The 56,299-nt window shown below is 68.3% G+C and carries 54 protein-coding genes and 1 tRNA gene (2 of these 55 only partly in view); 29 read left to right on the forward strand and 26 right to left on the reverse strand.

What is annotated here, in order from left to right:
* The 10 genes from AAY78_RS14240 to AAY78_RS14285 all read left to right on the forward strand — a co-directional run.
* Positions 1-89 carry the 3' end of a mannose-1-phosphate guanylyltransferase gene (locus tag AAY78_RS14240; protein ID WP_127011952.1) on the forward strand. The gene continues 1,027 nt to the left of window position 1, outside the view, so 89 of the gene's 1,116 nt are visible here — the last part of the coding sequence; its start codon lies off the left edge, out of view; the stop codon is at positions 87-89.
* A gap of 160 nt (positions 90-249) precedes the next feature.
* Complete coding sequence (locus AAY78_RS14245) at positions 250-1,371, forward strand: BMP family lipoprotein (RefSeq protein ID WP_046748940.1); 1,122 nt, start codon at positions 250-252, stop codon at positions 1,369-1,371.
* 131 nt (positions 1,372-1,502) lie between these two features.
* Positions 1,503-3,017 (forward strand): ABC transporter ATP-binding protein, encoded by a 1,515-nt coding sequence (locus AAY78_RS14250; protein ID WP_046748941.1) that lies wholly within the window; start codon positions 1,503-1,505, stop codon positions 3,015-3,017.
* On the forward strand, positions 3,014-4,333 hold the full coding sequence (locus tag AAY78_RS14255) for an ABC transporter permease (RefSeq protein ID WP_046748942.1): 1,320 nt from the start codon (positions 3,014-3,016) through the stop codon (positions 4,331-4,333). The genes AAY78_RS14250 and AAY78_RS14255 overlap by 4 nt, the downstream gene beginning before the upstream one ends.
* Positions 4,333-5,616, forward strand: a complete 1,284-nt coding sequence (locus AAY78_RS14260) for an ABC transporter permease (RefSeq protein ID WP_371861866.1) — start codon at positions 4,333-4,335, stop codon at positions 5,614-5,616. The genes AAY78_RS14255 and AAY78_RS14260 overlap by 1 nt, the downstream gene beginning before the upstream one ends.
* Positions 5,617-5,643: 27 nt before the next feature.
* Entirely contained in the window at positions 5,644-6,042 is a 399-nt protein-coding gene (locus AAY78_RS14265) for a cytidine deaminase (RefSeq protein ID WP_017828470.1), read from the forward strand.
* Positions 6,039-7,352: a thymidine phosphorylase gene (locus AAY78_RS14270; protein ID WP_046748944.1), complete on the forward strand. Its 1,314-nt coding sequence runs from the start codon at positions 6,039-6,041 to the stop codon at positions 7,350-7,352. Before AAY78_RS14265 ends, AAY78_RS14270 begins: the two co-directional genes overlap by 4 nt.
* A gap of 50 nt (positions 7,353-7,402) precedes the next feature.
* Positions 7,403-8,518: an adenosine deaminase gene (locus AAY78_RS14275; RefSeq protein WP_046748945.1), complete on the forward strand. Its 1,116-nt coding sequence runs from the start codon at positions 7,403-7,405 to the stop codon at positions 8,516-8,518.
* A gap of 2 nt (positions 8,519-8,520) precedes the next feature.
* Positions 8,521-9,630, forward strand: coding sequence for a polysaccharide deacetylase family protein (locus AAY78_RS14280; protein ID WP_046748946.1), 1,110 nt, complete (start codon positions 8,521-8,523; stop codon positions 9,628-9,630).
* A 27-nt stretch (positions 9,631-9,657) separates the two neighbouring features.
* A complete protein-coding gene (locus tag AAY78_RS14285; protein ID WP_046748947.1) occupies positions 9,658-10,575 on the forward strand; it encodes a carbohydrate kinase family protein in 918 nt (305 codons plus the stop codon).
* Between the two features lie 3 nt (positions 10,576-10,578).
* Here AAY78_RS14285 and AAY78_RS14290 read toward each other — a convergent pair whose 3' ends face one another.
* The 8 genes from AAY78_RS14290 to AAY78_RS14325 form a co-directional block, all read right to left on the reverse strand.
* Positions 10,579-11,322, reverse strand: coding sequence for an alpha/beta hydrolase (locus AAY78_RS14290; protein ID WP_046748948.1), 744 nt, complete (start codon positions 11,320-11,322; stop codon positions 10,579-10,581).
* Positions 11,323-11,401: 79 nt separating this feature from the next.
* The gene (locus tag AAY78_RS14295; RefSeq protein WP_046748949.1) at positions 11,402-12,694 is read right to left on the reverse strand and encodes a flavin-containing monooxygenase; all 1,293 of its coding nucleotides are present in this window, start codon (positions 12,692-12,694) and stop codon (positions 11,402-11,404) included.
* Positions 12,695-12,794: 100 nt separating this feature from the next.
* Entirely contained in the window at positions 12,795-13,952 is a 1,158-nt protein-coding gene (locus AAY78_RS14300; protein WP_046748950.1) for a mannitol-1-phosphate 5-dehydrogenase, read from the reverse strand.
* A complete protein-coding gene (locus AAY78_RS14305) occupies positions 13,949-14,383 on the reverse strand; it encodes a PTS sugar transporter subunit IIA (protein ID WP_046748951.1) in 435 nt (144 codons plus the stop codon). The genes AAY78_RS14300 and AAY78_RS14305 overlap by 4 nt, the downstream gene beginning before the upstream one ends.
* Positions 14,380-16,011, reverse strand: a complete 1,632-nt coding sequence (locus AAY78_RS14310) for a PTS mannitol transporter subunit IICB (RefSeq protein ID WP_046748952.1) — start codon at positions 16,009-16,011, stop codon at positions 14,380-14,382. The genes AAY78_RS14305 and AAY78_RS14310 overlap by 4 nt, the downstream gene beginning before the upstream one ends.
* Positions 16,008-17,693 (reverse strand): phosphoenolpyruvate--protein phosphotransferase, encoded by a 1,686-nt coding sequence (gene ptsP / locus AAY78_RS14315; RefSeq protein WP_046748953.1) that lies wholly within the window; start codon positions 17,691-17,693, stop codon positions 16,008-16,010. The genes AAY78_RS14310 and ptsP overlap by 4 nt, the downstream gene beginning before the upstream one ends.
* Positions 17,690-17,971, reverse strand: coding sequence for an HPr family phosphocarrier protein (locus AAY78_RS14320; RefSeq protein WP_046748954.1), 282 nt, complete (start codon positions 17,969-17,971; stop codon positions 17,690-17,692). The genes ptsP and AAY78_RS14320 overlap by 4 nt, the downstream gene beginning before the upstream one ends.
* The gene (locus tag AAY78_RS14325; RefSeq protein WP_046748955.1) at positions 17,968-18,285 is read right to left on the reverse strand and encodes a PTS sugar transporter subunit IIB; all 318 of its coding nucleotides are present in this window, start codon (positions 18,283-18,285) and stop codon (positions 17,968-17,970) included. The genes AAY78_RS14320 and AAY78_RS14325 overlap by 4 nt, the downstream gene beginning before the upstream one ends.
* A 168-nt stretch (positions 18,286-18,453) precedes the next feature.
* On the opposite strand from AAY78_RS14325, the gene AAY78_RS14330 reads away from it, so the two are divergent.
* Entirely contained in the window at positions 18,454-20,376 is a 1,923-nt protein-coding gene (locus AAY78_RS14330; RefSeq protein ID WP_046748956.1) for a BglG family transcription antiterminator, read from the forward strand.
* Positions 20,377-20,385: 9 nt separating this feature from the next.
* Here AAY78_RS14330 and AAY78_RS14335 read toward each other — a convergent pair whose 3' ends face one another.
* Genes AAY78_RS14335 through AAY78_RS14345 form a run of 3 tightly spaced genes read right to left on the reverse strand, consistent with a single transcriptional unit; the run spans position 20,386 to position 23,167 of the window.
* Positions 20,386-20,649, reverse strand: a complete 264-nt coding sequence (locus AAY78_RS14335; RefSeq protein ID WP_046748957.1) for an HPr family phosphocarrier protein — start codon at positions 20,647-20,649, stop codon at positions 20,386-20,388.
* Between the two features lie 2 nt (positions 20,650-20,651).
* Positions 20,652-22,337: a phospho-sugar mutase gene (locus AAY78_RS14340; RefSeq protein WP_046748958.1), complete on the reverse strand. Its 1,686-nt coding sequence runs from the start codon at positions 22,335-22,337 to the stop codon at positions 20,652-20,654.
* Positions 22,334-23,167 (reverse strand): purine-nucleoside phosphorylase, encoded by an 834-nt coding sequence (locus AAY78_RS14345; protein ID WP_046748959.1) that lies wholly within the window; start codon positions 23,165-23,167, stop codon positions 22,334-22,336. Before AAY78_RS14345 ends, AAY78_RS14340 begins: the two co-directional genes overlap by 4 nt.
* 48 nt (positions 23,168-23,215) lie before the next feature.
* On the opposite strand from AAY78_RS14345, the gene AAY78_RS14350 reads away from it, so the two are divergent.
* Positions 23,216-24,664: an NAD(P)H-quinone dehydrogenase gene (locus AAY78_RS14350; RefSeq protein WP_046748960.1), complete on the forward strand. Its 1,449-nt coding sequence runs from the start codon at positions 23,216-23,218 to the stop codon at positions 24,662-24,664.
* Positions 24,665-24,728: 64 nt separating this feature from the next.
* On the opposite strand, the gene AAY78_RS14355 is transcribed toward AAY78_RS14350, so the two are convergent.
* Together AAY78_RS14355 and AAY78_RS14360 are read right to left on the reverse strand one after the other, a co-directional pair.
* Positions 24,729-26,495, reverse strand: a complete 1,767-nt coding sequence (locus tag AAY78_RS14355; protein WP_046748961.1) for an acetyl/propionyl/methylcrotonyl-CoA carboxylase subunit alpha — start codon at positions 26,493-26,495, stop codon at positions 24,729-24,731.
* Positions 26,496-26,573: 78 nt separating this feature from the next.
* The gene (locus AAY78_RS14360) at positions 26,574-27,212 is read right to left on the reverse strand and encodes a Maf family protein (protein WP_046749078.1); all 639 of its coding nucleotides are present in this window, start codon (positions 27,210-27,212) and stop codon (positions 26,574-26,576) included.
* Positions 27,213-27,235: 23 nt separating this feature from the next.
* Between AAY78_RS14360 and AAY78_RS14365 the strand changes: the two genes are divergently transcribed.
* The 5 genes from AAY78_RS14365 to AAY78_RS14385 all read left to right on the forward strand — a co-directional run bounded on the left by AAY78_RS14365 (position 27,236) and on the right by AAY78_RS14385 (position 32,955).
* Positions 27,236-28,483, forward strand: coding sequence for a class I SAM-dependent RNA methyltransferase (locus AAY78_RS14365; RefSeq protein ID WP_046748962.1), 1,248 nt, complete (start codon positions 27,236-27,238; stop codon positions 28,481-28,483).
* Between the two features lie 41 nt (positions 28,484-28,524).
* Entirely contained in the window at positions 28,525-29,184 is a 660-nt protein-coding gene (locus AAY78_RS14370; RefSeq protein ID WP_046748963.1) for a response regulator transcription factor, read from the forward strand.
* A complete protein-coding gene (locus AAY78_RS14375) occupies positions 29,174-30,409 on the forward strand; it encodes an ATP-binding protein (RefSeq protein ID WP_052748797.1) in 1,236 nt (411 codons plus the stop codon). Before AAY78_RS14370 ends, AAY78_RS14375 begins: the two co-directional genes overlap by 11 nt.
* A complete protein-coding gene (locus tag AAY78_RS14380) occupies positions 30,406-31,398 on the forward strand; it encodes a hypothetical protein (RefSeq protein WP_230977937.1) in 993 nt (330 codons plus the stop codon). Before AAY78_RS14375 ends, AAY78_RS14380 begins: the two co-directional genes overlap by 4 nt.
* A 357-nt stretch (positions 31,399-31,755) precedes the next feature.
* Positions 31,756-32,955: an ROK family transcriptional regulator gene (locus AAY78_RS14385; protein WP_046748965.1), complete on the forward strand. Its 1,200-nt coding sequence runs from the start codon at positions 31,756-31,758 to the stop codon at positions 32,953-32,955.
* Positions 32,956-33,268: 313 nt separating this feature from the next.
* On the opposite strand, the gene AAY78_RS14390 is transcribed toward AAY78_RS14385, so the two are convergent.
* From AAY78_RS14390 to AAY78_RS19315, 5 genes are all read right to left on the reverse strand, one after another.
* Positions 33,269-33,508, reverse strand: a complete 240-nt coding sequence (locus AAY78_RS14390; RefSeq protein ID WP_082108704.1) for an acyl-CoA carboxylase subunit epsilon — start codon at positions 33,506-33,508, stop codon at positions 33,269-33,271.
* Positions 33,505-35,094 carry an acyl-CoA carboxylase subunit beta gene (locus AAY78_RS14395; RefSeq protein WP_374168968.1) on the reverse strand — a complete coding sequence of 530 codons (1,590 nt, stop codon included), beginning with the start codon at positions 35,092-35,094 and terminating at the stop codon, positions 33,505-33,507. The genes AAY78_RS14390 and AAY78_RS14395 overlap by 4 nt, the downstream gene beginning before the upstream one ends.
* A gap of 81 nt (positions 35,095-35,175) precedes the next feature.
* Positions 35,176-36,159, reverse strand: coding sequence for a hypothetical protein (locus AAY78_RS14400; protein WP_046748967.1), 984 nt, complete (start codon positions 36,157-36,159; stop codon positions 35,176-35,178).
* Between the two features lie 80 nt (positions 36,160-36,239).
* Entirely contained in the window at positions 36,240-36,932 is a 693-nt protein-coding gene (locus AAY78_RS14405; RefSeq protein WP_046748968.1) for a phosphocholine cytidylyltransferase family protein, read from the reverse strand.
* A gap of 179 nt (positions 36,933-37,111) precedes the next feature.
* Positions 37,112-37,996, reverse strand: coding sequence for a hypothetical protein (locus tag AAY78_RS19315; RefSeq protein WP_052748798.1), 885 nt, complete (start codon positions 37,994-37,996; stop codon positions 37,112-37,114).
* On the opposite strand from AAY78_RS19315, the gene AAY78_RS14415 reads away from it, so the two are divergent.
* Genes AAY78_RS14415 through AAY78_RS14425 form a run of 3 tightly spaced genes read left to right on the forward strand, consistent with a single transcriptional unit; the run spans position 37,986 to position 40,913 of the window.
* The gene (locus tag AAY78_RS14415; RefSeq protein WP_046749082.1) at positions 37,986-39,065 is read left to right on the forward strand and encodes an ABC transporter ATP-binding protein; all 1,080 of its coding nucleotides are present in this window, start codon (positions 37,986-37,988) and stop codon (positions 39,063-39,065) included. The two genes, AAY78_RS19315 and AAY78_RS14415, sit on opposite strands and share 11 nt — an antisense overlap.
* Positions 39,041-40,606, forward strand: coding sequence for a hypothetical protein (locus tag AAY78_RS14420; protein WP_046748969.1), 1,566 nt, complete (start codon positions 39,041-39,043; stop codon positions 40,604-40,606). The genes AAY78_RS14415 and AAY78_RS14420 overlap by 25 nt, the downstream gene beginning before the upstream one ends.
* Positions 40,607-40,646: 40 nt before the next feature.
* Positions 40,647-40,913 (forward strand): DUF3039 domain-containing protein, encoded by a 267-nt coding sequence (locus tag AAY78_RS14425; protein ID WP_026049764.1) that lies wholly within the window; start codon positions 40,647-40,649, stop codon positions 40,911-40,913.
* Between the two features lie 2 nt (positions 40,914-40,915).
* On the opposite strand, the gene AAY78_RS14430 is transcribed toward AAY78_RS14425, so the two are convergent.
* Positions 40,916-42,241 carry a nicotinate phosphoribosyltransferase gene (locus AAY78_RS14430; protein ID WP_046748970.1) on the reverse strand — a complete coding sequence of 442 codons (1,326 nt, stop codon included), beginning with the start codon at positions 42,239-42,241 and terminating at the stop codon, positions 40,916-40,918.
* Positions 42,242-42,304: 63 nt separating this feature from the next.
* Between AAY78_RS14430 and murI the strand changes: the two genes are divergently transcribed.
* The 4 genes from murI (at position 42,305) to AAY78_RS14450 (ending at position 45,544) form a co-directional block, all read left to right on the forward strand.
* The gene (gene murI, locus AAY78_RS14435) at positions 42,305-43,135 is read left to right on the forward strand and encodes a glutamate racemase (RefSeq protein ID WP_046748971.1); all 831 of its coding nucleotides are present in this window, start codon (positions 42,305-42,307) and stop codon (positions 43,133-43,135) included.
* A gap of 52 nt (positions 43,136-43,187) precedes the next feature.
* Complete coding sequence (gene rph, locus AAY78_RS14440) at positions 43,188-43,925, forward strand: ribonuclease PH (protein ID WP_046748972.1); 738 nt, start codon at positions 43,188-43,190, stop codon at positions 43,923-43,925.
* A gap of 2 nt (positions 43,926-43,927) precedes the next feature.
* A complete protein-coding gene (gene rdgB, locus AAY78_RS14445) occupies positions 43,928-44,521 on the forward strand; it encodes an RdgB/HAM1 family non-canonical purine NTP pyrophosphatase (protein WP_046748973.1) in 594 nt (197 codons plus the stop codon).
* A 102-nt stretch (positions 44,522-44,623) separates the two neighbouring features.
* Positions 44,624-45,544 (forward strand): cation diffusion facilitator family transporter, encoded by a 921-nt coding sequence (locus tag AAY78_RS14450; RefSeq protein ID WP_046748974.1) that lies wholly within the window; start codon positions 44,624-44,626, stop codon positions 45,542-45,544.
* Between the two features lie 20 nt (positions 45,545-45,564).
* On the opposite strand, the gene ligD is transcribed toward AAY78_RS14450, so the two are convergent.
* Positions 45,565-47,583, reverse strand: a complete 2,019-nt coding sequence (gene ligD / locus AAY78_RS14455) for a non-homologous end-joining DNA ligase (protein WP_046748975.1) — start codon at positions 47,581-47,583, stop codon at positions 45,565-45,567.
* A gap of 57 nt (positions 47,584-47,640) precedes the next feature.
* On the opposite strand from ligD, the gene ku reads away from it, so the two are divergent.
* Positions 47,641-48,450, forward strand: coding sequence for a non-homologous end joining protein Ku (ku, locus tag AAY78_RS14460; protein ID WP_046748976.1), 810 nt, complete (start codon positions 47,641-47,643; stop codon positions 48,448-48,450).
* Between the two features lie 10 nt (positions 48,451-48,460).
* Here ku and AAY78_RS14465 read toward each other — a convergent pair whose 3' ends face one another.
* Positions 48,461-49,240 carry a DedA family protein gene (locus AAY78_RS14465; RefSeq protein ID WP_046748977.1) on the reverse strand — a complete coding sequence of 260 codons (780 nt, stop codon included), beginning with the start codon at positions 49,238-49,240 and terminating at the stop codon, positions 48,461-48,463.
* A gap of 96 nt (positions 49,241-49,336) precedes the next feature.
* Positions 49,337-49,418, reverse strand: a tRNA-Leu gene (locus AAY78_RS14470).
* Between the two features lie 153 nt (positions 49,419-49,571).
* On the opposite strand from AAY78_RS14470, the gene AAY78_RS14475 reads away from it, so the two are divergent.
* The 4 genes from AAY78_RS14475 (at position 49,572) to AAY78_RS14490 (ending at position 53,371) form a co-directional block, all read left to right on the forward strand.
* Complete coding sequence (locus AAY78_RS14475; protein WP_046748978.1) at positions 49,572-50,762, forward strand: CpaF family protein; 1,191 nt, start codon at positions 49,572-49,574, stop codon at positions 50,760-50,762.
* Positions 50,759-51,616: a type II secretion system F family protein gene (locus AAY78_RS14480; RefSeq protein ID WP_046748979.1), complete on the forward strand. Its 858-nt coding sequence runs from the start codon at positions 50,759-50,761 to the stop codon at positions 51,614-51,616. The genes AAY78_RS14475 and AAY78_RS14480 overlap by 4 nt, the downstream gene beginning before the upstream one ends.
* The gene (locus tag AAY78_RS14485) at positions 51,613-52,551 is read left to right on the forward strand and encodes a type II secretion system F family protein (RefSeq protein WP_046748980.1); all 939 of its coding nucleotides are present in this window, start codon (positions 51,613-51,615) and stop codon (positions 52,549-52,551) included. Before AAY78_RS14480 ends, AAY78_RS14485 begins: the two co-directional genes overlap by 4 nt.
* Before the next feature lie 622 nt (positions 52,552-53,173).
* Positions 53,174-53,371, forward strand: coding sequence for a YegP family protein (locus AAY78_RS14490; RefSeq protein ID WP_046748981.1), 198 nt, complete (start codon positions 53,174-53,176; stop codon positions 53,369-53,371).
* A 190-nt stretch (positions 53,372-53,561) separates the two neighbouring features.
* On the opposite strand, the gene AAY78_RS14495 is transcribed toward AAY78_RS14490, so the two are convergent.
* The 4 genes in view from AAY78_RS14495 to AAY78_RS14510 are tightly spaced (at most 10 nt apart) and all read right to left on the reverse strand, a layout consistent with a single transcriptional unit that may run on beyond the window.
* Positions 53,562-53,894 carry a hypothetical protein gene (locus tag AAY78_RS14495; RefSeq protein WP_127011975.1) on the reverse strand — a complete coding sequence of 111 codons (333 nt, stop codon included), beginning with the start codon at positions 53,892-53,894 and terminating at the stop codon, positions 53,562-53,564.
* Entirely contained in the window at positions 53,894-54,607 is a 714-nt protein-coding gene (locus tag AAY78_RS14500; RefSeq protein ID WP_046748983.1) for a fibronectin type III domain-containing protein, read from the reverse strand. Before AAY78_RS14500 ends, AAY78_RS14495 begins: the two co-directional genes overlap by 1 nt.
* A 1-nt stretch (position 54,608) precedes the next feature.
* A complete protein-coding gene (locus AAY78_RS14505) occupies positions 54,609-54,803 on the reverse strand; it encodes a hypothetical protein (RefSeq protein ID WP_046748984.1) in 195 nt (64 codons plus the stop codon).
* A 10-nt stretch (positions 54,804-54,813) separates the two neighbouring features.
* Positions 54,814-56,299 carry the 3' portion of a hypothetical protein gene (locus AAY78_RS14510; RefSeq protein ID WP_046748985.1) on the reverse strand. Its footprint extends 272 nt past the window's final position, so the window shows 1,486 of its 1,758 coding nt (coding positions 273-1,758); the start codon falls outside the window, past its right edge — the gene reads right to left on this strand; its stop codon occupies positions 54,814-54,816.

Consider the following 56,299-nt stretch of genomic DNA (forward strand, 5'->3'; position numbering starts at 1 on the left):
CCCTGCTCGTCACCACGGTGCAGCACGCGCAGCGGGTCAAGGGCGTCGTCGAGTCGCTCAAGCTCACGGGACGCGGTGACGTGCTCTGACACGTGCTCCGATGAGCAGGTGCTCACGCTCATCGGCTGTCTTGATTTCAGCTTGGTAACCATTGGCCAGCACGTGCGGCGCCGGTGTGCACAAATACCGAAACACTAGGTAACTTTGATCGATCCGCGATGGCCGCGGTTTCGTTGAGGGAGGCATCAGTTGACCATCTCCACCACCAAGAAGCTGCTCGGCGTCACCGTCGCCGCTGGCGTCGTCTTCGCACTCGCCGGTTGCGGCCAGGCACCGACCGACAAGCCCGCCGGCTCCGGCGAGCCGGTTGCCTCCGAATTCCTGCCCTGCCTCGTCTCCGACGCCGGCGGCTGGAACGACAAGTCGTTCAACCAGTCCGCCAAGGAGGGCATGGACAGCGCCGCCGAGGAGCTGGACATCAAGCCGCTCGAGTTCGAGTCGGCCAATGACAACGACTACGCGCCGAACCTGGAGACCGCCGTCTCCGAGGGCTGCTCGCTGATCGTCTCCGTCGGCTTCAAGCTGTCGGCCGCCACGGTCGAGTCCGCGCTCGCGAACCCCGAGATCGACTACGCGATCATCGACGACTGGGCCGACAACGACTTCGACGGCAACGTCGACGCTCCGAACATCAAGCCGCTGGTCTTCGACACGGCTCAGGCCGCCTACCTCGGTGGCTACGCCGCTGCGGCCTGGTCCGCGCAGAGCGGTGTCAACAAGGTCGGCACCTTCGGTGGAATGCAGATCCCGTCGGTCGCCGTGTTCATGGACGGCTACCAGCTCGGTGTCGAGAAGTACAACGAGGACAAGTCGGCCGCGGTCGAGGTCTTCGGTTGGGACGAGGCCACGCAGAAGGGCTCCTTCACCGGTGGCTTCGACGCGAACGACACCGCCAAGCAGACCGCGCAGGGCGTGCTCGACCAGGGCGTCGACGTGATCCTCCCGGTCGGCGGTCCCGTGTACCAGAGTGCCGCGGCCGCGATCGCGGACAGCGGCAAGGACACCCTGATGCTCGGTGTCGACAGCGACCTCGCCGTCGCCGACCCGCAGGTCGCCGACATCACGCTCGTCTCGATCATGAAGGCGATCGACGTGGCTGTGAAGGACGCGACCCTCGCCGCTGCGAAGGGCGAGTTCGACCCGGCTCCCTACGTGGGCACGCTCGAGAACGAGGGCGTGAAGCTCTCCGGCTTCGGCGACTTCGAGTCGCAGCTTCCCGACGGCCTGATGGACGAGCTCAAGACCCTGCAGGAGCAGATCGTCTCGGGTGACATCAAGGTGGAGTCCCCGAACTCCCCGACGGCCAAGTAGATCCGTCGCAGTTCCCGCACGGGGCGAGTGGTGAGCAGTACGCCACTCGCCCCGTGCCGTGGGCGGACGACGAATCCGTCCACGACTCCTCTGGATAATCTTCTGGATACTCTTCTGGATAAGGTGCAGATATGAAGCTCGAACTTCGCGGCATCACCAAGCGCTTCGGCACCCTCGTCGCCAACGATCACATCGATCTCGTTGTCGAACCGGGGGAGATCCATGCGCTGCTCGGTGAGAACGGCGCAGGCAAGTCCACCCTCATGAATGTGCTCTACGGCCTGTACCAGGCCGACGAGGGCGAGATCCTCCTCAACGATGAGGTGCAGCGCTTCCGCGGTCCCGGAGACGCGATGGCTGCGGGGATCGGCATGGTCCACCAGCACTTCATGCTCGTCCCCGTGTTCACGGTGGCGGAGAACGTGATGCTCGGTCACGAGCAGACCAAGGCCCTCGGCAGGCTCGACATCGCGAAGGCGCGAGAGCACGTGCGCTCGGTCGCCGCCCGCTTCGGCTTCGACATCGACCCGGACGCCCTCGTCGGCGACCTCCCCGTGGGCGTGCAGCAGCGTGTCGAGATCATCAAGGCGCTCTCCCGCGATGCCAAGGTGCTGGTGTTCGACGAGCCGACGGCCGTGCTCACCCCACAGGAGACCGACGAGCTGATGGGCATCATGCGTCAGCTGCGTGACGAGGGCACGGCGATCGTCTTCATCACCCACAAGCTTCGTGAGGTCCGCGAGGTCGCGGACAAGATCACCATCGTCCGCCTCGGCCGCGTCGTCGGCGAGGCTTCGCCGACGGCGACCAACGCCGAGCTCGCCTCTCTCATGGTGGGACGAGCCGTCGAGCTCACCGTGCACAAGGAACCGCCCCGCCTGGGCGAGGGCGGTTTCGAGGTCAAGAACCTCCGCGTGCTGACTCCCGCGGGCGCGATCGTCGTCGACGGTGTCGACTTCGCCGTCCGCCCAGGGGAGGTGCTCGCGATCGCCGGCGTCCAGGGCAACGGGCAGACCGAGCTCGTCGAGGCGATCGTCGGTCTCGCCGCCCGCGTCGAGGGCAGCATCGAACTGGATGGCAACGAGCTGGTCGGCAAGAGCGTGCGGGCGATCCTCGATGCCGGTGTCGGCTTCGTGCCGGAGGACCGCACCGAGGACGGCCTGGTCGCCGGGTTCTCGGTCGCGGAGAACCTGATCCTCGATCGTTCGGACGACCCCGCGTTCAGTCGGGCCGGGACCCTGCGCCGCGGGGTGCTCGACGAGTTCGCCCGCGCGCGCATCAAGGAGTACGACATCCGTACCCAGGGGCCGGAGACGCCGGCGGGCACGCTGTCCGGCGGAAACCAGCAGAAGGTCGTGATCGCCAGGGAGATGAGCCGAGAGCTTCGTCTTCTCGTCGCGGCACAGCCCACCCGTGGTGTCGACGTCGGCTCGATCGAGTTCATCCACAAGCGCATCATCGAGACGCGAGACGCCGGTGTGCCGGTGATCGTCGTCTCCACGGAGCTCGACGAGGTCGCAGCTCTCGCCGACCGGATCGCGGTCATGTACCGCGGCACGATCGTCGGCATCGTCCCCGGCGACACGCCTCGGGAGACGCTCGGACTCATGATGGCCGGAGCGGCCGAAGGGGAGGTGGCCGCGTGAGCGGAGCGACACCCGGCGCAGGAGACGTGACCAAGGGGATCCCGCCGCAGGAGCTCGCCACGAGCACCGGCACGGTTCCGCGCGACCCCAGCGATGTCCCCCCGCCTCCGCGCGGCAACGTGATCCTCAAGGAGATCCTCCGGGGGAGTGCCGTCACGACGATCCTCGCGATCGTCCTGGCCCTCATCGTCGGCGGCATCCTGATCGCCCTGACGAACGAAGACGTGCAGGCGGCCTCCGTCTACTTCTTCGCGCAGCCCGGCGACACCTTCGTCGCCGCCTGGAACGCGGTGTACAACGGGTACGAGGCGCTGTTCCGCGGGGCGATCTTCAACGCCCGCGGAGCCGACTTCGCCGCGCAGATCCGTCCCCTGACGAACACGCTCGGCTTCGCGGCACCGCTCATCGCGGCCGGTCTCGGCGTCGCACTCGCGTTCCGCGTCGGTCTGTTCAACATCGGTGCCCGCGGCCAGATGCTCATCGGTGTCGCCGTGGCGGCCCTGCTGACGTTCTCGCTCGACCTGCCGATCTGGCTGCACATCCCGGTCACGCTCATCGCGGGAATCGCGGGCGGTGCACTCTGGGGTGCTATCGCGGGGCTCATCAAGGCGCGCACCGGTGCGCACGAGGTGATCCTCACGATCATGCTCAACTACATCGCCTACTACCTGCTGCTGTGGATGATCCGCACCCCCGGACTCCTCCAGAAGCCGGGGACCAACCAGGCCCTGGGTTCCGCGACTCCGGAGAGCGCGCAGTTCCCGACCCTGCTCGGTCCGCAGTTCCCGCTGCTCGACCTCGGTTTCGTGATCGTGATCGTCGCCACGCTGTTCGTGTGGTGGCTCATCGAGCGCTCGTCCCTCGGCATGCGCATGCGCGCAGTGGGTGAGAACCCGCATGCGGCTCGTGCGGCGGGCATCAGCGTGCAGCGCATCTACGTCTACGCGATGCTCTTCGCCGGCGGTTTGGCCGGCCTCGCCGGCATGAACCAGATCCAGGGCGCCGTCACCACGGGTGTGACGGAGACCATCGACGCCGGCATCGGCTTCGACGCGATCACGGTCGCGCTCCTCGGACGCAGCCGCGCCTGGGGCACGTTCGCGGCCGGCATCCTGTTCGGTGCGCTCAAGGCGGGTTCGTTCTCGATGCAGGCGCAGAACATCCCGGTCGACATCGTGCTCGTCGTGCAGTCGCTCGTGGTGCTCTTCATCGCCGCACCGCCGCTGCTGCGCACGGTGTTCTTCCTCCCGAAGACCGACATCGAGAAGGCGGCGAGGCTCAGAGCCAAGGCCGCGAAGAAGGCGGTGGCGGCATGATGTCCCTCGTGCAGACCCAGGCCGCGGACGGCACCGTGCAGCTCGCGACCGTGAAGGAGCGGCATCTCAAGGCGCCGATCGTGCTCGCCGGAGCCACCGTGCTCCTCGCGCTGTTGTTCCTGCTCGTGCCGCGCGACGGCATCAGCACGTTCCGGCTCTCCGACCAGTCGTCGGCACTCGCCCTGCCCGACGTCGCCCTGCCGACCGCCTCGACCTTCTGGGTCGTCTTCGGCATCCTGGTGGTCCTGACCGTCGGAGCGTTCCTCCGCGCCTGGACCTATCGCAAGCCGTCGCTGTGGCTCGTGGTGGCCTACGGCGTGCTCGCCGTGTTCGCCTTCCTGGTCTGGGCTGCGGCAGGCGGGCTCGTCCCCGTCACCAGCCTGCTGTTCGGCGCGGTGTCGCTCTCGGTGCCGCTGGTGTTCGGCGCGCTGGGTGGTGTCATCGGCGAGCGTGCCGGTGTGGTCAACGTCGCGATCGAGGGCCAGCTGCTGCTGGGCGCCTTCTCCGCCGCGCTGCTCTCCAGCATCACCGGCAACCCGTTCGTCGGCCTTGTCGGCGCGATGATCGGCGGCGTCCTCGTGGCGAGCGTCCTCGCCGCGTTCGCGATCAAGTACCTCGTCGAGCAGGTCATCGTCGGTGTCGTGCTCAACGTGCTCGTCACCGGCCTCACCGGGTTCCTCTACGGCGCCCTGCTGGCCCCGAACGAGGCGACGCTGAACGCCCCGGTGCGGTTCCCGCGCTTCGAGATCCCGCTGCTCAGCGACATCCCCATCATCGGCCCCGTGCTCTTCAACCAGACGTTCATCGGGTACCTGATGTTCATCACCGTCGCGGTGGTGGCATGGGGCCTGTACCGCACGCGCTGGGGTCTGCGGCTGCGTGCCGTCGGCGAGCACCCGCAGGCGGCCGACACGGTGGGCATCAAGGTCAACCCGACGCGATTCTGGAACGTGCTGCTGGCCGGCGCGATCGCGGGCATGGGTGGCGCGTACTTCACACTCGTCTCGGTACCGCAGTTCGGCAAGGACATGACGGCGGGACTCGGCTTCATCGCCCTCGCCGCGGTGATCTTCGGTCGCTGGGATCCGATCCGTGCGACCCTCGCCGCCCTGCTGTTCGGCTTCGCCACCAACCTGCAGAACCTGCTGTCGATCCTGAAGACGCCGATCCCCGGCGAGTTCATGCTGATGCTGCCGTACGTCGTGACGCTGCTCGCGGTCGCCGGGTTCGCCGGCCAGATCAAGGCGCCTGCCGCCGACGGCAAGCCCTACATCAAGTCGTAGCCCTGCCGGGAAGAGAGAAGCATCGCAATGACGGACATCGACTGGGATGAACTGCGCCAGGTCGCGACCGACGCCATGACCAAGGCCTACGCGCCCTACTCGCGCTATCGCGTGGGGGCTGCGGCCCTCGTGGGCGACGGTCGGATCGTGGCCGGCTGCAACGTCGAGAACGCCTCGTACGGTGTGACGCTGTGCGCGGAGTGCGCTCTGGTGGGCGACCTGCACATGTCGGGCGGCGGCCAGCTCGTCGCCTTCGTGTGCGTGAACAACGAGGGGCAGACGATCATGCCGTGCGGACGCTGTCGCCAGCTGCTGTTCGAGCATGCGATGCCCGGGATGCTGCTGGAGACCGTCTCCGGCATCCGCACGATCGACGAGGTGCTGCCCGATGCGTTCGGGCCGCGCGACCTGGAGGAAGCACGATGACCGCTGGACAGGCTCAGGGAGCCATCGAACCGTTCGATGCGATCGATGTGATCCGCGCCAAGCGCGACGGCGGTGCGGTGCCCGAGCCCGCGCTGCGCTGGATGGTCGACGCCTACACGCGGGGCTACGTGTCGGACGCGCAGATGGCATCGTTCGCGATGGCGATCTTCCAGCGCGGCATGGAGCGCGACGAGATCCGGGTGCTGACGGATGCGATGATCGCGTCGGGGGAGCGGATGAGCTTCGCCTCGCTCGGCAAGCGCACCGTCGACAAGCACTCCACCGGTGGTGTCGGTGACAAGATCACGCTGCCGCTCGCGCCTCTGGTGGCATCCTTCGGTGTGGCGGTGCCGCAGCTGAGCGGTCGCGGTCTCGGTCACACCGGCGGCACGCTCGACAAGCTCGAGTCGATCCCCGGCTGGCGCGCGGCTCTCAGCAACGAGGAGATGTTCGCGCAGATGCAGGGCGACGTGGGCGCGGTCATCTGCGCCGCCGGCTCCGGGCTCGCTCCCGCCGACAAGAAGCTCTACGCGCTCCGCGACGTCACCGGCACCGTGGAGGCGATCCCGCTGATCGCCTCCAGCATCATGTCGAAGAAGATCGCGGAGGGGACGGATGCCCTCGTGCTCGACGTCAAGTTCGGATCCGGCGCGTTCATGCAGGACATCGACCGCGCTCGCGAGCTGGCGCGCACGATGGTCGCCCTCGGCACCGACTCCGGCGTCGCGACGACCGCCCTGCTGACCGACATGAACGTCCCGCTCGGCCTCGCGATCGGAAACGCGAACGAGGTGCGGGAGTCGGTGGAGATCCTCGCCGGTGGCGGACCCTCCGATGTGCGCGAGCTGACCATCGCCCTGGCGCGCGAGATGCTGGCCCTCGCCGGACAGCCGGACGCCGACGTGGAGGCCGCGCTCGACGACGGGCGTGCCATGGACACCTGGAAGGCGATGATCCGCGCGCAGGACGGCGATCCGGATGCCGAGCTGCCGACGGCACGGGAGACGCACCAGGTGCTGGCACCGGCCGACGGCGTCGTCACGCGCATGGACGCCCTTCCGTTCGGCGTCGCCGCCTGGCGTCTCGGCGCGGGTCGCGCCAGGGCGCAGGATCCCGTGATCTTCGAAGCGGGAATCGATCTGCACGCGAAGCCCGGCGATCGCGTCGTCGCCGGTCAGCCGCTGTTCACCCTCTCCGCCGCAGACGATGCTCGTTTCGGCCGGGCGCTCGACGCGCTCGATGGCTCGTGGGAGATCGGGGACGAGGCGCCGGTCACCGGTCCCATCGTCCGCGAGCGCATCACCGCGTGACGTCGGACCGCTAGCCTGATCTGAGCACATCCGCGACCGAGAGGATCACCATGTCGATCGATGCGAACGGCGACGTCACGCTTCAGGGCGTCTCCCTGCGGAGCCTGCCCAAGGTGTCGCTGCACGACCACCTCGACGGTGCGGTACGGCCCGCCACGATCATCGAGCTCGCGGATGAGATCGGACTGGACGTTCCCGAGTCGAAGCCTGCTGCTCTGGGTTCGTGGTTCGCGAAGCAGAGCGACTCGGGTTCTCTGGTCGAGTACCTCAAGACGTTCGACCTCACCACCGCCGTGATGCAGACCCAGGAGGGGCTCACCCGCGTCGCGCGCGAGTTCGTGCAGGATCTCGCCGCCGACGGAGTGATCTACGGCGAGGTGCGCTGGGCACCAGAGCAGCATCTGGCTCGCGGTCTCACGCTCGAGCAGACCGTGGAAGCCGTGCAGCAGGGCATCGAAGAGGGAGAAGACCTCGCCGACCGCTCCGGACGCAGCATCCGGGTCGGGCAGCTCATCACCGCGATGCGCCACACCGACCGCGCCCTCGAGATCGCCGAGCTCGCGGTCGACTTCCGCGGTCGCGGTGCGGTGGGCTTCGACATCGCGGGACCGGAGGACGGATTCCCGCCGTCGAACCACCGCAAGGCGTTCGACTACCTCGCCGAGAACTTCTTCCCCGTCACCGTGCATGCGGGCGAGGCGGCCGGCCTGGCCTCGATCCGCTCGGCGCTGCTGGACGGGCGCGCCCTGCGCCTCGGTCACGGCGTGCGCATCGCGGAGGACCTCCAGGTCATCACGCAGGAGGGCGACGAGGTGCAGGTGCAGTTCGGCGACCTCGCTCGCTGGGTGCGCGACCGTGAGATCCCGCTCGAGCTCTCGCCGTCGTCGAACCTGCAGACCGGGGCGATAGCCGCGTGGGGCGACACGATGGTGGATCACCCGTTCGACCTTCTCTACCAGCTCGGGTTCGCGGTGACCGTGAACGTCGACAACCGCACCATGAGCGCCACGTCTCTCACACGGGAACTCGCCCGGCTGGTCGAGACGTTCGAGTACGACCTCGACGACCTCGAGACGTTCCAGTTCAATGCGGCTGCTGCGGCATTCCTGCCCGTCGAGGAGCGCGAGGAGCTCGTGGAGATGATCGCCGAAGGCTTCGACGCCTGATCATGGCTTCCGGGGGGAAGAAACGGGCCGCACGAACCGCCGTCATCCTCGGCACGATCGCGGCGGCCGTCGTGGTCGGAGGAGGCATCGCCGCCTTCGCCTGGATGAACCGCACGCCGGAGAACACCGTCCCGAAGGCGCAGTCCATGGCGATCGAGCATCCGCTGACTCCCGCGGAGCAGATCGTCGCCGATGCGGACGACCCGCGCGCCTGCGCTGTCACGTTCTCGGGCGAGGGTGCGCCCACCGATCCGATGCTGCAGTTCCAGGACGACCTCTACCAGGGATTGCCGATCCCGCAGCTCGACGGCAGGGTGTTCGCCGGCTGGTACGCGAGCGCGGCGGACGCCGGGGCGCTCACCGTCGCCGCGCGTGTGAACGGCGCAGACCCCGTGGTGTGCGCCGATCAACAGGTCGAGCTCTTCGCGGCCTGGCGGACGCCGGAGGAGAACGCGGCCGAGAACGTGCGGGTGCCCATCCTGATGTACCACCAGTTCACGGCGAACCCGGAGGGGGAGAAGGGCTGGTTGCGGGGCAACTACGCCTACATCGGCGACTTCGACGCGCAGATGAACCACATCGCGACGACGGGGTTCTACCTGCCGACGTGGGACGAGCTCAGCGCCTTCATCGACGGTCGGCTCTCGCTTCCCGCCAAGAGCGTGATCATCACCGATGACGACGCCGACCAGTCGTGGTTCGATCTGGCGGTGCCGGTCGTCGACAGGTACAAGCTGCTCAGCACGTCGTTCATGATCACGGCCTACCGGCAGGATCCCGCGCCCTCGATCTACGTGCAGCGTCGCTCGCACACGCACGACATGCACCAGGCCGGAGACAACGGCAAGGGCCGGATGGTCAACTGGACGGCCGATCAGATCGCGGCCGACCTCGCCACGTCGGCCGGCGTGCTCGGCGTGGGGCAGGTGGTCGCCTATCCGTTCGGGCACTACAACGACACGACCAAGCAGGGGGTCGCGCAGGCCGGATTCGAGATGGGACGCACCATCGAACCCGGTTACGTGACGATCGGCACCGACAAGCTCGCTCTCCCCGTCGTGCGCATCGACTACGGCATGGGGCTCGACGCGCTGGTCTCGCGCATCGGCTGAGGGCGGAGCACGCGGCAGGATGGTGCCATGCCCTCCTCGTCAGAGTCCGCCTCCGTCGTCATCGTCGGGCCGGCGTCATGGAACACGATCGTCGTGCTCGATCGTCTGCCGGAGCCGGTACCGCACATGCAGTTCGCCGAGAGCGCCTGGGAGACGGTCGGAGGCACGAGCGCGGGCAAGGCGCTCAGCCTGACCGCGCTGGGCAGGTCGGTCCGGCTCCACGCCACCGCCGGGGTGGACAGGGAGGGCGTACACGTCCGAGAGGCCCTACGTGCCGCGGGGGTGCCGGTGGACTGGCATGACGGTGTCACGGAGCGGCATCTCAATCTGATGACGCGCGCGGGTGAGCGGGTCTCGCTCTACCTGGCCACGCCGGGGGAGACGACGGGTGAACACGACCGGCGTGCGCACGGGGAGATGGCGGCAGCCGACGCCATCGTGCTCGACCTTGCGGCCGAACCCCTGCGCCTGCTGCCCCTGGCCCGGTCGACCGGTACGCCGATCTGGGTCGACGTGCATGACTACGACGGGTCGGCGGACTACCATCGGCCTTTCCTCGACGCAGCCGACGCGGTGTTCTGCAACGCCGACAGACTCGACGACCCGATCGGGTTCCTCCGATCACGCATCGTGGCGAGAACCCGTCTGGCCGTCTGCACTCTGGGGGCGGACGGTGCCGTCGCGGTCGACGAACACGGCGCCGTCCACCGGGTTCCTGCAGAATCCGTCGATGTCGTCGACACGAACGGGGCGGGAGACGCCTTCCTGGCTGGGGTGCTCGATGCACGGCTCGACGGAGCCGACGTCCCCACCGCCCTCCGGGCGGGAGCCCGGTCAGCGGCGACGGCGCTGCGAACGCGACACCTGCATCCGTTGCTCGACTCCGTGCTCGACTCCGTGCTCGACCCCGTGCTCGACTTCGGGTTCGAGCCTGTGGGGGAGTGAGGCTCAGGGAGCGAGCGGGGCGAGGAAGTCTCCGGCGAGACGCGTGACCTCCGCATGCATGTCGTCGCTCGAGATGGTCGGGGTGCCGTCGCCGTCCTGTGGGCCGTAGTCGCCGAAGGAGGCGTGAGATGCGCCCTCGATCTCGACCAGGTCGGCATCGCCGGGCAGCTCGGGCCGGGCATCCGCGATCTTCTGGGGCGTCGACAGCCCGTCCTCGCTCCCCGCGAGGCTCAGAACGGGCAGGTCGCTTCCGGAGAGGTCGTTCGCGCAGTAGGACGCGAACAGCACCAGCGCGTCGGCATCGGACGCGAGCTGACAGGCACGCACCCCGCCCAGTGAGTGGCCGCCGACGCTCCATACGTCGATTCCGGGGGCCGCGGAGGTGAACGCGTCGAGACCGCGCGGGTCGAAGAATGCCAGGTTGAGCCATGGGCGCGTGATCACGACGGTGACCCCGTCCTCGGCCAGGCCCTGCAGGATGGCCGCGTATGCCCACGGGTCGACCTTGGCTCCGGGGATGAACACGAGGCCGAGGTCCGAGTCTCCGTCCGCGGGAGCGAGCACGATGCCCTGGTCGGCGTCGGTCACCGTGATCGCCGGGTTCTCGCGCACGGCCGCGAGCGGTTCCGGCTCCGCGGACATGACGCCGATCTGACTCCAGGCGAGTACACCGCCGACGGCGAGCACGAGCACGATGGCGATGCTCCACAGCACGCGCCTCAGGATCCGGTGGGACTTCTTCTTCACGGGACAACGCTACTCCGCGCGGTGACCCGGTGATGCACGACGGCGCTCTCGCGACGGCGACCCGCGACGGCGGCTGCGCTCAGGCCGGCACCTCGAGTGCGCCCTTCTCCCGTCGCACGGCCGTGCGGTAGGCGTCCTTGTTCACGTAGTAGGCCATCCGGTCGAGGCCCAGGTAGTGGTAGCCGCCGGTGACATCCGGCCACGGGGTCTCGGTCACGCGTCGGCGGAAGCGTGCGGCGCGCGTCGGGTCCTCCTCGGCGGCGCTCAGATAGGCCGCCAGCAGCTCGGCCTGCTCGTAGCGGCCCTGCCAGCCGATGCCGGAGGCTTCGATCATGCCCATCACGTAGAGACCGTTGAACGACGACGGGAACACGTTCAGGAACAGTCGCGGCGAAGCGCCTCGCCAGTGCAGGTGCGCCCTGTCGACGAACGGATAGTCGAGGGTGTACCCGGTGGCGAGCAGCACGAGGTCGTAGTCGTCGGCGCCGCCGTCGCGGAAGTGCACGGTCGGCCCGTCGAACCGGTCGACGTCGGCGCGGATCCGCAGATCGCCCTGCCCGAGGTGGTTCAGGATCAGGGTGTTCACGATCGGGTGCGACTCGTAGATGCGGTAGTCGGGCTTCGGGAATCCGAAGCGCACGGGGTCGCCCGTGAAGGCGCGCAGCACGCGGCTGTCGAGCGCCTGCTTGATCCTGGCGGGCAGCGGGCGGCCCTGGTTCAGGGTGTCGCTGGGTCTTCCGAACAGGTAGCGCGGCACGAAGTAGTAGCCGCGCCGCACGCTCATGTCGACGGACACCGCATGATGCACGGCGTCCACCGCGATGTCGCAGCCGGAGTTGCCCGCGCCGATCAGCAGCACCCGTCTGGACTTCAGCTGCTCCGGCGACTTGTAAGCGCTCGTGTGCAGCAGTTCGCCCGTGAACTCGCCGGAGAAGGAGGGAACGTTCGCCCGGGCGAGCGTTCCGTTCGCCAGCACGACACCCGTGTACCACCGGGTCTCGACGCCGTCGGGGCCGGTGCTCGTGAGATCCCATCCGCCATCGCGCGGTTCGAGCCGCGTCACGCGCGTGTCGAACCGGAACAGAGCGGTGAGGTCGAAGTGGGCGGCGTAGTCCTCGAAGTACTCCTTGAGAACGCGGTGACCCGGGTAGTCGACCGAGGAGCGCATGGGGAACTCGGTGAACTCCGTCGTGGTCCGCGAGGAGATGAGGTGAGCCGACTCGTACATCGTGCTGCGGGGATTGTCGATGTCCCACAGGCCGCCGACGCCGTGCGAGGCCTCATACCCGTCCACGCCGATCCCGCGCTTCTGCAGCGCTCGTGCGGCGGCGAGGCCCGATGGTCCCGCACCGATCACGGCATATCCGTTCATGTGGCTCCCGCACCTCGCTGTCCTCCCGCACGCCGTCGTGTCGAGAAACGCCCCCGCCCACCGATGGTATCGGCAGACGGGGGCGTCTCTGAGCGAGGGGTCAGACAGCTCCCAGACGCTGTTGCCTGGCCGCGACCGCGTCCCGGATCAGCGGGAACAGCGGGTGCTCCGGGTCGAGGCCTGTCGTGGTGGTGGTGAACGCGGCAGGGTCCTCGGCACGGAGCAGCTGCTGCAGCTCGACAGACTGCTCGTCGGCGGGATCGTCGAACTCGAGCGCTGCGGACACGGCGGCGACCAAGGCGTCGGTGGGCAACCCCCGCTCTGCGGCCATGGCCGCCGGGCCAACGAAGCGCTCATGCCGTGAGATCTTCCGCAGCGGCTGACGTCCGACGCGCTGCACGGTGTCGACGAGCGCGGGGTTGCGGAAGCGCTCCAGGATCGTCGCGCGGTAGTCGGCGAGGTCTGCCGGGTCGAGCCCGTGCTCGGCGACCAGGACGGCCGACGTCTCCTCGAGCGCCGCCGAGACGCTCGAGGAGATGTCCGAGTCGGCGAGGGCGTCCGAGATGCGCTCGATGCCCGCACGCGCCCCGAAGTACGCGGTCGCCGCATGGCCGGTGTTCACCGTGAACAGCTTGCGTTCGATGTACGGCGCCAGGTCGTCGACGAAGTGCGCGCCGGGGATGTTCGGCAGCGCGCCCTCGAAGGGTCCCGACTCGATGGCCCACTCGAAGTAGGGCTCGACCGTCACGTCGACCCCCGATCCCTCCGGCTGCGCCGGGACGATGCGGTCGACGGCCGTGTTGGCGAAGACCGCGCGCGCGAGCAGCGTCTCTGCATCCGCGCCCGCTGCGGCGACGATCTCCCGCCGCAGCAGCTCCGTTGCCCCGATCGCGTTCTCGCACGCCATCACCTGCAGCGGCGCGGAGTCCGGACTGCGCAGGGCGAGTCCGGCGACGATCGACGGAGCCACGAACCGCAGCACCGTCGGGCCCACCGCGGTCGTGACGACATCCGCGGTGGCGACCTCCTCGGCCACCGCGGCCGGATGCGTCCTGCTGTTGACCGCGCGGAATCCGGTCACGACGTGATCGGTCCCTCCGGGGCCGGCCTCGTGCACCGTGTACGAGTCGACCTCGTTGATCGCGTCGACGAGCGCATCGGCGACGTCCGAGAAGACCACCTCGTACCCGCCGTCGCTCAGCAGCAGACCGACGAACCCGCGCCCGATGTTGCCCGCCCCGAAGTGGACCGCCTTCATCCTTCGTTCACCTCCGAGAGGAGGGCGTAGAGCTCCTCGGCGGTCTGTGCCGCCGACAGCCTGGCGACATCGTCCTCCTCGGAGAACAGGATGGCGATGCGGGAGAGGATCTCCAGGTGCTCGTCCCCGACGCCGGCGATGCCGATCACGAAGGTCGCGGGCTCGCCGGACCAGTCGACGCCCCCGTCATAGCGGACGACCGACAGTGCGGAGGCGAGGATCGTGTCCTTCGCTTCGTTCGTGCCGTGCGGTATGGCGAGGCCGTTGCCCATGAAGGTCGACACCGTCTCCTCACGCTGCCGCATCGCGTCGACGTAGGCCGGGGTGACCGCACCGGCGGCGACGAGGATGTCCGTCGCCTCCTGCAGAGCCTCGTCTCGTGTCGCACCACCGGGGTGGATGCGGACCTGATCCTGGGTGAGGACGCTCATTCTGTTTCCTTTCGCTGCTCGCGCACCATCTCGACGACTTCTTCGTAGCGGGGCGAGTTCATGAAGTTGTCCACGGAGACGTGGACGGAGTTCGGCGACTTCGCCTCGGCGCGCTCGGTGAGCTGCTGCTGGGTGATGACGACGTCAGCCGTTCCGTCGAGGTTCGCGATCGCCTGGTTGGTGACCGTGATGTCCTCGATGCCGGCCTTCTTGAGCTTGTTGCGCAGCACGCTCGCGCCCATGGCGGACGAGCCCATCCCGGCGTCGCAGGCGAACACGATCCGCTCGATCGGTGCGGAGATCACGGTCGCGCTCGTGGCGGTCGCGGCTTCCGGAGCCGCGGATGCCGTCGACGTGCGCAGCGCGTCCATCGCGGCGGACGACTTGCCCTTGTTGGCCTCGGTCTGTGCGATCGCGGCGCCGAAGGTGTCGCCCTCGGCCTCGAGGTCGCGCTTGCGGGAGGCCCGCAGGATCACGCCGGTGATGAGGAAGGTCACGGTCGCTGCGACGATGACCGAGAGGTAGACGACCAGGAGGTTGCCGACTCCCGGGCCGATGGCCGCAGCCGTCACGGCGATGATGCTTCCCGGTGCTGCAGGGAAGGCGAGACCCCCGCCGAGGACCATGTTCGTCGTGACCCCGGCCGCACCACCCGCGATGAGGGCGAGGATCGTGGTCGGCTTGCTGAGGGCGTAGGGGAAGTAGATCTCGTGGATGCCACCGAAGAACTGGATGATCGCCGCTCCGGGAGCGGATGCCTTCGCCGCACCGACCCCGAAGAAGGTGAAGGCGAGGAGCAGACCGAGGCCGGGCCCGGGGTTCGCCTCGATGAGGAACAGGATCGACTTGCCGGTCTCGGTCGCCTGCTCGATGCCGAGCGGGGTGAACACGCCGTGGTTGATGGCGTTGTTCAGGAACAGCACCTTCGCGGGCTCGACGATGATCGATACGAGCGGAAGCAGCTGCAGCGAGACCAGCCAGTCGACGGCAGCACCGAGTGCGGCGCTGATGCCGAGCATCACGGGGCCGAAGGCGAAGAAGCCGAAGATCGCGAGCAGCATGCCGAGGATACCGGCGGAGAAGTTGTTGACCAGCATCTCGAAGCCGGGCTTGATCTTGCCGTCCCACAGCCGGTCGACCTGCTTCATGACCCAGGCGGCGAGGGGGCCCATGATCATGGCACCGAGGAACATCGGGATGTTCGTGCCGACGATCACGCCGACGGTGGCGATCGAGGCGACGACGCCTCCGCGCTCGCCGTAGACCATGCGGCCGGCGGTGTTCGCGATCAGCAGCGGCAGCAGGTACGTCACCATCGGGCCGACCAGTCCGACGTAGGCGAGGATGTTGCCGTCCGCGCCTTCGGCCACGGCGGTCATCGCGCCCTGCCAGCCGATGATGACGGAGTCGCCGCCACCGCCGAGGATCTCGGACACGCCTGCCCAGTGCCAGCCGAACGGGCTCTCCGCGCCGAAGAAACCCTTCGGGATGAACAGCATCGTGATGAAGCCCCAGGCGATGAAGGCGGCGATGTTGGGCATGATCATGCCCGAGAGGAATGTGCCGAAGCGCTGCACTCCTACGCGCAGGCCGCCGGGTCTGGTGGCGGCAGGTGACGTCGTCGTCATGATGTCGTCTCTTTCTTGTGGAGGGGGAGTTCCGCGGCGAGGGCTGCCACGGCGTTTCGGGCGGAGGAGGCATCGTCGGCGGCCAGGGCGGCCTCGGCGAGACTCCGCGCCTCGGACGGGGTGCGCTCGGACAGCGCATGACGGACATCGGCCAGGGCGGAAGGCGCCATCGACAGGCTCGTCGCGCCGAGACCGACCAGCACCACGGCGAGCAGCGGATCGGCCGCGGCTTCGCCGCAGATCCCGACGGGTTTGCCGAGTCGGGCACCTGCATCGCCGACCTCGCGGACGAGGCGGAGGACGGCAGGGTGCCAGGGGTCCTGGAACCCTGCGACCGAGCCGAGCATCCGGTCGGCAGCCATCGTGTACTGCGTGAGGTCGTTGGTGCCGATCGAGGCGAAGTCGGCGTGCGCGAGCACGCGATCGGCGAGCAGAGCGCTCGCCGGGATCTCGACCATCACTCCCGCGGTCTTCAGCCCGTACTCGCGTGCGAGTCCCGTGAAGTAGACGGTCTCCTCGACCGTTGCGACCATGGGAGCCATCACCCAGAGATCGGCCTCGGTCACGGCGGCGGCCTCGGCGAGTGCGGTGAGCTGCTCCCGCAGGATGTCCTCGCTGGCGCGCAGCGCCCGCAGACCCCTGAGCCCGAGCGCCGGGTTCTCCTCGTGTGCATCGTTGAGGAAGGCCAGAGGCTTGTCAGCGCCGGCATCGAGCATCCGCACCACGACCTTCCGGCCGGGGAAGGCCGCGAGCAGCTCGCGGTACGACTCGCGCTGCTGAGCGATGGTGGGCGCCTGGGCGGAGGAGAGGAACAGGAACTCGGTACGGAACAGCCCGACGCCCTCGGCCCCCCGAGCGACCGCGTCGGCCGCATCTGCAGGCTTCCCCAGATTCGCGAGCAGCGCGACAGGCGTGCCGTCGGCGAGAGCGCCGGGAGTGGTTGGGGCCGCGTCGGCCGACCGCCGAGCGGCAGCGCGCTCGGTGGCGCGAGCCTTCTCGTCATCCGTCGGTTCGCGCGTGACCACGCCGCTGGCTGCATCGACGATCACGGTCTCGCCGGTGGTCAGCATCTCGCCGTCGGCGACGCCCACGATCGCGACGATGCCCTTCTCCCTGGCGAGGATCGCCGTGTGCGAGGTCGGGCCGCCGTCGGTGGTGATCAGTGCCAGGACCTGATCCAGATCGAGGAGTGCGGTGTCCGCCGGCGCGAGGTCGCGGGCGACCAGCACGAACGGGTGTCCCGGGTTCGGGACCCCCGGGGCGTCGACGCCGCGAAGATGCGCGAGCACTCGCTGCGCGATGTCGTCCAGGTCCGCGGCGCGTTCGCCGAGGTAGCCGCCGACCGCCTCGAGCGTGGCGCGGAACCCGGCGAATGCGTCGTGCACGGCCCACTCGGCCGTCGCCCCCGCGTCGATCCGTGTGTCGACCTCGTCCTGGAGCGTCGGGTCCTCGGCGATCATGGCCTGCGCCTCGAGGACCTCCTGCGCGGATCCTCCGGCTGCCTCGCCGCGCTCGTTCAGTTCCTTCGCCACGACCGAGACGGCGTCGCGGACCCTGGCTCGTTCGGCGTCAGCCCCCGCGGTGCTCGGCGTGTTCTCCGGGGCCGGCATCGCCTCGGCCATGCGGACGATCGGCCCCTGGGCGACCCCGAGACCGATGCCCACTCCGCGCAGCTCGCTCATCCGGCGGCGTCCTGGTCGTGGTCGGTGGTGAGGAGCTCGGTGAGGGTGTCGAGCACGTTCTCCGCGCCGTCGCCGTCCGCCGTGAGCGTGACGTAGTCGCCGTGCTCGATCGCGAGGGCGATGACGCCGAGGATGCTCGCCGCGTTGACGGGTTTTCCGGAATCCTTGGCGATCGTCACGGCGATGCCGGAGTCCTTCGCCGCCTGCGCGAACAGCTTCGCTGGACGGGCGTGGAGTCCGTGTGAGGAGCCGATCCGGACGGTGCGGGTGGCGGTCATGATGTTCCTTTCGGGGTTTCGCCGGCAGCGGCGAGGAGCGAACGGGCGAGGACGAGCGTGCGCGAGCCGTCGAGATCGGAGAAGACGTCGTCCGGGAGGATGGCGACCGGCGCGTTCGAGCTCTCGCGGATGGCGTCGAGGCGGTCGGCCAGGTGCGGGCCGACCAGGATCAGGTCATGGTCGGAATCCGAGGCGGCGCCCTCCGTCCCGGCGGATGCGTCCCAGGCCAGACCGGCCGTCTCCGCGGCACGGCGGAGCCGCTGCGCGACGAACGTGCTCGATGCTCCCGCACCGCACACCACGAGGATCCTCATCGATGCCCACCTACTTCCTGAGAACAGTCTGGGAACCAGGAAGGGGTGCGCGCCAACACGATCCTTTCCGCCCCCGCGGAACGGCGCCTTCCGCCCCGAGGCGCCGGCCACCTGACATCATGGAGAGCACGTCGAGACGGTGCAGTCAGCACGCGGGAGGGGAGGATCATGTCGCGCCAGCGTCAGGACCAGCTCCTCGCCGCGCTGCTGCGTCAGGAGGGCTGGGCTACGGCCGCGAGCCTCGCCGACCTCATGGGGGTCACCCCGCGCAGCATCCGTTCCTACGTCGCGGCGCTGAACGCTCGCACGCCCGGAGCCGCCGTGATCGAGTCGGGTCCCGCGGGGTATCGCGCCGGATCCGGTGCACGGGGTGCGATGCGCATGCGTCAGGGCGGGGAATCGGCCCCTCGCGATCGCCTGCACACGCTGGTGCGACTCCTGCTCGATGAGCCGGCTGGCATCGATGTCTTCGACACCGCGGAGGATCTGCACGTCAGCGAGGCGACGCTCGAAGCGGATCTGGTGCGCGTGCGCGGCCTGCTCGACGGCACCGACCTGACGCTCGAGCGCGAGCGCGAGATCGTGCGTCTGCGCGGCAATGAGACAGCGCAGCGCCGTCTGCTCAGCAGGCTCGCCCACGACGAGATGGATGATGCCTCGTTCCATCCCGAGACGTTCCGTCGCGCGCTGTCCGGATCGGCGGTGGACGCCGGCGCGGTCGGTCCCTTCAAGTCGGCCCTGGTGCGCGAGTTGGGTGAGCTCGGCTACTACGTGAACGAGCTCGCGATCTCCGACGTGCTGCTGCACATCGCGATCGCCGCGGAGCGGGTCGCTGCGGGACACACGCTCGAATCTGCACCGGCGGGCACGCGCGAGGAGATCCCGCGCGTGGGGGCGGTCATCGCCCGCCTGGCCTTCGAGCACTTCTCGGTGGTCCTCGGCGATGGCGACAGCGGCCACCTCGCCTCCCTCGTGCTGACGCGCATCGTCGCGCCGGGGGAGGCGACGACACGCGAGGTCGCCCGCAGCGGCGTCGACCCGATGGTCGAGGCCGCCGTCCGTGCGGAGATCACGCGTGCGGCCGAGGACTTCGAGGTCGACCTCGTCGATGAGACCTTCGTCCTGCGTCTCGCCCTGCACGTGCAGAATCTGCTGCGGCGGGCGGAGGAGAGCGCCCTCACGCGGAACCCGCTCACCCGGTCGTTGAAGGCGACGTACCCGATGATCTTCGAGGTGGCCGTGTCGATCGCGAGCGGCCTGCACGACCGCGTCGGCACGCCGATCCACGACGACGAGATCGCCTACATCGCCATGCACGTGGGCGGCCGTCTCGAACGCAGCCGCAAGGCGGAATCCATCCTCACCGCCACGATCGTGTGCCCGGGGTATCACGAGCTGCACGAACTGCTCCGCTCCAGCGTCGACCGTTCCCTCGGGACGGCCATCGAGGTCACCACCGTCGTCACCAATGTCGATCCGGACTGGTCGTCGTTCGATACCGATCTGGTGCTCAGCACCATCGAACCGGGATCCTCCGGCGACCGCTTCGTACGCATCCAGCCGTTCCTGACCGATGCCGACGTCGACCGCATCCAGCAGGCGGCGGCGCGGGTGCGGCGGGGACGGCGTCTCACCCGCCTCCGCGGTGAGCTCGCCCGCTACTTCCTCGCGGACGCCTACGTGTTCCCCCTGCCGGATGAGGGGGAGGAGGCGATCATCCGGCGTCTGGGCGGTCTTCTGGTGCAGGCGGGCCTGATCGGCGAGGACTACATCGAGAACACCATCGTGCGGGAGCGGATGTCGTCGACCGCCTTCACGGATGCGCTCGCCGTGCCGCACGCGCTCCAGATGACCGCCACTCGCACGGCCATCGCCATCGGCGTCGCGGACGGCTCAGCGGCCTGGGGCGGAGGGCGAGTGCAGGTCGTCGCCCTCGCGGCGTTCAGCGAGAGCGACCGTGCGGCTTTCCAGACCGTGTTCGAGCAGCTCGTCGAGGTGTTCAGCGAGCGCGAGAGCGTGCAGCGGATCGTCCGGAAGGGGACGACTTTCGAGGCGTTCCTCGACGAGCTCGTCGCCGTGATCGACGGGTGAGGGTCGCGGTCAGCCGCGGGGAGCGAGAACCTCCGCGAGCTGATCGAGGACGGCCTCGGACGTCGGAGACGGTGCGGTCTCGATCTCGACCGGATCTCCTGTCGCGATCCCGAGGTCCATCACGGCCAGCACGCTGCTCAGGTCGACGGTCGTGCCGTCGGCCGTGCGGAGGGTGACCGGAGACCCGTGCGACTGCGCGAGTCGCACGAGCTCGGCCACCGGACGAGCGTGCACGCCGTTGTGCGCGCTGACGATGATGCGTCGGATCGGCATGCTCAGGAGCGTTCGTCGAGCAGGGCGCGCACCCCGGCTTCGAGTTCGGCGACGGCCTCTCGCGCGCGCTCGGCGGAGTCCGCCTTCGCGTCGATGTAGACCTTCAGCTTCGGCTCGGTGCCGCTGGGACGCACGATCACGCGGGACCCGTCTGTCAGCCGGTAGCGGAGCACGTCACCGGACGGCTGCCCCTGGCCCGCCTGCAGCAGATCCTCGGCCGAGGCGATCGACCGACCGGCGATGTGTGTCGGCGGAAGCGTGCGCAGGGCGAGCATCACGGTACCGATGATCGAGAGGTCTTCGACGCGCACCGACACCTGACCGCTGGCGAAGTGCCCGTAGGTCTCGCCGAGTTCGTCCAACAGGTCGCTGAGCGTCGCTCCACGGTCGCGCGCCTCTGCCGCGAGGCCGAGGACCGCGACGGCGGCCGACACGCCGTCCTTGTCGCGCACGGTCTCCGGGTTCACGAGGTAACCCAGAGCCTCTTCGAAACCGAAGACGATGCCAGGGGCGCGCGAGATCCATTTGAAGCCCGTGAGCGTCTCGTGGAAGTCGAGTCCGTGGTGGGTCGCGACGGCGCCGAGGCCGGGGGAGGAGACGAGTGAGCAGGCGAGTGATGCCCCTGGCGTGCCCGCCGCCGCACGTGCCGCCCTCGCGCCGAGCAGGAGTCCGACCTCGTTGCCGGTGAGGCGACGCCAGCCGTCCGCTGCCGAGTCGTCGGGGATCGCGACGGCCAGGCGGTCGGCGTCGGGGTCGTTGGCGAGGATGAAGTCCGCCTTGACGCGCCGAGCCCTCGCGAAGGCGAGATCCATGGCACCGGGCTCCTCCGGGTTCGGGAAGGACACGGTGCGGAAGGTGGCGTCGGGCGTGAGCTGCTCGTCGACGACGAACGGCTGCGGGTATCCGGCGTCCTTGACGATGCGGGACAGCGTCTCCCAGCCCACGCCGTGCATCGCCGTGTACACCCAGCGCATCCCGGTGGTGCCGGCGGGGGCGGGGGCGACGGCGGCGGTCGCTGCGATGTAGGCCTCGACGACGTCCTCGCCTGCGACCTCGTATTCCGTGGAGCGCGGCAGTGCCGTCACCGGTCCGGCGTCCGCCATCCGCTGGATGTGCGCGGCGATCTCCGCATCGGCAGGAGCGACGATCTGCGACCCCTGATCCGCGCCGCCCAGGTACACCTTGTACCCGTTGTCGTTCGGCGGGTTGTGGCTCGCGGTCACCATCACGCCGGCATCGGCTCCCAGGTGGCGCACGGCGAACGCGAGGACGGGGGTGGGGAGCAGACGGGGGAGCAGGACCGCGCGCAGTCCGGCTCCGGCGAACAGCTCGGCGGAGTCGGTCGCGAACACGCGGGAGTTGCGACGCCCGTCGTATCCGATCACCACCGTCGGCGTCTGGCCGTTCGACTTCTGACCGTTCGACTTCTCGCGCAGGTAGGCGGCGAATCCCGCCGCGGCCTGCGCGACCAGCACCCGGTTCATCCGGTTGCTCCCGGCGCCGAGCTCGCCGCGCAGACCGGCGGTGCCGAAGGCGAGACGCGTGCGGAAACGGTCGTCGAGGTCGGCGATCGCGTCCGCATCCCCGGCGGCGGCCCGGGTGATCACACCGGCCAGTTCGTCGCGGGTCTCGTGGTCGGGGTCCTGGCGCAACCAGGCGCGGGCCTGCGCGAGCCGCTCCTCGCTCACAGGGCCTCGACCACCCTGGCCAGAAGCGCGGAGATCACGGGCTCCGCCTCCCGTCCGGCCTCGATCACCTCGGCATGGCTGAGCGGGGTCTGCTGGATTCCCGCGGCGAGGTTGGTGATCAGGGAGAACCCGAGGATCTCCATGCCGGCCTCGCGCGCGGCGATCGCCTCGAGCGCGGTCGACATGCCGACGATGTGGCCGCCGATGTGCTTGGCCATCTGCACCTCGGCCGGGGTCTCATAGTGCGGGCCGCGGAACTGGGTGTAGACGCCTTCGTCGAGTGAGGGGTCGATCGAGCGGGCGACGTCCCGAAGACGCTTCGAGTACAGGTCGGTGAGGTCGACGAACGTGGCGCCCTCGAGCGGCGAATCGGCCGTGAGGTTGATGTGATCGCTGATCAGTACGGGCTGGCCAGGGGTCCAGGTCTCGCGGATGCCGCCGGCTCCGTTGGTCAGCACCATGATCTTGGCGCCCGTCGCGGCTGCCGTGCGGACGCTGTGCACGACGCGGCGTACGCCGTGGGCCTCGTAGTAGTGGGTGCGCGCGCCGATGACGAGGACGTTCTTGCCGCCGGGGGTGCGGATGCTGCGCAGTGTGCCGACGTGGCCTTCGAGCGCGGGCTTCGAGAAGCCGGTGACCTCGGTCGCGGGGATCGTGGCGACGGTCTCGCCGATGATGTCGGCCGCCTTGCCCCAGCCGCTGCCGAGGGTGAGGGCGATGTCGTGGTTCTCGACGCCGGTCAGACGGGCGATGTCGGCTGCGGCCTGCGCGGCCACCTCGAACGGGTTCGCGGTCGGGTCGTCGAGGGGGTTGCTGTGCGTTTCGGGCATGGATCCACTCTAGGAAGGTGCAGGCTCGGGTGCCAGGATTGCGCGAGAATGGATTCCATGTCTTCCACCACTTTCGAGCGCACTCAGCGCGTCGCCGTGCTCGGCGGCGGTCCCGGCGGCTACGAGGCGGCCCTCGCGGCCGCCCAGTTGGGTGCCGAGGTCACCCTGGTCGAACGGGTGGGAGTCGGCGGATCAGCCGTGCTCACCGACGTCGTGCCTTCGAAGAGCCTGATCGCCACCGCCGATGCGGCCGTCGCCATCTCCGAGGCCAGCGACCTCGGCGTGAACTTCTATGCCAAGGGCGACCACTCCCGCCCCCTCAAGCCCGAGATCGCGATCAACCTCGCCGCCGTGAACAAGCGCCTCCTCGCGCTCGCCGGCCAGCAGTCCGAGGACATGCGCGCGACGCTCCTCGAGGCCGGTGTGCGCATCCTGTCCGGCCACGGACGCCTCGAAGGGCCCACGGCGATCATCGTCTCGACCGGCCAAGGCGGCACCGACTTCGACCGGGTCGAGGCCGACACCATCGTCGTGGCCGTCGGCGCCTCGCCGCGCGAGCTGGACTCCGCGAAGCCCGACGGCAAGCGCATCCTGACGTGGACGCAGCTGTACGACATGAAGGCGCTCCCCGAGCACCTCATCGTGGTCGGATCCGGTGTCACCGGAGCGGAGTTCGCCTCCGCGTACATGAACCTGGGCGCCAAGGTGACCCTGATCTCCAGCCGTGAGCAGGTGCTCCCCGGCGAGGACAAGGACGCGGCTGCGGTGCTGGAGAAGGTCTTCAAGCGCGGGGGAATGCAGGTGCTCTCCAAGTCGCGCGCCGACAAGGTGGAGGTCACGGACGACGGCGTCACCGTCACGCTGTCCGATGGGCGCACGGTCGAGGGCAGCCACTGCCTCATGGCCGTCGGGTCCATCCCGAACACCGCAGGCATCGGTCTGGAGGAAGCCGGCGTCGAGCTCGACGAATCCGGGCACGTCCGGGTGAACAAGGTCGCTCGTACCTCGGTCCCCAACGTGTACGCCGTCGGCGACTGCACGAACTTCTTCCCGTTGGCCTCCGTCGCGTCGATGCAGGGGCGCACCGCGGTGTTCCACGCCCTCGGCGACATCGTGATCCCGTTGGAGCTGATCAAGATCACCTCCAACATCTTCACCGCGCCCGAGATCGCCACGGTCGGCTACGGCGTCAAAGACGTCGAGGATGGCGTCGCGGACGGCATGGTCTACAAGCTGCCTCTCGCGGCGAACCCGCGCGCGAAGATGATGGGCATCAAGGACGGCTTCGTGAAGCTCATCGCGCGGAAGGGCTCCGGTACGGTGATCGGCGGTGTGATCGTCGCTCCGAAGGCCTCGGAGCTGATCTACCCGATCGCGGTCGCCGTCGAGCGCCGCCTCACGGTCGATCAGGTCTCGCGGGTCTTCGCCGCCTACCCCTCGCTGTCCAGCAGCATCACCGACGCGAGCAGGGCGATGCACCTCGTGAACATCTCCTGACGCCCGTAGGCACAGCAAAGGCGCCCCACTTCGGTGGGGCGCCTTTCGCGTGTCAGCGGGAGGATCAGCTGATGGTGAGCAGCTGGTGTCCCGCGGAGACCGTGGCGCCGGCATCGGCGTTGATGTTGCCGACGACGCCGTCCTTGTGCGCCTGCAGCGGCTGCTCCATCTTCATGGCCTCGAGCACGACGACCAGATCGCCCTTGACGACCTGCTGTCCGTCGGCGACCGCGATCTTCACGACCGTGGCCTGCATGGGGGACTTGACGGCATCCCCCGAGGCTCCGGCGTTGGCCGTTGTGGCATGGCTGCGGCGCGACGGTGGAACCGCGGCGGGGCGACCGGCGGTGCCTGCGGCGACGGCGACGCGGTCCGGCAGGCTCACCTCGAGGCGCTTGCCGGAGACCTCGACGACGACCGTGTGCCGGGCTTCGGAGGCAGCCGGCGCCTCGAGCTCTCCGTCCCAGGCCGGGATGTCGTTGACGAACTCGGTCTCGATCCAGCGCGTGAAGATGCCGAACTCGCCGCTCTCCGCTGTGAACGCAGGATCGCGCACGACCTTGCGGTGGAACGGGATGACGGTGGGAAGGCCGGCGACCTCGAACTCGTCGAGGGCACGGCGCGAGCGCTCGAGGGCCTCTGCCCTGTCCTTGCCGGTCACGATGATCTTGGCGAGCAGCGAGTCGAAGGCACCGGAGACCGAGTCGCCCGCAGTGACACCGGAATCCAGACGGATGCCGGGGCCTCCGAAGGTCTTGAAGACGTGGATCGGGCCCGGCTGGGGCAGGAATCCGCGACCGGGGTCCTCGCCGTTGATGCGGAACTCGATCGAGTGGCCCTGCGGCTTCGGGTCGTCGTAGTCGATGGTGCCGCCGGCCGCGATACGGAACTGCTCTCGTACCAGGTCGATGCCGGTGACCTCCTCGGAGACCGGGTGCTCGACCTGCAGACGTGTGTTCACCTCGAGGAAGGAGACGGTTCCGTCGGCTCCGATGAGGAACTCGCAGGTACCGGCACCGACGTAGCCGACCTCCTTGAGGATGGCCTTGGAGGCGGCGTAGAGGAGGTCGTTCTGCTCCTGCGTGAGGAACGGAGCCGGCGCCTCCTCGACGAGCTTCTGATGGCGGCGCTGCAGCGAGCAGTCACGCGTCGAGATCACGACGACGTTGCCTTCGGCATCGGCCAGGCACTGGGTCTCGACGTGACGCGGCTTGTCGAGGTACTTCTCGACGAAGCACTCGCCGCGGCCGAAGGCGGCGACGGCCTCGCGCGTGGCGGACTCGAAGAGCTCGGCCACCTCGTCGAGCTCACGCGCGACCTTGAGGCCGCGTCCGCCGCCGCCGTAGGCGGCCTTGATGGCGATCGGGAGGCCGAACTCCTTCGCGAAGGCGATGACCTCGTCTGCGCCCTCGACCGGTCCCGGCGTTCCGGGGGCGAGGGGTGCGCCGACCTTCTCGGCCACGTGACGCGCGGTCACCTTGTCACCGAGGGCCTCGATGGCTTCGGGGGAGGGGCCGATCCAGGTCATCCCCGCGTCGATGATGGCGCGGGCGAACTCGGCGTTCTCGGCGAGGAAGCCGTAGCCGGGGTGCACGGCGTCGGCGCCGGCACGGCGGGCGATCGAGAGGATCTTCTCGATCTGGAGGTAGGTCTCGGCGCTCGTCGAGCCGCCGAGCGCGTAGGCCTCGTCTGCGAGGCGGGTGTGCAGGGCATCACGATCCTGGTCGGCGTAGACGGCGACGGAGGCGATCCCGGAGTCACGGGCGGCGCGGATGATGCGGACGGCGATCTCGCCGCGGTTGGCGATGAGCACCTTGGCGATAGCAGGCATGCTTGCCAGCCTAGCGAGAACGACCGCGATCCCTTTGACGACTCCCCACAAGAAAGTCGGGAAAACGTGGATGGGAGTCTACGACCAGAGGTCGGTCCAGCGAACGCCGAGCTCCGCGGCGAGACGGCGGACGGTGGACAGAGACATGCCGACGACCGTGGACGGGTCGCCCTCCACGCGGGTGATGAAGGCTCCCCCCAGGCTGTCCACGGTGAAGGCCCCCGCCACGAGCAGCGGTTCGCCTGAGGCGACGTACGCGGCGATCTCGGCGTCGGTCACGTCGGAGGCGAACGTCACAGCGGCTTCGGCGACGGCGGTGGCTTCCGTGGGCTCGGCACCGGGGGCGACCCGGAAGACGGAGTGGCCGGAGTGCAGGATGCCCGTGGCTCCGCGCATCTCTCGCCAGCGTCTGGTCGCTTCCTCCGGAGTGTACGGCTTGCCGTAGACGCGCCCGTCCAGCGCGAACATCGAGTCACCGCCGATGACCAGGCCGTCGAACCCGCCGTCCTCGACGAGGCTGTGCGCCACGGCGGAGGCCTTCGCGCGGGCGAGCAGCAGCACCAACTCCTCGGGCGCCAGGGGCTCGCCCCTTTCCGCCTCCGCAGCGGCGGCGACGGCGTCCTCGTCGACGTCCGGTGACACCGTGAGCGGCTCGATGCCCGCCTGACGCAGCAGCATGAGTCGGGCGGGAGAGGTCGAGGCGAGGCAGACGCGCATGTCCACCACCGTATCCTCGAAGGATGACTTCCTCCCCAGCTGACGTGCTCGAACTCGACATCACCGGCATCGCTCACGGGGGCACGTTCATCGCGCGGCACGAGGGACGAGTGGTGTTCGTGTCCGACGCGATCCCCGGTGAGCGCGTCCGTGCCCGACTGATCGCTCCGCAGGAGGGGGCCGATGCCGACACCCGCAGTTTCTGGCGGGCCGAGACGATCGAGGTGTTGGACGCGTCGGAGCACCGCCGTCCCCACATCTGGGCGGAGGCCGACGTGTCGCGCGATCCCGCTGATCGTCCAGGAGGAGCTGATCTCGGGCACATCGATCTCGATCACCAGCGTGAGCTCAAGAGGCGCGTGCTGACCGAGGCCCTCGACCGCTTCGCGGGAAAGGGTCTCGTCGCGCCCGAGATCGAGGCCGTGGAGTCCGGAGACGGTCGAGGATGGCGCACGAGGGTGACGCTGCACGTCGACGACGCGGGAGTGGTGGGGCCGTATGCCTCACGCAGTCACCGTGTCGTGCCGGTGACGTCGTACCCGCTGGCGCGGCCGGCGATCGCCGCGGCAGCGCTCGCGCTGCAGGGGGAGGCTCCCGGTCGCATCGAGTTCGTGGAGCCCGCCGACGGCACCGTGCGCGTGATCCGTCGTGAGGAGACCGAGCGCGCCCCGCGCGTGCAGAGGGGCTTCCGCAAGCGCCCGGCGCCCGAGGTGATCCAGGAGATGGTCAACGACCGCCGCTTCGACGTCGACTCCACGGGCTTCTGGCAGGTGCATCCGCGCGCCGCCTCGGTGCTCGATGCCGCGGTCTACGGCATCCTCGACGGTCACGTCGACGAGGAGAAGACCCATTTCGACCTGTACGGCGGGGTCGGGCTGTTCGCGGCGACCCTGGCCGACCTCGGGGGCACGGACATCGTGACGGTCGAGTCGAGTGCACGTGCCACTCAGCATGCTGCGGCGAACCTCGCCCCTCTCGAGATCGACGCGGTGACAGCCCGAGTCGATCGGTTCCTCGCCACGCGCAAGGGCGGCGGTCGGGCCGGGGCCGTCGTGCTCGATCCGCCGCGGGCCGGAGCGGGGCGTCAGGTGGTCGAGGCGATCCACGGGCTCGCCCCCGACGCCATCGCCTACGTCGCCTGCGACCCGGTGGCGCTCGCACGCGATCTCGGCACGTTCCGCACGCTCGGGTGGAATGTCGACCGTCTTCGCGGCTTCGATCTGTTCCCGCACTCCCACCACTTCGAGGTCGTGGCACTGCTCACACGATGAGCGATCCACGGCCTTCCGAGGGGACTCAGTAGGCTGAGGGGATGAGCACGGTCGCACTCATCGACGATCACGAGTCCGTTCGCCTCGGTCTCGAGGCCGCGTGCGAGCGGGATTCGCAGACCGTGGTCTTCTCCGGGAGCACCGTGGTGTCGTACATCGACTGGCGGAAGGCGACGGGGGCCGCGCCGGCCGATGTGGTCGTGCTCGACCTCACGCTGGGAGACGGCACGACCGTTACTGAGAACGTGACCGCCCTCGTGAACGACGGCGCCAGCGTGGTGATCCACAGTGTGGCGGATCGTCCTGCAGCCGTGCGGGAAGCCCTCTCCGCCGGTGCGGCGGGAGTGGTGAGCAAGTCGTCAGCACTCGACGACGTGCTGGACGCGATCCGCACGGTCGCACAGGGCGAGGCCCTCAACAACGTGGAGTGGGCGAGCGCTGTCGACGGAGACCGCGCGTTCGCCGACGCGCAGCTCGCCACCCGCGAACGGGAGGTCTTGCGCCTGTACGCGACGGGTCTGCCATTGAAGGCCGTGGCCGAGAAGCTGGGCGTCGCGTACTCGACCGCCAAGGAGAACATCACCCGCATCCGCGTGAAGTACGTCGAGGTCGGGCGCCCGGCGCCCACGAAGGTCGACCTGCTCCGGCGAGCGATGGAAGACGGGATCGTCACAGCCGACGAGGCACTCGGTGGCCGCTGAGCCGCTGAGCATCCGCGACGCCTGGAGCAAGATTCCGTCTCCGGGCAGCACGGAGACAGCATACGAGCGCTTCACCGGCAAGCGCATGGAGCGGATCCTCGCCATCGTGGTCGCGATCGGCTCGGCTGTGCTCGGCGCCCAGGCGCTGGTCTCCGCGATGGCATCCCTGTCGGACGCGGACCCTGCGCATGTGTTCGCGTTGTGTGTGGTGTTCGTGCCCCTGCTCGCGATGCTGGTGGCGTGCCTGATCGGACGCGGGGTGCGCACCTTCTCCGGCATCTTCGCCGTGGTGTACGTGCTGGTGCTCGCCGCGTGGCCGACGATCGTCGACCCCTCCGACAAGGGGGCCGGAGAGCAGCCGTGGATCTTCTTCCTCGTCAACGTCGGTGTCGTCGCGGCCATGCTCGCCTTCCCCCTGGCGCTGCAGTTCGTCTGGGCGGCGGGAGTGCCGTTCGTGTACGGCTATGTCCGTCTCGTCCAGGGCGAGTTCTCGCGCGATTTCTGGGTGACGACCGCCTTCGACGTCTCGTTCACCCTCATCCTCGGCGTGGTGATCGTCTCACTCGGCTGGATGTTCCGCTCGGTCGCCGCCGGGGTGGACGAGGCCAGGGGACAGGCGGTCGCGTCGTACTCCACTGCTGCGGCAGCGGCGGCGGCCGAGGAGGAGAGGGCGGCGATGTCGGCCCTGATGCACGACAGTGTGCTGGCCGCTCTGATCGCCGCGGAGCGTGCCGAGGGCGAACGCGCCAGGGAGCTGGCCGTGGCGATGGCGCGAGAGGCTCTCACGCGCCTCGCGAACACCGAGGCCGCCGTCGCACAGGAGGGGAGCGACGAACCGGTCGGAACGGTGCAGATCGTTGTCGAGCTGCGTCGGGCGCTGTCCGAGCTCGGCGCCGATGCGATCGTGGAGGAGCGCGGAGGCATCGGACTCATCCCCGGACGTGCTGCCCGCGCGCTGGTGCTCGCGGCACGACAGGCGATCGGCAACGCGGTCTCGCATGCCGGCGGGCGCGGACTCCACATCATCGTCGAAGGGCACGGGGACGAGGGCATCGGCGTGACCATCTCCGACACCGGACCCGGATTCGACGTCGAGTCGATCGGCGTCGATCGACTCGGGATCCGTGCGTCGATCTTCGCGCGCATGGCGGGGGTGGCCGGCACCGCCGACATCCTCTCCGACGGGCACGGGACCACTGTCGTCCTGGGGTGGGAGCGCTCGTGAACCGCACCGTGCGGAGTGTCGCCACCTCCCTCGCCGTCGGCTTCGCCCTGTACTTCGTCGCCAGGGGGATCTGGTGGATCGAGCAGCCGACCGCACCGCTGGTGATGGTGCTCGCGATCGGGTTGTACCTCGTGGTCGTGAACGTCGCGATCCTCGGACACGGCGCCGTCGTCAGGATGCCGATGTGGTCGGCGATCCTGGCGCTGGTGGCGAGTGCGCTCATCCCCATCCTCGTCACCTCGTCGCTCGACCCGGCGGATCGGACGGCTCCCTTCGCCACGTGGTACATCGGGGCGCTCGGACTGCTCGGCGTCGTCTGCGTCGTCCGGAGGCGCGCTCTGATCGGCGTTCTCGTTCTCGGGGTGCTCGTCGTCACCGCGTCGGCCTATCTGGGATTCGTCGTCGCCCTCAACCTCGGACTCGTCGGCTCCATCATGTGGGTGGTGGTCGCTGGGCTCCTGGTGATGTTCTGGGACCGCGCCGTGCGTGACACGGAGCGCCTCGCCGAGATCCAGCAGGCCGTGTCCGCGTGGCATGCGACGCAGCGGGTGCGTCAGCGGGAGCGGCGCCTGCGCACGCAGTTCGCGCTGGCCGTCGCCGGTCCCGTCCTCAGCAGAGTGGTGGCCGCGCGGGGTGTGCTGGACGAGCAGGAGCGGATGGACGCCCGCCTCGCCGAGGGCAGGCTGCGCGACGAGTTGCGCGGAGCCGATCTCCTCAACGACGCCGTGCGCAACGCGATCGAGGCGGCACGACGCCGGGGGGTGGTGGTCACGGTCTTCGATGAGGGCGGTTTCGACGGGATCGACGAGACACGGCGAGAACTGATCAGGGACGAGCTGGCCGTCGTGCTCAGTCGCGCGCAGACCGCTCGTCTGATCATCCGCTCGGCGCGTGATCCCCGTGTCGCCGTCACGGTGGTCGGCCGCGCCGGCTCACGGGCGTCCGGCGACGATGACGCCGTCGACCTCTGGCACGAGATTCCGCGCTGACAGGCGGGCACAGGGCTGACGGGTGGGGTCAGGGCTGGCAGGCGGGGACAGCGGACGAACGCATGCGTCCTCGGCTCCGGCCTGGGGAGATGACCGGAGTCGAGGATGGTGAGAGTGGGAGAGGGGCGGCGAATTCGCCTGCCCCTCTCCGTGCGGACAGTTACCCGAAAACCGTCCGCTGGTGGCCGATCAGCGTCTGTCTACCCTGGGACAGAGAGACCAGCCGAACGCGAAGCGTCCCCCTCAGTCTGATGGTTCGCGCGAACATTGTCTGTAGGTATTTTGGGGGACACGATTTCACCCCCGATAGGCCATCATTGGACGATGGCAACGCGTCGTGGCACCAACCTTCCGCGCATGGGCGACTTCAATCAGTCCGTGATCCTGGAGGCCATCCGGCAGTCCGGCGAAGGGCTCAGCAGGATCGAGCTGTCGACGGCGACGCGCCTGTCGGCGCAGACGGTCACGAACATCACCCGCAGACTCCTCGATGACGGCTTCATCAGGGAAGCGGGTCGAACGATCAACGGACCAGGCAAGCCGCGGGTCACCCTGCGGCTCGTCGCGGACAGCCGCTTCGCCGTGGGGGTCCATCTGGATCCCGCGCTGATGACTTTCGTGCTGTTGGATCTGGCCGGCGCGGTCGTCCGTCGTCTGAGCGTGCGAACCCCTGCCGAGGATCCCCACCGCATCGTCGAGGCCATGGCGTCGGCGATCGATGCGTTGATCGTCGGTTCGGGCGTCGACCGCTCCCGGATCGCCGGGGTGGGGGTCGCGGCTCCCGGCCCGCTCGACGCGGAGCTGGGGACGGTGATCGACCCGCCTAAGCTCGCAGGCTGGCACCGTGTGCCGTTGCGGGCAGTGCTCGCGGAGGCGACGGGGTTGCCCGTGGTCGTGGAGAAGGACACGACCTCGGCTGCGGTGGGCGAGCTCTGGACGAGGCGGGAATCGGCGGACGACTCCTTCGTCTTCGTCTATCTGGGGATCGGTATCGGCGCGGCCATCGCACGTGATGGAGAGGCGGTCCGGGGGAGCACACGCAACATCGGCGAGATCGGCCACATCATCGTCGACCCCGACGGACCGTCCTGCGCGTGCGGGGCACGCGGATGCGTCGAGGTGGTGTGCACCCCGCAGGCGATCATCGAGCAGGCGGAGAGGGCAGGGGTGTTCGACGACGAGCATCAGACGAGCGACGCCGCGGCAGTCGACCAGCGATTCCGGCAGCTGTGCGAGCGAGCGGCTGCCGGGGACGAAGCCGCGGGGGAGGTGCTTCGGCGCTCCGCCGCGCACATCACGGTGCTGACGGCGGTGCTTACGAACATGCTCGACGTCGACCGCGTCGTCTTCGGTGGGCCGTTCTGGTCGCGGCTCGCTGATGTGTACCTGGCAGAGATCCCCGACCTGCTCGATCGGGCCAGCGCCACCAGGGCGATACGCACCCTCCCCGTCGACGGCACGGTGGTGGGCGACGATGTCGGTGCGGTGGGAGCGGCGTGCGTCGTCCTCGACTCGGTCCTGAGCCCGCGTGCCGCCGACCTCCTGCTCGACAGCTGAGTGCTCGACAGCTGAGTGCTCGCGGGTCACCTTTGCGAGCATAAGTCGAATCGATATAGTATTTGGGTTTCGTCCTTCGGACAGATCAGCGGAGTCCGCCTTCTGCTGTGCGCACGGCACCGTCGCACGCCGCGGAGCACGCAGGTCTTCACGAGGGGGGATCCGTCCGGCTCTCGAAGAGGGGCGGACGAGGCGGCGACGGGGACGCGGCCGCGCAGGGCGCTGGGGGTCCTGCGACGATCGTCGACGTGGTTCGTGAAGCGGAGGGTTCGCGGACCACGCCGACGGCGTTCTTTCCGTGTTCCGAGCGGCGTCAGCCGGAGAAACGGCCCCACGGTATGTCGCGACGGAGCGGGCGACGCAACGGACGCTGCGTCCTGGCCCAGGCGGAGACGGCGGGCTCGTCGGCCACGGCTGCGGCCTCCTCGGTCGCGTACGCCTCGCTGATCACCGCGATGAGAGCGGCGAGCTCCTCCTCGGTGGCCGCGCCCCGGGTGATGTCGAGCAGCGGCGTATCCGAGGAGGGGCCGCCCTGCGGGTTGTGCTCGGTCACAGCGGGATGTTCCCGTGCTTCTTCGGGGGCAGCTCCGCGCGCTTTCCGCGCAGGGCGCGCAGGGCCTTCGCGATCGAGACGCGGGTGTTGGCCGGTTCGATGATGCCGTCGAGCTCCCCGCGCTCAGCTGCCAGGAAAGGAGACGCCACGTTGTAGGTGTACTCGTTCGCGAGCCGGGTACGCACGGCGGCGACGTCCTCGCCGGCCTCCTCCGCCTTCTTGATCTCACCGCGGTACAGGATGTTGACCGCACCCTGACCGCCCATGACCGCGATCTCGGCGGTCGGCCACGCGAGGTTCACATCCGCGCCGAGCTGCTTCGAGCCCATCACGATGTACGCACCCCCGTAGGCCTTGCGCAGGATGACGGTGACGAGGGGCACGGTGGCCTCCGCGTAGGCGTAGAGCAGCTTCGCACCGCGGCGGATGACGCCGGTCCACTCCTGGTCCGTGCCGGGAAGGTAGCCGGGCACGTCGACCAGCGTGACGATCGGGATCGAGAAGGCATCGCAGAATCGCACGAAGCGACTGGCCTTCTCGCCTGCCTCGATGTTCAGGGTGCCGGCCATCTGCGACGGCTGGTTGGCGATGATGCCGACCGAGCGACCTTCGACACGACCGAAGCCGATCACGATGTTGGGCGCGAACAGCGGCTGCACCTCGAGGAAATCGCCCTCGTCGACGACGTGCTCGATCACCGTGTGGATGTCGTAGGGCTGGTTGGTCGAGTCGGGGACGATCGTGTTGAGCACGCGATCGGCGTCTGTCGTCTCGAACTCGAACGCGCTCTCGTACGACGGGAGTTCCGCCATGTTGTTGTCCGGGAGGAAGCTCAGGAGCGTGCGCGCGTAATCGATGGCGTCGTCCTCGTCTTCCGCGAGGTAGTGCGCGACACCGGATCGGGTGTTGTGGGTGTAGGCGCCGCCCAACTCCTCCATCCCCACGTCTTCGCCGGTCACGGTCTTGATCACATCGGGACCCGTGACGAACATCTGGCTGGTCTTGTCGACCATGATGACGAAGTCGGTCAGAGCGGGGGAGTACACCGCACCACCCGCGGCCGGGCCCATGATGATCGAGATCTGCGGGATGACACCGGAAGCGCGGGTGTTCAGGCGGAAGATCTCACCGTACTTGCCGAGCGCGACGACGCCCTCCTGGATGCGCGCGCCGCCGGAGTCGAGGATGCCGATGCAGGGCATCCCTCCGGCGAGGGCGAACTCCATGATCTTCACGATCTTCTCGCCGGCGACCTCGCCGAGCGAGCCGCCGAAGGTGGAGAAGTCCTGCGAGTACACCGCGACGGTGCGCCCGTTGATGGTGCCGACGCCGGTGACGACGGAGTCGCCGTAGGGGCGGGAGCGATCCATGCCGAAGGCCGTGGTGCGGTGGCGTACATACTCGTCGAACTCGACGAAGCTTCCCGGATCCACGAGCAGCTCGACGCGCTCGCGGGCGGTCATCTTGCCCTTCGCGTGCTGCTTCTCCTTCGCCTTCGCTTCCGCGTCGACGACGGCTTCCGTGTAGCGAGCGCGCAGGTCCGCGATCTTGCCGGCGGTGGTAAAGAGGTCGGGCTTGTCCGTCACGGATTCCACCCTATCGTCGGCTCGCCCCCCGCTGTTGGATGCTCGCCACAACGGCTCAGCGGATCCTTTGGCGACCTGCGCTCAGCGCTCTTCGCGCTCGTCGCCGGGGTTCGAGGGCAGGGAGTGGTCGCCGGTGCCGGCCTCGAGCTCGTCGGACGGGCTCTCTCGTCGGCGACCTGCACGTCCGCCGACACGGTGCCCGACCCACTCCGCGCCTCGTGCCACGGTGCCGGCGGCACCCACCACCGCGTTCCCGGCGTAGCGGGCGCCCCGGAGCATCCGCAGCTCGAGCTTCTCGGCCCCGGGGACAGGCTCCAGCTCGAGCGGCAGGTCGATCGGCGCAGAGCCGAAGGCCTTGTGTGAAGTGGTCAGCACGCGGCGGCCGAGGATGTTGTTCCCCGCGCCTCCGATCGCGGCGCCGATGCCGAACGGGAGAGCCTTGCCGATGACCGACGCGCCTCCCTTCGCCGCGAACTGCTTCACGAACATGCTCTTGAGCTGGTCGACGAGGGGGCCGACTGCGGCACGGGGGAGGGATTTCGTGACGAGCTCACCCCAGTACGAGGACCTGCTGCCGCCGCGCCCAGCGACCTGGCCGGCGAGCTGTCCGACGAGGTCGACGCCCTCCTTGCCGAGCATCAGCGTCATCACCAGGGCGCGGGCGCGATCCGGGTTCGCCACGGCGATCCCGTGCACCTCGGCGACCGACTGGGCGAACAGGGCGGTGGACTCCACGAAACCCACGGTCTCGACCCCGGAGAGGGCGAGGGTGACACCGGTGCCGATGCCCGGCACGACGGCGGTCGCTCCCACCGCCGCACCTCCGGTCGTCACGGCCGCGAGGTAGCGCCGCTCGAGGATGCGGATGAGTTCCGCGGGTGAAGCCTGGGGATTGCGCAGCCGGATGCTGCGGATGTGCGCGAGGACGAGTGGGCGCTGGATCGCCAGCACGCGATCGAGACCACGCACCATCATCGGGTGCTCCGCCGAGCCGGCGGGGGGAACGCCCTTGTCCCACGGAGCGTCGTCCGGGAGCGAGTGGATCTTGTGCACCTTGGGGGCCATGCAGAGATCCTATGGAGACAGCCCGCGAAAACGCCGAAAGCCCGGTCCCGCGAGGGGGACCGGGCTTTCGTGTCGTTCGATCAGACGAAGAGGTTCGCGCGCTCCAGGTCTTCGGCGAAGTCGACCTCGACCGCGTACAGGTCGGAGACGTCCATCGGCTCGAGCAGCAGGCCGTCCTCGGCGATCGCGAGTTCGAGGCCGCGCTCGAAGTAGTCCTGGTCCTCCACCCGCTGCAGCTGGCGCATGAAGGCCTTCTTCTGCGCGGAGGAGATGTAGTTGATGCCCACAGCCTCGCCCAGTCCGCCCTTGACGGTCTTGGACAGTTCGTTGATGAAGCCCTCGGCGGTGACCGTGTACTTCACCTCTTCGTCGCTGACCTTGGAGGTGTTCACCGTGACGAAGGACTGGTCGCGCTCGATGTATTCGAGAGCCCGGCCGAGGATCATCGGGTCGAAGACGACATCGCCGTTCATCCACAGCACACCGCCGCGACCGGTGGCACCGAGGGCGCGCAGCAGGCTCTTGGACGTGTTGGTCTCGTCGTAGCGCTCGTTGTGGACGTAGTTCACGTGCGGGAAGGCATCGATGATGGTCTCGGCGCGGTAGCCCACCACGGTCGTGATTCGGGCGTCGGAGCCGAATGCGGCCCGGATGTTGTCGTGCTGCTGGCCCATGATCGTGCGGCCGTCGCTCAGTTCGGTGAGCGGCTTCGGCAGCGCGCGGCCGAGGCGCGAGCCCATTCCGGCGGCGAGGATGACGGTCTGAAGAGTCACGAGTGCTCCTAAAGGAAGTTGTGTTCACGGTCGATTAACCGACCAGACACTTCGTCGTGCCGCGTTCATGGTATCGATTCCGCCTGGGAACCTCAGGGCCAGGAGGGCCCCGTTGTCATTTCGTGATCGACTACACACGTGATGCACAGGCTTGCGACCACCCTGCAATCGCTGTGAAGTCACAGCATCCGAGGGCAGTTTATTGCGCGGCGGCCTTGGCGCACAGCCGCCCGTTGATACCGTAGGACGGTGACTGCCTCCCCTGACGACCGCACCGCCCAGGTGGACCTGACCGAGACCGCGCAAGAGAAGACGTCGGCGAAGCGCCCGCCGGTGAAGAAATCGAGTTCCGACGAGGCATCGGCGGCCGGGACGACGGCGAAGCGACCTGCAGTGAAGAAGCCGGCCGTGAAGAAGCCCGCCGCGAAGCGTCCGGCCACGAGCGGAACCACGACTGCCGCGAAGACATCGACCGCGAAGACATCGACCGCGAAGACATCGACCGCGAAGGCTGCGGCGGAGAAAGCCGCACCGACTGCCGACATCGTCGTGGAGCCTTTGGTCAAGGCGTTGCCCGACCAGAACGGAACGCCCGCCGCTGCCGCGCGCAGCGGCGCAGCCAGTCGCACCACCGCAGCGAAGAACACCGCCGCGAAGAACACGGCAGCGAAGTCGACGACGAAGACGGCTGCCAAGGCGACGACGGCCAAGGCGACGGCGGCGAAGACCACGGCCGCGAAGACCACGGCCGCGAAGACAGCTGCCGCGAAGGCGACGGCTGCGAAGTCGACGGCGGCGAAGTCCACGGCCGCGAAAGCTTCGGCGGCGAAGACGGTCGCGGCGAAAGCGGCCGCCTCCAAGGCTGCAGCGACGAAGTCCACTGCTCGCGCGGCCGCAGCCAAGTCCACGGCAGCGAAGACAGCGGCGGCGAAGGCCGCGGCAGCGAAGAATGCTGCAGCGAAGAAGGCCGCCGATGAGGCGGAGAAGGCGGCGGCGGACGCGGCGAAGAACGCCCCGGAGTCTCCGAGCACCGAAGCGGCTCCGGTGGACCCGATGCGTGCCACCGAGACAGCCGCAGTATCGGTGCTGCCGGTCGAAGTCACCTCGGCGCCGGAGCCCGTGGCTGAGCCTGCTCCGGAGCATGATGCGATCGCCGAACCCGAACCCGAACCCGAACCCGAGCCAGTTGCCGAGCCCGTCGTTGCACCCGCCCTCGCGGCGGAGGTCGCCCGCGCCGAACCGGTCGAGGCCGAGCCGATCGTCGAGGAGCCGATCGAGTCGGGAACGTCCGCGTCGGTCGAGGTCGTCGAGGCTGAAGGGGGCTCGGACGATGCGGCTTCCGAGGTCGTGGATCCCGTGGACGGACTCTCCGGGGGCGAAGCGATCACCATCCGCGGCCTCGTCAAGCAGTTCGGAGACAACCGCGCCGTCGACGGCATAGACCTGACCGTGCCGGCTGGATCCTTCTACGGGGTGGTCGGCCCCAACGGGGCGGGAAAGACCACGACTCTCTCGATCGTCGCCGGGCTCCTGCGCGCAGACGAGGGCAGCGTCGTGATCTGTGGCATCGACCAGGCGAAGCAGCCGCTGGCCGCGAAGAAGCTGATGGGCGTGCTGCCGGACAGGTTGCGCACGTTCGACCGCCTCACCGGTCGTCAGCTGCTGTACTACTACGGGCTGCTGCGCGGCCTTGCGGCTGATGTGATCGAGAAGCGCGCGGCAGATCTCGCTCGGGCGTTCGACCTCGGCGATGCGCTCAGCCGCGTCGTCTCGGACTACTCGGCGGGCATGACGAAGAAGATCATGCTGGCAGGGGCGATGATCCATTCCCCGCGCGTGCTCGTGCTCGATGAGCCGTTCGAATCGGTCGATCCCGTCTCCTCGGCGGTGATCCTCGACATCCTCCGTGCGTATGTGTCGCACGGTGGCACGGTGATCCTCTCCAGTCACGGCATGGATCTGGTGGAGCGCGTCTGCTCCCGCGTGGCCATCATCGTCGGAGGGGAAGTGCTGGCCGAGGGGACCGTCGACGACGTGCGCGCAGGGCAGACGCTCGAGGCGCGCTTCGTCGAGCTCGCCGGCTCCAGCGGAGAGGTGGAGGGGCTCGAGTGGCTGCACACGTTCTCCGACTGAGGCTCGCGCTTCTGATCGGAACTCTGCGCGGCGACCGTCGGGTCCGTTCGATCATCTCGTTCGTCGCTGTCGTCGCGATCACGTCCGTGGTGTGCATCGCGGTCTTCAGCCTGTCGTCCGCTCCGGTGCCGGTCGCCCGTGCGGTCACCGTCCTCGGTGGCGCTGCTCTTCTCGTCGGTTTCCTCGTCGGACCGCTCCTCGTCGGGGCAGTCGACCAACTCGATCCTCGCCGCTTCGCGGTCTTCGGCGTCGATGAGCGGCAGATGCCGTGGGTACTCACGCTGGCCGCATTCGTGAGCGTGCCCAGCCTCGCGCTCCTCGCCGTCTACATCAGCGTCTGCATCGTCGCGATCGATGCCGGGACGCCATGGCCTCTCGCGATCCTGATGACGGTCGTCGGCGTCGTCACGACGATGCTGGTCTCGCGGATCGGAATGGCGCTCAACGCCCTGCTCCTTCCCGAGCGTCGATCACGAGAGCTCACCGCGCTGTTCGCGCTCGCCCTGATCGTGATCGCGTTCCCCGTGGCTGTGTTCTTCGGCTCCCTTCGCTGGGACGGCCTGGTGCCCCCCTCGCTGGCGACCCTTTCCAGCGTCTTCGGCTTCAGTCCGTTCGCGGCAGCGCCGGCATTCCTCTTCGACTCCGCGGCAGGGGCGACTGCTTCGGCGTGGGTCACCGGGATCATCGCGGTCCTCACCGTCGTGCTCCTCGGGATCGCGTGGGCATGGCTCGTCCGGCGACTCCTCACGACGACCGAGCGCCCGGTCGCCTCGCGGGAGCGCACCGGGCTCGGCTGGTTCGGGCTGCTGCCGTCGAACGCCTTCGGGGCGATCGCCTCGCGAAGCCTCGTGTACTGGCTCCGCGACCGTCGCTACATCATGAACATCATCGTGGTCCCGGTCGCCGGTGTGCTCACGGTGCTGCCGCTCATCGTCGCCGGTGTCCCGGTGGAGATCGCCGCGCTGGTCCCCGTTCCGGTGATGGCACTGTTCTTCGGGTGGTTGCCGCACAACGACGTCGCCTATGATTCGACGGCCCTGTGGACGCACGTGGCGAGTGGCGTCCGGGGGCTGCCCGATCGTCTCGGTCGCCTCGTGCCCGTGCTGCTCGTCGCCATTCCGGTGCTCGCGATCGCTGTGCCGCTGAGCCTCCTCCTGTTGGGGAACTGGAGTCTCCTGCTGCCCATGGGCGGTGTGGCCGCCAGCCTCCTCTTCAGTGCACTCGGCATCTCGAGCATCGTCTCCGTCGTTGCGCCCTACGCGGTCTCACGGCCCGGAGACAGCCCGTTCCAGCAGCCGCAACGGCCGACATCCCGCGGGATCTACGGACCGGCCGCGACGTTCCTCGGGGCGATCGTGCTGAGCGCGCCCACCATCTGGCTGTTCGCTGCCACGATCCTCGAGGGGTCGGCGTATGCACCGGCCACCTTCTGGGTCGGGCTCCTCGTCGGCCTCGGAGTGCTGGTGCTGGGCGCCGTCATCGGCGGCCGCATCTTCGAGCGCAGCGGAGAGCGTCTCATGGAGTTCGTCGAGACGGCATGACGACCACCCGCGAGGCTTTCGACGCGGCTAGACTCTCGGGATGAGTACTCCGCTGGACAGCCCCGATCAGGGCGGCGTGGCAACGCTTGATCGCGAACTGGAAGAGCTCCTCCGCGAGGAGAACCTCGAACCGGGCGACCATGAGCGCTTCTCGCATTATGTGAAGAAGGACAAGATCCTCGAATCCGCGATCACCGGCAAGCCGGTGCGCGCGCTGTGCGGCAAGAAATGGACCCCGGGGCGCGACCCGGAGAAGTTCCCGATCTGCCCCACGTGCAAGGAGATCTACGAGTCGATGATCGGCTGACCTCAGTCGGCTTCGACGTACACGGTGGGGATCGCAGGGTCGGATTTGCTCAGCGCGAGAGCCCGCACCGGCAGTTCTTCGCGCACCCGAAGGTGATGAGCGCGAGCGGCCGCGGTACCCGCGACCCCCTCGTACGACGCATCGATGTCGCCGGCCTCGACGAAGGTGACCTGCAGCGGTCGGCCATCGGGGTGGTCGGCTGCCGTGTCGAGCTGCTCGAAGCCGTCCGAGACGACGACCGTCTCCGCCGTGGCGACTCCGTCCGCAAGGGTGCGGAACGCCGACTTGCGTCCGCCGTGTGACGCCTTGTCCGCCGATGCCTTCGCGACGCCGACCCACGACCCGGCGGCATCCTGGCGCGCCACGAGCTTGTAGACCATGCTCGCTGTCGGGTATCCGGAGCCGGTCACGACCGATGTGCCCACCCCGTACGCATCGACCGGCGAAGCGGCGAGAGCGGCGATCGCGTACTCGTCGAGATCGCTGGTCACCGTGATGCGCGTCGATGTGGCACCGAGCTCGTCCAGCTGCGCCCGGACATCGGCGGCGACGATCGGGAGGTCGCCCGAGTCGATCCGCACACCACCGAGCTCCGTTCCGGCGACGCGGATGGCGGTCTCGACGCCGGTGCGGATGTCATACGTGTCGACGAGCAGGGTCGTGCCGGAGCCCAGACTCTCGACCTGGGACCGGAACGCCTCCTCCTCGGTGTCGTGCAGCAGCGTCCAGGAGTGCGCGGCCGTGCCCATGGTGGGGATGCCCCAGCTTCGTCCCGCCTCGAGATTGCTCGTGGCGCCGAAGCCCGCGATGTACGCAGCGCGCGCCGCCGCGACCGCGGAACGCTCGGCGGCCCGACGGGAGCCCATCTCGGCCAGTGGACGCTCGCCGGCGGCGATGCTCATGCGCGACGCGGCAGTGGCGACGGCGGAGTCGTGGTTGAGCACGCTCAGCGCGAGCGTCTCGAGCACGACCGCGTCCGCGAACGTTCCCTCCACGGTGAGGATGGGGGAGCCCGGGAAGTACAGCTCGCCCTCGCGATAGCCCCGGATCGAGCCCGTGAACCGGTAATCCTCGAGGTGCTTCAGCGACGCCGGGTCGACGACCTCCTCGTCGCGCAGGAAGCGCAGCTCGTCCTCGCCGAAGCGGAAGTCGCGGAGGAGGCCGAGAAGCCGGCCAGTGCCGGCGACCACACCGAAACGGCGGCCACCGGAGAGGCGCCGGGAGAACAGCTCGAACACGCTGGGGCGGAAAGCAGTGCCGTCCCGAAGGGAGGCGGCGAGCATCGTCAGCTCATAGCGGTCGGTGAGCAGCGCCGTCGACGTGGTCATGCGCTCAGTTTAGTGAGCGCCCCGATGCGCGCGGCGGGCCACGCGCAGGTAGGCTGGGGAGTCATGAACGACGCGCCGATCGGGATCTTCGACTCCGGTGTCGGCGGGCTCACGGTGGCGCGGGCCATCCGCGCCCAGCTGCCCCGAGAGTCGTTCGTCTACATCGGCGACACCGCGCACTCGCCGTACGGGCCGAAGCCCATAGCCGATGTGCGCCGCTACTCGCTCGAAGTGCTCGACACGCTCGTTGACCAGGGCGTGAAGATGCTGGTGATCGCGTGCAACACCGCCTCCGCGGCCATGCTGCGCGATGCTCGGGAGCGCTACGACATCCCCGTGGTCGAAGTGATCGGTCCCGCGGTGCGCCGTGCCGTGTCGACGACCCGCAACGGTCGCGTCGGCGTGATCGGCACGGTCGGCACGATCGGCTCGCGCGCCTACCAGGACATGCTCGAGGTGAACGAGCGGCTGCAGGTCTTCACCGCCGCATGCCCGCGCTTCGTCGAGTTCGTCGAAGCCGGTATCACCGGCACGCCCGAGGTGCTCGCGGTGGCCGAGGAATACCTTGCCCCCCTCCGCGATGCAGACGTCGACACACTCGTGCTGGGCTGCACGCACTATCCCTTCCTCCGTGGTGCCATCAGCTACGTCATGGGTGAGGGCGTCACGCTCGTCTCCAGCGACGATGAGACCGCCGGCGACGTCTATCGTCAGCTCGTCCGCGGTGACCTGCTCGCCTCACCGGATGCGACCGCAAGTTACGTGTACGAGGCCACGGGGGCCGCGACCGACGATTTCACCGCGCTGGCCAACCGACTGATGGGGCACGAGGTGCGCGATGTGCAGCTCGTGCAGACCGGCGTCATCACCCTCCCCGACACCGCCTTCGAGTAATCCCGATCGTCTCGCTCCGACGCGATCAGCCATCCTGACCTGAGAGAAGCACATGTCCGAAATCGTCCGCGTCGACGGCCGTTCCACCGATCAGCTGCGCGAGATCACCATCGAGCGCGGCTGGAGTGCTCACGCCGAGGGATCGGCTTTGATCAGCTTCGGCGGCACCAAGGTGCTGTGCACCGCGTCCTTCACCAACGGCGTGCCGCGGTGGCTGACCGGCAAGGGCAAGGGATGGGTCACCGCCGAGTACTCCATGCTGCCGCGCGCCACGAACAGCAGGAACGACCGCGAGAGCGTCAAGGGTCGCATCGGCGGACGCACGCACGAGATCTCCCGGCTGATCGGCCGCGCGCTCCGCGCGGTCGTCGACACGAAGGCCCTCGGCGAGAACACCATCGTCATCGACTGCGATGTGCTCCAGGCGGATGGCGGCACCCGTACGGCAGCCATCACCGGTGCCTACGTGGCGCTCGCGGACGCGATCGAATGGGGTCGGGAGAAGAAGTTCATCGGTAAGAACTCCACCCCGCTGCTCGACTCGGTCGCCGCGGTGTCCGTGGGCATCATCGACGGCGAGCCCATGCTCGATCTGGCATATGTCGAGGATGTGCGCGCGGAGACCGACATGAACGTCGTGGTCACCGGCCGTGGACTCTTCGTGGAGGTGCAGGGGACTGCGGAGGGAGCGCCGTTCGACAAGCGTGAACTCGACGCGCTCCTCGAGCTGGGGCTGGGCGGATGTGCCGATCTGAAGGACGCGCAGCTGGCCGCACTGGCGGGGGAGTGACGATGCAGGTCGTGCTCGCGACGCACAATCCGCACAAGGTCGCGGAGTTCCAGCAGATCGTGGAGCGGACACGTCCTGATCTCGAGATCATCGGTTACGACGGCCCTGAGCCCGTCGAAGACGGCGTGACATTCGCCGAGAATGCGCTGATCAAGGCGCGGGCGGCCGCAGCGCACACGGGGCTTGCGGCCCTCGCCGACGACTCCGGCATCTGCGTCGACGTCCTCGGCGGCTCTCCGGGGGTCTTCTCCGCGTACTGGGCCGGGCAGAAGAAGGATGCGACCGCGAACCTCGAACTGCTGCTGGACCAGCTGCGCGACATCGCCGACCCGCACCGCGCCGCGCACTTCACCTCCACCATCGCCCTCGTGCTGCCGGACGGCCGCGAGCAGGTCGTGGAGGGGCGGTGGCCGGGTCGCCTGGCGCACGCGGCGTCGGGAACGGGCGGCTTCGGCTACGACCCGATCTTCGTGCCGGATGGCCAGCCTGCAGGGGAGGAGCGCTCGGTGGGCGACTTCTCCTCCGCGGAGAAGCAGGAGCAGTCGCATCGTGCACGCGCCTTCGCCGAGCTCGTTCCGCTCCTCGCAGCACTCTGACGCGTCGGCCGCGGAAAAGTGCTGCTGAAGCTGAGAATCGTTACCCTTCCCGACTAGCCGCAAGACGCCTTCCCAGGCTGTTTCCCGGTCTAGCCTGGTGGCATGCACGATCACGCACCCGCGCCCGGCGGCATCCGTTCGGCCAGCAGCAGACGCCTGCTCGCGATCTCTCTGTCCCTCACGGCGACGGTGATGGTCGTGCAGGTCGTGGGTGCGCTGCTCTCCGGGTCGCTCGCGCTGCTCGCAGACGCCGCGCACATGTTCACGGATGCATCCGGCCTCGTCATCGCCTTGATCGCCGCGACAGTGGCAGCGCGCCCGGCGGATGACCGGCGCACCTTCGGGTATCAGCGTGCCGAGGTCTTCGGTGCGCTGATCAACGCGATCATCCTCATCGCCCTGGCGACGTGGGTCGCGATCGAGGGCGTAGGGCGTCTGATGAATCCGGGGGAGGTCGAGGTCGCCGGCGGACTCATGCTGGTCGTCGCGGTCGTCGGTCTCCTGGCGAACGCCGTCTCGATGTGGCTGCTGAGCCGCGCGCAGCGCACCAGCATCAACGTGCGAGGGGCCTACCTGGAGGTGATGGGCGATCTGATCGGGTCGGCTGCCGTGATCGTGGCCGCTGTCGTCATCCTCCTCACCGGCTGGATGCCCGCGGATGCGATCGCGTCCCTCTTCATCGCGGCGATGATCATCCCCCGGGCCATAGCGCTGCTTCGGGAGGTGTTCTCCGTGCTCGCAGAGTCGGCCCCGAAGGGCACGGCGGTGAGCGAGATCCGTACACACCTGCTCGGATACGACGGCGTCGTCGGTGTGCACGATGTGCACGTCTGGCAGCTGACTCGCGGAGCGCCCGTGTTCACCGCCCACGTCAGCGTGGAGCCGGCGCTCTTCGCCGACGGACGCTCGTCGCAACTGTTGACCGAGATGCAGGCGTGTCTCGCCGACCACTTCGACGTCGAGCATTCGACCTTCCAGATCGAGCCCGCCGAGCAGTCCGACTGCGAACCGCACCACGCCTGATCCGGTGCCGTGATCTCGGCTCAGGTTTCAGGAGTCGACGGGACCTCGACGGGGGTCTCGACAGTGATCTCCAGAGGACTCTTGTCCGGGCGGAGGCCTCGCCAACGGGCATGGCGGAGCACTCCGTCGGGCGTCCAGTTCGCGAACTCGACCTCGCCGACGACTTCGGGGCGCACCCAGAGCGCGTCGGAGGCATCAGGGGCGGGGACGCCGTCGAGGGGGGCATCGTCCACGCGAAGAGGGGTGAGCCGTGCGAGGAGGTCGCGCAGGATCCGATCGGTGAATCCGGTACCCACACGGCCGACGTAGCGGAGCCGTCGCCGTCCCGATGAGGTGTCCGGAACGGCGAGAAGCAGCGATCCGAGCGTGCTCTCCCTGTCGCCTTTGCCCGGTCGGATACCCACGATCACGGCTTCCTGCATCCGGGTGTGCTTGAGCTTCAACCACGAGGGTGAGCGCTGCCCCGGACGGTAGCGCGATCGCGGGTCCTTGACGACGACGCCCTCGAGACCGAACTCCCGGCTCGCGATGAGTGCCGCGTCGACGTCGTCGAACACGGGAGGGATCTGCACGGGAGCGTCGAGGCCGGCGACCACATCCTCGAGAAGTGTCCGTCTGTCCCGGAGCGGCAGGCCCGTGAGGTCGTGCCCATCGAGGCGGAGCAGGTCGAACAGCATGTAGACGATGGGGGTGCGGATCACCTCGCGCTCGATCTCGCGGGGGCGGGTGAGGTGCATCCGGTTCTGGAGGCGCGAGAAGCTCGGTCGGCTGTTGGCGTCGAACGCCACGATCTCCCCATCGACCACCGCGTCCTTCACCGGGAGGAAGGGGGCGCCGTCGGCGGTGAGCTCGGGGTAGCGGGCGGTGATGTCGGTGCCTCGACGCGCGTGCAGGAGCATCCGTCCGTCCACCCACGTGCCCACCGCGCGGATGCCGTCCCACTTGACCTCGACCCAGGAGGGATCGCTCAGCGCGCGCGCGGTTCCGGGGGTGCCGTTCTCGGCGAGCATCGGCGCCACCGATGCCACGGATGCCACGGATGCCACCGATGCCACGGATGCCGCGGATGGCGGGGCGGCGGGTGCGGCTGAGCTCCGGGGATATCGGTGGGAGCTCCGCGTCTTCGCGGGTTGCGGCAGCGGAGCCGTCATGGACGGGCGGAGCGTGGCGAGCGGATCGACTCCCGCGGCGGCGCGCTCGAGCACCTCGTCGAGGTCGAGCTGGGCGAGATGCGGATCGGCGAGCTCGTCCCAGGTGCGAGGAGCGGCGACCCACGGCCGCGCACGGCCGCGGAGCGAGTAGGGGGAGATGGTGGTCTTCTTGCCGTTGTTCTGACTCCAGTCGAGGAAGACCTTGCCACCCCTGACCGCCTTCGCCATGACGCTGGTCGCAAGATCGGGGTGGTCGTTCTCGATCATGCGGGCGAGTTCTTTCACGACGGCGGAGACCTCGTCGCTCGTCTGCTCGCCGGGGAGCGAGGCATAGAGGTGGATGCCCTTGCTGCCACTGGTGACCGGCAGTGGATCGAGACCCATGTCCGACAGGATTCCACGGGCGATGCGGGCGACCTCGGCGCACTGCGGCAGTCCGACTCCCTCACCGGGGTCGAGGTCGAGGACGAGCCGATCAGGGTTTCCGGGAAGGCCTTCGGAGGAGAACCGCCACTGCGGCACATGCAGCTCGATCGCGGCGACCTGCGCGAGCCAGACGAGGGTGGGGACGTCGTCGACGAGCGGATACTCCTTGGGCCCGTCCGAGTGCTGGATCGCCTGCCGCGGGATCCACGACGGTGCCCCCGGTTCGAGCTGCTTCGTGAAGAACGCGTCAGCCGGCGCTTGCGCTGTTCCGACACCTTCCACCCATCGCTTGCGGGTGACGGGGCGGCCGTCGAGGAGGGGGAGCAGCAGAGGTGCGATGGCCGTGTAGTACGCAATGACCTCGCCCTTGGTGGTGCCGGTCTCGGGGTAGACGACCTTGTCGAGGTTCGTCACGCGCAGGCGGCGGCCGTCCACCTGGACGATCTGCGCATCTCCCACCATGGAGCCAGCGTAGTCAAGGGCTGGTCGTGACGGCTGTGGCTGGTGTCTACTGGTGTGATGAGGACGATCTGGAAGGGCGCACTGACGTTCGGGCTCGTGAACGTCCCGGTCAAGGTGTACTCCGCGACCGAGGACCACGACGTGCCGCTGCATCAGGTGCATGAGAAAGACGGCGGTCGCATCCGCTACCAACGCACCTGCGAGGTCTGCGGAGAGACCGTCGCCTACGCCGACATCGACCGCGCGTACGTCGAGGAGGGCCAGACCGTCGTCCTCACGAAGGACGACCTCGCCGCGCTCCCCGCCGAGAAGAGCAGGGAGATCGACGTCGTGGAGTTCGTGCCTTCCGACCAGGTCGATCTGCTCACGCTCGACAAGCCGTACTACCTCGAACCCGATTCCAAGTCACCGAAGGCGTACGTCCTCCTGCGCAAGACGCTCGAGCAGACCGACCGCACGGCGATCGTGCGGTTCACCCTGCGGCAGAAGACGAGGCTCGCCGCGCTGCGCGTGCGGGGGAAGGTGCTCGTGCTGCAGACGCTGCTCTGGGCCGACGAGGTGCGCGAAGCGGCGTTCCCCGCGCTGGACGAGGATGTGCGGATCTCGAAGAAGGAGTTGGAGCTCTCGGCGTCGCTCGTGGACAGCTACTCGGCGGACTTCGATCCCGAGGAGTTCGTCGACGAGTACCAGAAGGAGCTCCGCACGCTGATCGACGCGAAGATCGAGGCAGGCGAGACGTTCGACGTCGCGGAGACCTTCGGCGAAGCCGAGAAGGCGGCCGAGGGCGGCGAGGTCATCGATCTCATGGAGGCTCTGCGTGCGAGTGTCGCCCGCTCGAAGGAGGAGCGCGCCAAGAACGCGGGCTGACCGACCGCGGTCAGTGCTTGCCGTCGCCGTCCAGGTCGGGAGCGCGGTCGAACACGTCGGCGTCGAGCACGAGCTCCTGCGCCTCCTCAGCGTCGGTGACGACGTCTTCCCCTGCCGCGGCAGCCGTATTCGCCTTGTGGCGCTCCGACAGGTAGTGCCACAGCGTCACCAGCGCCGTGCCGCCGACGGCCGCGAGCAGGATGAGGTCGATGTAGTTCTCCACGAACGTCGCGACCGGCGGGATGAACCCGATGAGGTAGCCGAACATGGTGAGCCCGAAGCCCCACAGGATCGCACCGATCAGGTTGTAGAGCGTGTACTTGCGCCACGGCATGTGACCGACACCGGCGGCGACCGGGGCGAACGTGCGCACGATCGGCACGAAGCGCGCGAGGATCACGGTGATGCCGCCGAAGCGCTCGAAGAACGCGTTCGTGCGCTCGACGTTCTTCTTGCTGAAGAGTCCCGACTCCTTGCGCTCGAACACGGCCGGTCCGCCCTTGTGCCCGATCACATAGCCGACCTCGCCGCCGACGAAGGCCGCGAGGCCGATGAGCAGGGCGACCCACCAGACGTTGATGCCGAAGACACCGTGCTCGGAACCCGCGATCGGGTGCGAGAGAAGGCCCGCGATCACGAGCAGCGTGTCGCCGGGAAGCAGGAAACCGACGAGCAGACCGGTCTCCGCGAAGACGATGAAGCACACCACGAGGAGCGCCCACGGCCCGGCGGTCCCGATGATCGTGGCGGGGTCCAGCCAGGGGATGAGAGCGGTCGGTGCGTGCAGCATGGTTTCGAGCACTGGGAGAGTCCCGTCGGTCGTGATTGGTCGGCGGTGTAACAGAGCGATGTCATGGCGACCTGAGAAGGCTGCCGTCGTCTCTCGTGCGGAAGGTGGGACTTGAACCCACACGCCCTGGGGCACAGGAACCTAAATCCTGCGTGTCTGCCAATTCCACCACTCCCGCGCGGTGGGATAAGTCTACTGATCGCCGAATCCGGGTATCTGGGGATCCGCCCGCAGTTCGCGCCGGGCCGGGACTCTGCGGAGGGGATGGGACTCCAGGTCGGCTTGTGGATAACTTCGGAGGCCGCGCGTCGAATGTTGCGAGGATGCCTGAGTGATTCGTCCGTCCGCCCTCGTCGCCGAGCGTGTGCGTTCGCGTCTGCGCGCCGAGGGCATCGACCCGTCGATCGATCCGGACGGGGCCTGGCGCATCGCCCACGCCGAGGTCCGCCGACACGACGATCTCGCCCTCGCCCGCGGCGAGGCGTTGATCGACGATGAGGCCGCATGCGTGCGGGAGGTCCTGGCGACCTTGAGCGGATTCGGCGCGCTGCAGCCGCTGCTCGACGATCCACAGGTCGAGGAGATCTGGCTGAACGGCGCAGGGCACGTGCACGTCGCGCGCGAGGGCACGGCCGAGCGGACCGACGTCGTGCTCGATGAGGTGTCGGTGCGCGACCTCGTCGAGAGGATGCTCCAGTCAACGGGGCGGCGCGTCGACATCAGCCAGCCGTTCGTCGACGCTTCGCTGCCGGACGGGTCCCGTCTGCACGTGGCCATCGCCGATGTGGTGCGCGGTTCGTGGGCTGTCAACATCCGCAAGTTCCTCCCGAAGTACCGATCCCTCGCATCGCTGACGGATCAGGGCATGATGCCTCGCGGTGTCGCGGATCAGCTGCGCGTGGCGATGGACGCCGGCCGCAGCGTGATCGTCTCCGGAGCGACGCACGCAGGCAAGACGACGATGCTCGCCGCGCTGCTGGCTTCCTGCGCCGACACCCAGCGCATCGTGACAGTCGAGGAGACGTTCGAGCTGGCCGTTCACGGACCCGATCTCGTCTCACTCCAGGGACGCCAGGCGAGCCTGGAGGGTACGGGGGAGATCACGTTGCGGCGACTGGTGAAGGAGGCGCTGCGTATGCGACCGGACCGTCTCGTCGTCGGCGAGGTCCGGGACGCGGAAGCCCTGGACCTCGTGCTCGCCCTCAACACGGGGGTTCCCGGCGCCTGCACCGTGCATGCGAACTCCGCGGCGGAGGCGATCGAGAAGCTGACGATCCTCCCGCTCCTGGCCGGGCGCAACATCGACCGCGCGTTCATCGCGCCCGCGCTCGCCGCGTCGATCGACCTGGTCGTGCACTGCGTTCGAGACCGGGCAGGTCGGCGATACGTCCAAGAGGTCATCGCACCGACCGGTGACGTCGACGAAGGCAGAGTCCGGACCGAGCAGGTGTACCGGGTGGCAGACCGCAGGGATGTCGTCGTGGAGCGCATCGCCGCTCGCCGGGTCGGAGCCTCATCGTGACGGTCTTCGTCGGTGCCCTCCTCGCGGCGGGGGTGCTGCTGTGCGTCTCCCCGTGGATGTGGCCGCCTTCCGACGATGCCGTGATGACGATGAGGCAGGGGCGACTCGCCCGTCTGATCGAGGAAGCGGGCATGGAGGGGCTGTCGCAACGTGGACTCCTCGCCATCGTCGTCGCAACCGGACTGATGACGGCATCGGGTGCATGGCTGCTGACGGGGATCCCCGTGCTCTCCGTGCTGGCCGGTCTCGCAGGCGCAAGTGCGCCGATCGTGTTCCTGCGAGGGCGACGGATGCGCCTGCGACGGTTGCGTCGCCAGCTCTGGCCGGACGTGTGCGATCTGCTGATCGCGTCGATCCGCGTTGGCTTGTCGCTTCCCGACGCGGTGGCCGGTCTGGCGGAGTCCGCGCCGAAGATGCTGCGGCCGGCGTTCATCGTGTTCGCGCGGGACCTGCGGGCGAGCGGCAGGTTCGAGACCAGCCTCGATCGACTCAAGACGACGCTGTCCGACCCCATCGGCGACCGCATCGCCGAGACGCTGCGGATGGCGCGTCAGGTGGGCGGCACCGAGCTCATCAGCGTGTTGCGGGCACTCTCCAGCTCGGTGCGGGCGGACGCGGCTCTCCGTGGGGAGGTCGAGGCGCGGCAATCCTGGATCCGCGGTGCCGCCGTCCTCGGGGCCGTCGCCCCGTGGGTGATCCTCGGCCTGCTCGTGCTCCGACCGGAAGGGGCAGCGGCGTACGGCACTCCCGAAGGTGTGCTCGTGATCTGTCTGGGCGCGGCCGTCTCTGTGGTCGCCTTCCACATCATGGTCCGCATCGGTCGACTCCCCGAGCCTCGGCGGTGGTTCGGATGAGCGGGATGACGGCGCTCGCGAGCGCCGTCCTGATCGGGTGCGGCTTCGCCGCCGGGGTGTTGAGCGCGCTTTCCGCGCTTCCACGGTGGAGGGCGGCATCGCTGGCCGTAAGGATCGGTCCGTACGTGCGCGACGTCGTCGCCGATGATCGTCTGCCACGAGGTGTCCTCCCGGCCGCGGGCGCGCTGCCCGCGAGTTCGCGGACGCTGTGGGAACGCGCACGAAATGCGTTCGAGAGTCTGCTCGGCGGGGGAGAGCCCCTCCGCCGGCGTCTGGCACAAGCCGGCGTGCGGACCGACCCTGCGGCGTTCCGCGGCAGGCAGCTCGGGTGGGGCCTCGCCGGGATAGGGGTGGGGGCGATCGGGGTGACCGTGCTCGCACTCACGGGCCGCCTCTCCGTGCCGACGGGCGTGATGCCTCTGCTGTGCGGGGCGGCGGCGGCCGCCGCCTACGACCTGCAGCTCTCCGCGCGGGCCAAGGCGCGACGGGTGCGGCTCACGGATGAGCTGCCGACGACACTCGAGTTCCTGGCCCTCTGTCTTTCCGCGGGGGAGGGGTTCCTCGATTCGCTGCGCCGGGTGTCCGAGGTGGGCTCCGGTGAACTGACCGCCGAACTGCGTCACGTGGTGCTCGCCGTGGGCACCGGGTCGCCGCTGGCCGACGCGCTGAACGAGATGGCGCGACGTCTGCAGCTTCCCGGCCTGTCACGTGTCGTGGATCAGGTGATCGCCGCACTCGAGCACGGTGCACCGCTCGCCGCAGTGCTGCATGCCCAGGCGTCGGATGCACGGGAAGACGCGAAGCGTGTGCTGATCGAGCAGGCGGGGCGCAAGGAGATCCTGATGCTCCTCCCGCTCGTCTTCCTGATACTTCCGCTCTCCGTGCTCTTCGCCGTCTATCCCGGGCTCTTCATCCTCCGTCTCGGCATCGGCTGACCCCTCAACGAAAGGATCCACCATGACGACACCCACCTGTGACCGCGGGCGACTCACATCGACGGGAACCACTGCTCGGCTCCGCGCATTCTTCGCGGATGAAACCGGGGACGTCCCCGGCTGGGCACTAGTCGCAAATCACATATGACGAAGGCCGTAAATCGCCTCGCGGACACGCCGCGACACGCCGGTGAACGTCCCAGATCGTGTTTCCACATAAATTATTCTGAAGCAAACCCCACACACCCTCCGCCTGTGGATAACTCTTCCGCTGGCGTCGAGGATCGCCGGAATCCTGCGGATGCAGGACCGTCTGTCCGGCGTGCCCGCTGTGGATGAAACGGTGTACAAGCTGTGTAGAACTCGCGCCGAGGCGCTGGCGAACTACAAGGGTGTAACTCGTACCCCTCGTGGACCCCCAAAATATCCGTTCCCTCGATTATTCTGGAGAGGTCGGCAAGCAGCGATGGAAAAACCCCCCAGGTCAGCGGACAACTGTTCTGAGGGGTGGGAGATTCCTTGGTTAGGGGAAACTTCCTCCAACGTACGCGTGACGGTGACGCCCGACAAGCCCTTGTGGCTTGTCGGGCGTGTCAAGCAGGATCGTTTGGAGAAAACCAACATGTCTAAGTTCGTCATCTACAAGGCCAGCAATGGCTTCCAGTACTACTGGAACCTCAAGGCTCCGAACGGCGAGGTCATCGCCACGTCGGAGATGTATAACTCGAAGCAGGCGGCGCAGAACGGCATCCAGTCCGTGAAGATCTACGCCGGTCTCGCCAGCATCGAGGACACGACCGCTCTGCAGCGGCGGTTCTGAGATGGTTACGCGTCGGGTTAATGGCCCGTTCGTGCTCATCTGTCGGGGCTGCGGAGCGAAGTACGGTCCGTTCACGCGGGCGTCGGGTTCCTTCAAGTGCAGCCGCTGCGGTCGGATCAACACCGTCGGCTAACAGGCGGTAGAAGAACAAGCGAGGGGTCGACGGGCAACCGTCGGCCCCTCGTCGCGTTCAGCGACCGTGCTCAGGGTCGTAGGTCGGCACAGAATCTGTCGGCGGCACCTGCTTCGCGAGTTCGATGTTCTCGGCGGTCAGGCGTGCGATCTCGGCGTCGCGCCGGGAAAGGTTGCCGTTGGTCTGCCGTTCCACAGCTTCCAGCTTCTCGTTCGTCTTACCGAAGCCATAGAACGTTCCGGCAGCGACAACCGCGATACCGAGAATCTGAACGATGAAGGCCGTGAAGGTCGCGGTCGCGTCTGGACGCCACATGAGCAGAGCAACCATGCCGACGATGCCCAGCGCCGCGAGGACCGAGAAAACAATGAATACAGCGGTCTTGTTCATCAGCCGCATACCTTCCAGTTGGTGCCGTCCCACTCGCGCAGGATGCAGAGTTTGAACTGTCCGTCTGCGTCATAGACGCGAAGGATCGTGTTCTTGAATTGAGTGCCGTTCCAGGCCTTGAAGCCGCTCAGCGTGCGTGCGTTCGCGATGCCCGATGACGGGCCGTACCCCACGGCGTTGTGCGCGTACACGCGCCAGTAGTAGACCGTGCCCGGGATGAGTCCCGAGACGACGGCGGTCGTAACGCCGCCGCCCTGCGGGAAGTCGGTGTACGTGCCGAAGTTCGGATCGGTCGAGCGTCGTAGAAGCATCTGATCGATGCCTGCGCCGCCGTTACCGGGGATCGTCCACGTCAGCCGCATCGACTGCGGCATGATCTCCGAGACAGACGGGGTGCCGGGGGTGCCGGGAACGGTCGCACGGTAGATGCCCGTGCTGAAGGATGCCGCGCCACCCAGGCCGCTTGTGCCGGTTGCGTTCTGTCCGAGACTGACGGTCTGCGTGTAGCCGACGTTCCATGCGCCGAGCAGACGCGAGCCGAAGCCCTTGCCCAGTGAAACGGTGCCACCCACGCCGACACCGTTCACCGTTCCGTACCAAGAGTACGAACCGACGAACGTCTGCGGATCGGAGCAGAGGACGTAGAACGCGACTGTCGAGCCGTCATCGGTGATGCGGAGCGTGCCGCGTGCACCTACTGCGTAATCAGCCATGTCAGTTCAGCGGCTGCGCCCACAGAGTGCCCACGGTGAGGTTCTCTGTAGGCTGCGTCGAGCTGACACGGATGCGGCGCTTCTCGCGTGCGAGAAGGTCGCGTGTCTCGTTGATCAGCGTGTCGATCGTGTTCGCCAGTTCGGACCCGCTGACGACCGGGAAGCCCTCTGCGAGAGCGTCGTCTCCTACTGCCATGATGTGTCTCCTATGTGAGTGAGTTGATTGATCCCGGAAGGGAGTTGATCGTTCCCGGGAGAAGGTCGATTGCGCCTTCGGGGGTGTCCGCAGTGCGTGAGGTGACGCGCATGCGGTCGGTGCTGAGGTTCCACTCGATCGAGTCGGCGGTTCCAAGCTGGATGGGCGTTCCGTCGAGTCGCACGAGGACTTCCTGATCTGCCTTCGCATCCCAGTTCGCGACCGTCTCGACAGCCAGCGTTCGGCCTCGGTTGTGCGCACGCTGCACGGCATACTGCGCGCGCCCGGGACCGGGGTACTCGCGGTCGATCTGGCGGCGAACGTGCTTCGTGTAGCCCGGTAGGGCGTACGTGTCGTCTGCACTCTTCTCCGTGCCGTCAGCGGCCCGCCAGCGGTACGAGTATGTAGCCGCGTCGAACCAGTCCTGCGACTCGCGGGTGATCTCTTCGTCCGCGCCGATGACGTTCACGGCGTAGGCGAGATTCAGGTTCCCGGATGCCCGGTAACCATCACGGCGGAGCGTCCATCGACGTTCCTCATCGCACACAAGGCGGAAGCCCTGGCTCTGAAGAATCGGGCTCAGGAAGTCGATGCCTCCGACACCCGCACGCCACGTGAATAGGTCGCGAGGGCGCTCGACGACTGCGCGGCGTTCGGTTGGCGAGCCGTCAGCGATCCCGCGCCACGAGTATTCGTAGTTCGCAGTGTCCGGCTTCGAACCGAAGAAGTACTGTGCGCCGTCCTCGACGGGGTAATCAGCATCGACCTCTTGCAGACTGAACTGTGACCACGTAATCGACCCCCCGGTACCACCGTGATAGACGCGGAAGAAGACGTGCAGAGTGTCCGGAGGGACAGTGAACTTGACAGCCACGCGAGTCCCGGCGGATGTCCCCGTCTCGGCCACGTTCGGGACCTGAGCGCTGTGCCAGACCTTGTACGCAGGTGAGAAGCCCGGGCCGGTCGCGTGCACAACGAGTGCGCGCTGACGCGGAAGAACTGTCCCAGTGGCGGCGTCGGTCTCGCTTGGTCCAGTTCCCGTGATAACGGCTCGTACGGAGCCGGTCGCGCTGAAGACGTACGTCTTTCCGACCCGGGTGCTGAAGGCCATGCCAGCGGTAGGGCCGACATTGACGTATGAATCTGTGCTCGACGGCTGCGCGAGATGGACACCGGTATGCGCGACACCGTGAATCGACCCAGGGAACGTGCCGTCTGCGACCGTAGTTAGATTCGCCTGGGACCACTGCGATGCATCGATGCGTGTGTATCGGGGATCGGGGATGAGGTTCGACGCTGACCAGTACGGCGTGACGTTGGCGTCCTCACCGCCCGCCTGGAGAGTTGCGCCGATTTTCCCGAGCGCGTAGTTCGTCAGGCCTCGAATCGAGGAAGCGTGAGCGCGCGCGCCTGAGTCGTTCGCGAGCGGGCCGAAGTCTTGAAGGATCGACTCATCCGACGCGAGACGAAGATCAACATCGCCGGTCGCGCGATTC

The sequence above is a fragment of the Microbacterium sp. Ag1 genome, assembly GCF_001005635.1.
GTDB lineage: Bacteria > Actinomycetota > Actinomycetes > Actinomycetales > Microbacteriaceae > Microbacterium > Microbacterium oxydans.

Coding starts and splice junctions, on each gene's coding strand:
- AAY78_RS14425 (WP_026049764.1), top strand. CDS start 40,647: ATGAGTACTCCGCTGGACAGCCCCGATCAGGGCGGCGTGGCAACGCTT.
- AAY78_RS14320 (WP_046748954.1), bottom strand. CDS start 17,971: ATGACCGCCACCCGCACCGTCCGGATCGGCTCCTCACACGGACTCCAC.
- AAY78_RS14355 (WP_046748961.1), bottom strand. CDS start 26,495: ATGCCTGCTATCGCCAAGGTGCTCATCGCCAACCGCGGCGAGATCGCC.
- AAY78_RS14350 (WP_046748960.1), top strand. CDS start 23,216: ATGGATTCCATGTCTTCCACCACTTTCGAGCGCACTCAGCGCGTCGCC.
- ligD (WP_046748975.1), bottom strand. CDS start 47,583: ATGGTGGGAGATGCGCAGATCGTCCAGGTGGACGGCCGCCGCCTGCGC.
- AAY78_RS14250 (WP_046748941.1), top strand. CDS start 1,503: ATGAAGCTCGAACTTCGCGGCATCACCAAGCGCTTCGGCACCCTCGTC.
- AAY78_RS14285 (WP_046748947.1), top strand. CDS start 9,658: ATGCCCTCCTCGTCAGAGTCCGCCTCCGTCGTCATCGTCGGGCCGGCG.
- AAY78_RS14280 (WP_046748946.1), top strand. CDS start 8,521: ATGGCTTCCGGGGGGAAGAAACGGGCCGCACGAACCGCCGTCATCCTC.
- AAY78_RS14465 (WP_046748977.1), bottom strand. CDS start 49,240: ATGCTGCACGCACCGACCGCTCTCATCCCCTGGCTGGACCCCGCCACG.
- ku (WP_046748976.1), top strand. CDS start 47,641: ATGAGGACGATCTGGAAGGGCGCACTGACGTTCGGGCTCGTGAACGTC.
- AAY78_RS14400 (WP_046748967.1), bottom strand. CDS start 36,159: ATGGCCCCCAAGGTGCACAAGATCCACTCGCTCCCGGACGACGCTCCG.
- AAY78_RS14360 (WP_046749078.1), bottom strand. CDS start 27,212: ATGCGCGTCTGCCTCGCCTCGACCTCTCCCGCCCGACTCATGCTGCTG.
- rph (WP_046748972.1), top strand. CDS start 43,188: ATGTCCGAAATCGTCCGCGTCGACGGCCGTTCCACCGATCAGCTGCGC.
- AAY78_RS14490 (WP_046748981.1), top strand. CDS start 53,174: ATGTCTAAGTTCGTCATCTACAAGGCCAGCAATGGCTTCCAGTACTAC.
- ptsP (WP_046748953.1), bottom strand. CDS start 17,693: ATGAGCGAGCTGCGCGGAGTGGGCATCGGTCTCGGGGTCGCCCAGGGG.
- AAY78_RS14295 (WP_046748949.1), bottom strand. CDS start 12,694: ATGAACGGATATGCCGTGATCGGTGCGGGACCATCGGGCCTCGCCGCC.
- AAY78_RS14385 (WP_046748965.1), top strand. CDS start 31,756: ATGGGCGACTTCAATCAGTCCGTGATCCTGGAGGCCATCCGGCAGTCC.
- AAY78_RS14270 (WP_046748944.1), top strand. CDS start 6,039: ATGACCGCTGGACAGGCTCAGGGAGCCATCGAACCGTTCGATGCGATC.
- AAY78_RS14310 (WP_046748952.1), bottom strand. CDS start 16,011: ATGACGACGACGTCACCTGCCGCCACCAGACCCGGCGGCCTGCGCGTA.
- AAY78_RS14430 (WP_046748970.1), bottom strand. CDS start 42,241: ATGACCACGTCGACGGCGCTGCTCACCGACCGCTATGAGCTGACGATG.
- AAY78_RS14505 (WP_046748984.1), bottom strand. CDS start 54,803: ATGGCAGTAGGAGACGACGCTCTCGCAGAGGGCTTCCCGGTCGTCAGC.
- rdgB (WP_046748973.1), top strand. CDS start 43,928: ATGCAGGTCGTGCTCGCGACGCACAATCCGCACAAGGTCGCGGAGTTC.
- AAY78_RS14330 (WP_046748956.1), top strand. CDS start 18,454: ATGTCGCGCCAGCGTCAGGACCAGCTCCTCGCCGCGCTGCTGCGTCAG.
- AAY78_RS14275 (WP_046748945.1), top strand. CDS start 7,403: ATGTCGATCGATGCGAACGGCGACGTCACGCTTCAGGGCGTCTCCCTG.
- AAY78_RS14370 (WP_046748963.1), top strand. CDS start 28,525: ATGAGCACGGTCGCACTCATCGACGATCACGAGTCCGTTCGCCTCGGT.
- AAY78_RS14495 (WP_127011975.1), bottom strand. CDS start 53,894: ATGAACAAGACCGCTGTATTCATTGTTTTCTCGGTCCTCGCGGCGCTG.
- AAY78_RS14415 (WP_046749082.1), top strand. CDS start 37,986: ATGCGTGCCACCGAGACAGCCGCAGTATCGGTGCTGCCGGTCGAAGTC.
- AAY78_RS14300 (WP_046748950.1), bottom strand. CDS start 13,952: ATGAAGGCGGTCCACTTCGGGGCGGGCAACATCGGGCGCGGGTTCGTC.
- AAY78_RS14450 (WP_046748974.1), top strand. CDS start 44,624: ATGCACGATCACGCACCCGCGCCCGGCGGCATCCGTTCGGCCAGCAGC.
- AAY78_RS14305 (WP_046748951.1), bottom strand. CDS start 14,383: ATGAGCGTCCTCACCCAGGATCAGGTCCGCATCCACCCCGGTGGTGCG.
- AAY78_RS14335 (WP_046748957.1), bottom strand. CDS start 20,649: ATGCCGATCCGACGCATCATCGTCAGCGCGCACAACGGCGTGCACGCT.
- AAY78_RS14500 (WP_046748983.1), bottom strand. CDS start 54,607: ATGGCTGATTACGCAGTAGGTGCACGCGGCACGCTCCGCATCACCGAT.
- AAY78_RS14325 (WP_046748955.1), bottom strand. CDS start 18,285: ATGAGGATCCTCGTGGTGTGCGGTGCGGGAGCATCGAGCACGTTCGTC.
- AAY78_RS14345 (WP_046748959.1), bottom strand. CDS start 23,167: ATGCCCGAAACGCACAGCAACCCCCTCGACGACCCGACCGCGAACCCG.
- AAY78_RS14365 (WP_046748962.1), top strand. CDS start 27,236: ATGACTTCCTCCCCAGCTGACGTGCTCGAACTCGACATCACCGGCATC.
- AAY78_RS14260 (WP_371861866.1), top strand. CDS start 4,333: ATGTCCCTCGTGCAGACCCAGGCCGCGGACGGCACCGTGCAGCTCGCG.
- murI (WP_046748971.1), top strand. CDS start 42,305: ATGAACGACGCGCCGATCGGGATCTTCGACTCCGGTGTCGGCGGGCTC.
- AAY78_RS14265 (WP_017828470.1), top strand. CDS start 5,644: ATGACGGACATCGACTGGGATGAACTGCGCCAGGTCGCGACCGACGCC.
- AAY78_RS14485 (WP_046748980.1), top strand. CDS start 51,613: ATGAGCGGGATGACGGCGCTCGCGAGCGCCGTCCTGATCGGGTGCGGC.